Annotated in this window: 46 protein-coding genes and 1 pseudogene (1 of these 47 only partly in view); 26 read left to right on the forward strand and 21 right to left on the reverse strand. The window is 68.2% G+C overall.

All coding sequences use genetic code 11. The annotated features are described in order from the left end of the window. The first annotated feature begins 31 nt into the window (after window positions 1-31). Window positions 32-313, forward strand: a complete 282-nt coding sequence (locus AC3ENO_RS07640; RefSeq protein ID WP_434970041.1) for a helix-turn-helix domain-containing protein — start codon at window positions 32-34, stop codon at window positions 311-313. Between the two features lie 16 nt (window positions 314-329). On the opposite strand, the gene AC3ENO_RS07645 is transcribed toward AC3ENO_RS07640, so the two are convergent. Then, entirely contained in the window at window positions 330-917 is a 588-nt protein-coding gene (locus AC3ENO_RS07645; RefSeq protein ID WP_434970042.1) for a hypothetical protein, read from the reverse strand. A gap of 128 nt (window positions 918-1045) precedes the next feature. Here AC3ENO_RS07645 and AC3ENO_RS07650 point away from each other — a divergent pair, with 128 nt between their 5' ends. Continuing rightward, a complete protein-coding gene (locus AC3ENO_RS07650; RefSeq protein WP_434970043.1) occupies window positions 1046-1486 on the forward strand; it encodes an Rv3235 family protein in 441 nt (146 codons plus the stop codon). Window positions 1487-1519: 33 nt separating this feature from the next. Here AC3ENO_RS07650 and AC3ENO_RS07655 read toward each other — a convergent pair whose 3' ends face one another. Together AC3ENO_RS07655 and secA are read right to left on the reverse strand one after the other, a co-directional pair. Beyond that, window positions 1520-2746, reverse strand: coding sequence for a pyridoxal phosphate-dependent aminotransferase (locus tag AC3ENO_RS07655; protein WP_434970044.1), 1227 nt, complete (start codon window positions 2744-2746; stop codon window positions 1520-1522). Between the two features lie 58 nt (window positions 2747-2804). Beyond that, window positions 2805-5627 (reverse strand): preprotein translocase subunit SecA, encoded by a 2823-nt coding sequence (gene secA / locus AC3ENO_RS07660; protein ID WP_434970045.1) that lies wholly within the window; start codon window positions 5625-5627, stop codon window positions 2805-2807. 172 nt (window positions 5628-5799) lie between these two features. Between secA and AC3ENO_RS07665 the strand changes: the two genes are divergently transcribed. Then, a complete protein-coding gene (locus AC3ENO_RS07665; protein WP_434970046.1) occupies window positions 5800-7155 on the forward strand; it encodes a hypothetical protein in 1356 nt (451 codons plus the stop codon). Between the two features lie 65 nt (window positions 7156-7220). On the opposite strand, the gene hpf is transcribed toward AC3ENO_RS07665, so the two are convergent. The 5 genes from hpf to mtrA form a co-directional block, all read right to left on the reverse strand. After that, window positions 7221-7877 (reverse strand): ribosome hibernation-promoting factor, HPF/YfiA family, encoded by a 657-nt coding sequence (hpf, locus tag AC3ENO_RS07670; protein WP_434970098.1) that lies wholly within the window; start codon window positions 7875-7877, stop codon window positions 7221-7223. Window positions 7878-8026: 149 nt separating this feature from the next. Beyond that, window positions 8027-8800, reverse strand: a complete 774-nt coding sequence (locus AC3ENO_RS07675) for a ComF family protein (protein ID WP_488185770.1) — start codon at window positions 8798-8800, stop codon at window positions 8027-8029. An 85-nt stretch (window positions 8801-8885) separates the two neighbouring features. After that, a complete protein-coding gene (locus tag AC3ENO_RS07680) occupies window positions 8886-10562 on the reverse strand; it encodes an LpqB family beta-propeller domain-containing protein (RefSeq protein WP_434970048.1) in 1677 nt (558 codons plus the stop codon). Continuing rightward, entirely contained in the window at window positions 10559-12250 is a 1692-nt protein-coding gene (gene mtrB, locus AC3ENO_RS07685) for an MtrAB system histidine kinase MtrB (protein WP_434970049.1), read from the reverse strand. The genes AC3ENO_RS07680 and mtrB overlap by 4 nt, the downstream gene beginning before the upstream one ends. Window positions 12251-12298: 48 nt before the next feature. Next, complete coding sequence (gene mtrA, locus AC3ENO_RS07690; protein WP_434970050.1) at window positions 12299-12979, reverse strand: MtrAB system response regulator MtrA; 681 nt, start codon at window positions 12977-12979, stop codon at window positions 12299-12301. A gap of 210 nt (window positions 12980-13189) precedes the next feature. Here mtrA and AC3ENO_RS07695 point away from each other — a divergent pair, with 210 nt between their 5' ends. The 6 genes from AC3ENO_RS07695 to aqpZ all read left to right on the forward strand — a co-directional run bounded on the left by AC3ENO_RS07695 (window position 13190) and on the right by aqpZ (window position 19569). Then, window positions 13190-14452, forward strand: coding sequence for a DUF7847 domain-containing protein (locus tag AC3ENO_RS07695; protein WP_434970051.1), 1263 nt, complete (start codon window positions 13190-13192; stop codon window positions 14450-14452). Then, complete coding sequence (locus AC3ENO_RS07700; protein ID WP_434970052.1) at window positions 14434-15105, forward strand: DUF4129 domain-containing protein; 672 nt, start codon at window positions 14434-14436, stop codon at window positions 15103-15105. Before AC3ENO_RS07695 ends, AC3ENO_RS07700 begins: the two co-directional genes overlap by 19 nt. Next, window positions 15102-16322, forward strand: a complete 1221-nt coding sequence (locus tag AC3ENO_RS07705; RefSeq protein ID WP_434970053.1) for a DUF4350 domain-containing protein — start codon at window positions 15102-15104, stop codon at window positions 16320-16322. Before AC3ENO_RS07700 ends, AC3ENO_RS07705 begins: the two co-directional genes overlap by 4 nt. Then, entirely contained in the window at window positions 16319-17320 is a 1002-nt protein-coding gene (locus AC3ENO_RS07710) for an AAA family ATPase (RefSeq protein ID WP_434970054.1), read from the forward strand. The genes AC3ENO_RS07705 and AC3ENO_RS07710 overlap by 4 nt, the downstream gene beginning before the upstream one ends. A gap of 41 nt (window positions 17321-17361) precedes the next feature. Continuing rightward, window positions 17362-18651: a DUF58 domain-containing protein gene (locus AC3ENO_RS07715; protein WP_434970055.1), complete on the forward strand. Its 1290-nt coding sequence runs from the start codon at window positions 17362-17364 to the stop codon at window positions 18649-18651. Window positions 18652-18783: 132 nt separating this feature from the next. Beyond that, window positions 18784-19569, forward strand: a complete 786-nt coding sequence (gene aqpZ / locus AC3ENO_RS07720; protein ID WP_434970056.1) for an aquaporin Z — start codon at window positions 18784-18786, stop codon at window positions 19567-19569. Between the two features lie 108 nt (window positions 19570-19677). Here the strand turns inward: aqpZ and katG are convergent, their stop codons facing one another. Genes katG through AC3ENO_RS07735 form a run of 3 tightly spaced genes read right to left on the reverse strand, consistent with a single transcriptional unit; the run spans window position 19678 to window position 23511 of the window. After that, window positions 19678-21978 carry a catalase/peroxidase HPI gene (gene katG, locus AC3ENO_RS07725; RefSeq protein ID WP_434970057.1) on the reverse strand — a complete coding sequence of 767 codons (2301 nt, stop codon included), beginning with the start codon at window positions 21976-21978 and terminating at the stop codon, window positions 19678-19680. Beyond that, window positions 21975-22466, reverse strand: coding sequence for a Fur family transcriptional regulator (locus AC3ENO_RS07730; protein WP_434970099.1), 492 nt, complete (start codon window positions 22464-22466; stop codon window positions 21975-21977). The genes katG and AC3ENO_RS07730 overlap by 4 nt, the downstream gene beginning before the upstream one ends. A gap of 46 nt (window positions 22467-22512) precedes the next feature. Continuing rightward, on the reverse strand, window positions 22513-23511 hold the full coding sequence (locus AC3ENO_RS07735) for a stage II sporulation protein M (protein ID WP_434970058.1): 999 nt from the start codon (window positions 23509-23511) through the stop codon (window positions 22513-22515). A 16-nt stretch (window positions 23512-23527) separates the two neighbouring features. Between AC3ENO_RS07735 and AC3ENO_RS07740 the strand changes: the two genes are divergently transcribed. Then, entirely contained in the window at window positions 23528-24376 is an 849-nt protein-coding gene (locus AC3ENO_RS07740) for an RDD family protein (RefSeq protein ID WP_434970059.1), read from the forward strand. Here the strand turns inward: AC3ENO_RS07740 and ahcY are convergent. Together ahcY and AC3ENO_RS07750 are read right to left on the reverse strand one after the other, a co-directional pair. Further along, window positions 24370-25830: an adenosylhomocysteinase gene (gene ahcY, locus AC3ENO_RS07745; protein ID WP_434970060.1), complete on the reverse strand. Its 1461-nt coding sequence runs from the start codon at window positions 25828-25830 to the stop codon at window positions 24370-24372. The two genes, AC3ENO_RS07740 and ahcY, sit on opposite strands and share 7 nt — an antisense overlap. Window positions 25831-25890: 60 nt before the next feature. After that, a complete protein-coding gene (locus tag AC3ENO_RS07750) occupies window positions 25891-26097 on the reverse strand; it encodes a DUF3499 family protein (protein ID WP_434970061.1) in 207 nt (68 codons plus the stop codon). Between the two features lie 211 nt (window positions 26098-26308). Between AC3ENO_RS07750 and AC3ENO_RS07755 the strand changes: the two genes are divergently transcribed. Further along, the gene (locus AC3ENO_RS07755) at window positions 26309-26749 is read left to right on the forward strand and encodes a metallopeptidase family protein (protein ID WP_434970062.1); all 441 of its coding nucleotides are present in this window, start codon (window positions 26309-26311) and stop codon (window positions 26747-26749) included. 6 nt (window positions 26750-26755) lie between these two features. On the opposite strand, the gene AC3ENO_RS07760 is transcribed toward AC3ENO_RS07755, so the two are convergent. The 4 genes from AC3ENO_RS07760 to manA all read right to left on the reverse strand — a co-directional run bounded on the left by AC3ENO_RS07760 (window position 26756) and on the right by manA (window position 32885). Beyond that, window positions 26756-28132 carry a DUF5719 family protein gene (locus AC3ENO_RS07760; protein ID WP_434970063.1) on the reverse strand — a complete coding sequence of 459 codons (1377 nt, stop codon included), beginning with the start codon at window positions 28130-28132 and terminating at the stop codon, window positions 26756-26758. Then, the gene (locus AC3ENO_RS07765) at window positions 28129-31128 is read right to left on the reverse strand and encodes a glycosyltransferase (protein WP_434970064.1); all 3000 of its coding nucleotides are present in this window, start codon (window positions 31126-31128) and stop codon (window positions 28129-28131) included. The genes AC3ENO_RS07760 and AC3ENO_RS07765 overlap by 4 nt, the downstream gene beginning before the upstream one ends. Before the next feature lie 125 nt (window positions 31129-31253). Next, entirely contained in the window at window positions 31254-31577 is a 324-nt protein-coding gene (locus tag AC3ENO_RS07770; RefSeq protein ID WP_195693231.1) for a WhiB family transcriptional regulator, read from the reverse strand. Between the two features lie 150 nt (window positions 31578-31727). Continuing rightward, on the reverse strand, window positions 31728-32885 hold the full coding sequence (gene manA, locus AC3ENO_RS07775; protein WP_434970065.1) for a mannose-6-phosphate isomerase, class I: 1158 nt from the start codon (window positions 32883-32885) through the stop codon (window positions 31728-31730). Window positions 32886-32970: 85 nt separating this feature from the next. On the opposite strand from manA, the gene AC3ENO_RS07780 reads away from it, so the two are divergent. From AC3ENO_RS07780 to AC3ENO_RS07795, 4 genes are all read left to right on the forward strand, one after another. Then, a complete protein-coding gene (locus AC3ENO_RS07780; RefSeq protein ID WP_434970066.1) occupies window positions 32971-34362 on the forward strand; it encodes an O-antigen ligase family protein in 1392 nt (463 codons plus the stop codon). A 95-nt stretch (window positions 34363-34457) separates the two neighbouring features. Further along, a complete protein-coding gene (locus AC3ENO_RS07785) occupies window positions 34458-35867 on the forward strand; it encodes an O-antigen ligase family protein (RefSeq protein WP_434970067.1) in 1410 nt (469 codons plus the stop codon). Between the two features lie 15 nt (window positions 35868-35882). Continuing rightward, the gene (locus tag AC3ENO_RS07790; protein ID WP_434970068.1) at window positions 35883-37793 is read left to right on the forward strand and encodes a glycosyltransferase; all 1911 of its coding nucleotides are present in this window, start codon (window positions 35883-35885) and stop codon (window positions 37791-37793) included. Next, window positions 37790-38767 (forward strand): glycosyltransferase, encoded by a 978-nt coding sequence (locus tag AC3ENO_RS07795; RefSeq protein ID WP_434970069.1) that lies wholly within the window; start codon window positions 37790-37792, stop codon window positions 38765-38767. Before AC3ENO_RS07790 ends, AC3ENO_RS07795 begins: the two co-directional genes overlap by 4 nt. Window positions 38768-38777: 10 nt before the next feature. On the opposite strand, the gene glf is transcribed toward AC3ENO_RS07795, so the two are convergent. Continuing rightward, the gene (glf, locus tag AC3ENO_RS07800) at window positions 38778-39914 is read right to left on the reverse strand and encodes a UDP-galactopyranose mutase (protein ID WP_434970070.1); all 1137 of its coding nucleotides are present in this window, start codon (window positions 39912-39914) and stop codon (window positions 38778-38780) included. A gap of 162 nt (window positions 39915-40076) precedes the next feature. On the opposite strand from glf, the gene AC3ENO_RS07805 reads away from it, so the two are divergent. From AC3ENO_RS07805 to AC3ENO_RS07850, 10 genes and pseudogenes are all read left to right on the forward strand, one after another. Then, a complete protein-coding gene (locus AC3ENO_RS07805; RefSeq protein ID WP_434970071.1) occupies window positions 40077-41990 on the forward strand; it encodes a DUF6541 family protein in 1914 nt (637 codons plus the stop codon). A 2-nt stretch (window positions 41991-41992) separates the two neighbouring features. Then, complete coding sequence (locus tag AC3ENO_RS07810) at window positions 41993-43183, forward strand: glycosyltransferase family 4 protein (protein ID WP_434970072.1); 1191 nt, start codon at window positions 41993-41995, stop codon at window positions 43181-43183. After that, complete coding sequence (locus AC3ENO_RS07815; protein ID WP_434970073.1) at window positions 43180-44385, forward strand: glycosyltransferase family 2 protein; 1206 nt, start codon at window positions 43180-43182, stop codon at window positions 44383-44385. The genes AC3ENO_RS07810 and AC3ENO_RS07815 overlap by 4 nt, the downstream gene beginning before the upstream one ends. Before the next feature lie 5 nt (window positions 44386-44390). After that, on the forward strand, window positions 44391-45518 hold the full coding sequence (locus tag AC3ENO_RS07820) for a glycosyltransferase family 4 protein (RefSeq protein ID WP_434970074.1): 1128 nt from the start codon (window positions 44391-44393) through the stop codon (window positions 45516-45518). Further along, the gene (locus tag AC3ENO_RS07825) at window positions 45515-46741 is read left to right on the forward strand and encodes a lipopolysaccharide biosynthesis protein (protein ID WP_434970075.1); all 1227 of its coding nucleotides are present in this window, start codon (window positions 45515-45517) and stop codon (window positions 46739-46741) included. The genes AC3ENO_RS07820 and AC3ENO_RS07825 overlap by 4 nt, the downstream gene beginning before the upstream one ends. Window positions 46742-46778: 37 nt before the next feature. After that, on the forward strand, window positions 46779-47864 hold the full coding sequence (locus tag AC3ENO_RS07830) for a glycosyltransferase family 4 protein (protein ID WP_434970076.1): 1086 nt from the start codon (window positions 46779-46781) through the stop codon (window positions 47862-47864). Beyond that, complete coding sequence (locus tag AC3ENO_RS07835) at window positions 47861-48748, forward strand: glycosyltransferase family 2 protein (RefSeq protein WP_434970077.1); 888 nt, start codon at window positions 47861-47863, stop codon at window positions 48746-48748. The genes AC3ENO_RS07830 and AC3ENO_RS07835 overlap by 4 nt, the downstream gene beginning before the upstream one ends. A 25-nt stretch (window positions 48749-48773) precedes the next feature. Further along, on the forward strand, window positions 48774-49718 hold the full coding sequence (locus tag AC3ENO_RS07840) for a UDP-glucuronic acid decarboxylase family protein (protein ID WP_434970078.1): 945 nt from the start codon (window positions 48774-48776) through the stop codon (window positions 49716-49718). A 149-nt stretch (window positions 49719-49867) separates the two neighbouring features. Continuing rightward, a pseudogene (locus AC3ENO_RS07845) lies at window positions 49868-50488 on the forward strand (DDE-type integrase/transposase/recombinase); the annotation flags it as partial. Window positions 50489-50589: 101 nt separating this feature from the next. Beyond that, window positions 50590-51042 carry an integrase core domain-containing protein gene (locus AC3ENO_RS07850; protein WP_434970079.1) on the forward strand — a complete coding sequence of 151 codons (453 nt, stop codon included), beginning with the start codon at window positions 50590-50592 and terminating at the stop codon, window positions 51040-51042. A gap of 15 nt (window positions 51043-51057) precedes the next feature. On the opposite strand, the gene AC3ENO_RS07855 is transcribed toward AC3ENO_RS07850, so the two are convergent. Both AC3ENO_RS07855 and AC3ENO_RS07860 read right to left on the reverse strand, forming a co-directional pair. After that, window positions 51058-51900 carry an NAD-dependent epimerase/dehydratase family protein gene (locus AC3ENO_RS07855; RefSeq protein WP_434970080.1) on the reverse strand — a complete coding sequence of 281 codons (843 nt, stop codon included), beginning with the start codon at window positions 51898-51900 and terminating at the stop codon, window positions 51058-51060. Further along, window positions 51897-53273 carry a polysaccharide biosynthesis protein gene (locus AC3ENO_RS07860; RefSeq protein WP_434970081.1) on the reverse strand — a complete coding sequence of 459 codons (1377 nt, stop codon included), beginning with the start codon at window positions 53271-53273 and terminating at the stop codon, window positions 51897-51899. Before AC3ENO_RS07860 ends, AC3ENO_RS07855 begins: the two co-directional genes overlap by 4 nt. Before the next feature lie 93 nt (window positions 53274-53366). Between AC3ENO_RS07860 and AC3ENO_RS07865 the strand changes: the two genes are divergently transcribed. Next, complete coding sequence (locus AC3ENO_RS07865) at window positions 53367-55721, forward strand: glycosyltransferase (RefSeq protein ID WP_488185771.1); 2355 nt, start codon at window positions 53367-53369, stop codon at window positions 55719-55721. Here the strand turns inward: AC3ENO_RS07865 and AC3ENO_RS07870 are convergent. Further along, a protein-coding gene (locus AC3ENO_RS07870; protein WP_434970083.1) for a glycosyltransferase crosses the window boundary here: on the reverse strand, window positions 55718-57671 show its 3' portion. Its footprint extends 197 nt past the window's final position; the window shows 1954 of its 2151 coding nt (coding positions 198-2151); its start codon lies off the right edge, out of view — the gene reads right to left on this strand; the stop codon is at window positions 55718-55720. The genes AC3ENO_RS07865 and AC3ENO_RS07870 overlap by 4 nt on opposite strands.

Genomic DNA, 57671 nt, shown 5'->3' on the forward strand with positions numbered 1-57671 from the left:
CCGTGTCCGAGCCCGGGGTCATAATGGGGACATGCCCCATCCCCCCGCTGCCGACGCGCGCCTGCTGACGCCCTCTCAGGTTGCCGAGGTGCTCGCTATCGACGTCGACGACGTGCTCGCTCTCGTGCTGGCCGGGCAGCTTCGCGGAATGCGCGTGGGTCAGAGTGGGCAGTGGCGGATCGACGAGAGCAGCGTCGATGCCTACCTCGACGATCAGGTTGAGCAGACGCGACGGATGGCGTTGTGGCACCAGTCACAGACCGCGAGTTTCCCGGAGCTGTGGGGAACCGGAGCGATCCGCAATCCCGACTGAGATCCGCTGCAGCGAATCAGAGCCCCGCGTCGTCCGCGGCCACGACCAGCTGGGTCACCGCCGCGAACGGGATCATCCGATAGCCGCTGACCGCCGACGGATGCCGCGCCGTGTCGAGATCGTGCACCGCCAGATCGAAGTGATCGGCACCGGCCCGATCCACGGTTCCGGTGACGACGGTGCCGGGGATGAGCTCCGCGAGCACCGGGACACGGCGCCGGGCGAGGTCGCGAACCACGAAGCCGAGATCGAGTCTGTCCCGCAGGGCTCCTCCGGCGCGACCGGCCGCGCTGCGCAGCAGGTCGGCGTGCGGCATCCGGAGGCTCACCACGGCGGAGAACGGAACGATGCTCACCGACGACGGGACGCGCTCCACCGCGAGCCAATCAGCGCCGACGGCGATCACCGGCCCCTCGATCCCGCTCCCGGCCGTGAGATCGGCACGCACGTGCGCGGTGACCTCCCGCAGGAGGAGGAGCCGGTCCCGCAGCGTCACGCGCGAGAGGCGCACCCGTTCTGACTCCGACGCGAGGGCGGCGCGTTCGGCCTCCCACTCCGCGGATGCCTGAGCTTCGAGGTCGTCGAACAGTCGGTCCCAACGCACTCGGCGAGCGTACGTCCTAGATGAGGAGTCGATGAGAAACTGTCCACAGCGACCCCCTCGCCCTCTTCTGGGAGTTCGCTGTGTGCTCTACTTCTCGACATCCTGTTTCCGGTCGAGAGTGAGATCTCATGGCGACGACGCAATCGAGCTTCGCACGCGCCTACCGCGCGGCAGACGAAGCGGCCGAGCTGACCCAGTACTTCGCGCCTCAGCGCACGAGCACCGCGGACCTCCCCGATCCCGACACGTTTCTGCGCAACATCTCCCGCGGCGTCCTGGAGATCTTCGCCGGTGTCCGCGAAGTGGACCAGCTCGCCAGGTGGCTGACCGAGGATGCCTATCGAAAGCTCGTCACGCGGGCGAACCTCGCCGCGCGTGCGCGAAGCGCCCGCGGTGTGCCGGCCAAACGCCCGGTCCACCAGATCGTGTCCGTTCGCCATTCTTCGCCGGCAGACGGCGTCGTGGAGGGCGTGGTCATCGTCCGCGGCCCGGCGCGGACCCGTGCGGTTGCTCTACGGCTCGAGGGCATGGACGGCCGGTGGCGGACGACGTCCCTCGCGCTGCTGTGAGGCCGTCGCAGATCCCGCCGTTCACCGCGGCGGTCACTGCCGATACGTCGACAGGAAGTTGCCGAGGCGCTCGATGGCTTCGGTGAGCACCCGCGACTCGGGGAGCGTCACGATTCGAACGTGATCCGGCGTGGGCCAGTTGAACCCGGTTCCCTGCACCAGCAGCACCTTCTCGGCCACGAGGAAGTCGTAGACCAGACGAGCATCATCGCGGATCTCGTACACGTTGGGGTCGAATCGCGGGAAGGCATACAGCGCGCCGTCCGGCTTGACGCAGCTGACGCCCGGGATCGACTCCAACGCCTCCCACGCGGCTTCGCGCTGCTCATGGAGCCGCCCGGTCGGAGCGATCAGCGCATCGATCGACTGCACGCCGGAGAGGGCCGCCTGTACCGCGTACTGGGCTGGCACATTGGGGCACAGCCTCGTCGATGCAAGCAGGGTGATTCCCTCCAGGAACCCGGCGGCGTGGTCTTTCGGCCCGGTGATCGCGAGCCATCCGGACCGATAGCCGGCCACCCGATAGGTCTTCGACAGGCCATTGAAGGTCAACACGAGCAGGTCGGGCGCGACCGCGGCCATCGGGATGTGGACCGCGTCGTCGAACAGGATGCGATCGTAGATCTCGTCGGCGAGCACGAGCAACGAGTGCTCCCGAGCGATGTCTGCGATCTGGTCGAGCACCTCGCGGGTATACACGGCGCCGGTGGGGTTGTTGGGGTTGATCACGACGATCGCTTTCGTCCGCTCCGTGACCTTGGAGCGGATGTCCTCGATGTCGGGCTGCCAGCCGTTCTGCTCGTCGCACAGATAGTGCACCGGCGTGCCGCCACCGAGACTTGTCATCGCGGTCCACAGCGGGTAGTCCGGAGCGGGGATCAAGACCTCGTCGCCCTCGTCCAGGAGCGCCTGCATCGTCATCGTGATGAGTTCGGAAACGCCGTTGCCGAGGTACACGTCATCCGGATCGAGTGTCGGGAAGCCGGGAACCTGCTCGTACCTGTACACCACGGCGAGCCGGGCGGACTTGATCCCGCGGCTATCGCTGTATCCGTGCGCTTCGGGAACAGCCTCGATCATGTCGCGCACGATCTGAAAAGGCGCCTCGAATCCGAATGCCGCGGGGTTTCCCGTATTCAGCTTGAGGATCCTGTGCCCCTCCGCCTCCAGACGGTCGGCTTCGACCAGAGCCTGCCCTCGGATCTCGTAGAGGACGTGCTTCAGCTTGCTCGACTGGTCCAGGGGCCGGGGGTGGGTCATCCGTTCAGAATAGTGCCGCACCTTCCCTGCCACCTGACCGGTCGTGGCCCGCCCGAACCTACTTCTTCTTGTCGGCCGCACGCCGCTGAGCGCGGTTCATCGGCTGGGGACGCGCGGGCTGCGCCGACGACTCGCCATCGGTCCGCTGCCCGAACGCGCCGCGCGCGGCCGGCGGGGCAGGGGCGACAGGTGCGGCGGGCACGGATGCGGCAGTCTGCCGCGCGCGGCTGGTCGCCGCCTGCTGCACCTGGCCGCGCTCATTGCGCACCTCGACCTCGCCGGCGTCGTTGGCCGCGGAGTACTGCAGTCGCTGCCCATCGACCGTGGGAGCGATCGACAGTCCCTTCGCCTCGACCTCCGCGGCGTGCTCGCCGTCGGCGCGACGCACCTCGACATCGAGGTTGTACAGGTACCCGACCGACTCCTCCTTGATCTGCCCCATCATCTGCTGGAACATCTGGTACCCCTCACGCTGATACTCGATCAGCGGATCCCGCTGCGCCATGGCGCGCAGGCCGATACCGTCCTTGAGGTAGTCCATTTCGTACAGGTGGTCACGCCAGCGGCGGTCGACGACCTGGAGCACGACGCGACGCTCGAGTTCGCGCATCGCGGCTTCCCCGAGGCTCTCCTCGCGCTTCTGGTAGGCGATCCGTGCATCCGAGATGAGCTCCCGCTTGAGAACCTCAGGCGTGACCTTGCCCTTGCTCCCGGACTCGGCGACCACCTCATCGATCGTGAGCGACACCGGGTAGAGGGTCTTCAGCTCGGTCCAGAGGGCATCGAAGTCCCAACTCTCCGTGTGCCCCGAACCGGTGTGGTCGTCGATCAGCGCGCTGATCGCATCCTCGATGAAGTGCTGGACCCGGTCGGCGATGTCATCACCCTCGAGGATATGGCGGCGGTCCGAGTAGATCGCCTCACGCTGACGGTTCAGCACGTCGTCGTACTTCAGCACGTTCTTGCGCAGCTCCGCGTTGCGAGCCTCGACCTGCGACTGGGCGCTCTTGATCGCGCGCGAGACCATTCCTGACTCAATCGCGACATCGTCGGGGAAGTTCGTGCGAGACAGGATCGCCTCGGCGGCTCCCGACTGGAACAGGCGCATGAGGTCGTCTGTGAGCGACAGGTAGAACCGGCTCTCGCCGGGGTCACCCTGGCGACCGGACCGACCGCGCAGCTGATTGTCGATGCGCCGAGACTCGTGCCGCTCGGTGCCCAGAACATACAGTCCGCCCGCCGCGACGACCTTCTCGGCCTCGGCCGAGACGCGCTCCCGCATGTCGTTGTAGACGGCGTCCCACTCGGCCTCGTACGCCTCGGGCGTCTCGACCGGGTCGAGTCCCTTCGCCTTCATCTCCTGAACGGCGAGGAACTCTGCGTTGCCGCCGAGCATGATGTCGGTACCGCGACCGGCCATGTTGGTCGCCACCGTCACCGCACCCAACCGGCCGGCGCGCGCGACGATCTCCGCCTCGCGCGCGTGGTTCTTCGCGTTCAGGACCTCGTGCTTGATCCCCTTCTTCGCGAGCAAGCGCGAGAGGTACTCGCTCTTTTCGACCGAGACCGTCCCGACCAGCACGGGCTGGCCGGCTTCGTGACGCTTGGCGATGTCCTCCACGACCTGCGCGAACTTGGCGGGCTCGTTCTTGTAGACAAGGTCCGCCTGATCCTTACGGATCATCGGCTTGTTGGTCGGGATCGAGACCACACCGAGCTGGTACGTCGACATGAACTCGGCCGCTTCGGTCTCGGCGGTACCGGTCATTCCCGAGAGCTTGTCGTACAGGCGGAAGTAGTTCTGCAGCGTCACGGTCGCAAGAGTCTGGTTCTCGGCCTTGACCGGGACCCCTTCCTTCGCCTCGATCGCCTGGTGGATGCCCTCGTTGTAGCGCCGGCCGACGAGGATTCGCCCCGTGTGCTCATCCACGATCATGACCTCGTCGTTCATCACGACGTAGTCGGTGTCGCGCTTGAACAGCGCAAGCGCCTTGATGGAATTGTTCAGGAACGAGATCAGCGGAGTGTTGACCGACTCGTACAGGTTGTCGATGCCGAGGTAGTCCTCGACCTTCTCGATCCCCGGCTCGAGGACGCCGATCGTGCGCTTCTTCTCGTCGACCTCGTAGTCGACACCCGGCTCAAGCGTGCGAGCGATCTTGGCGAACTCGGTGAACCAGCGGTTGGCCTCTCCCGCGGAAGGTCCGGAAATGATCAGCGGCGTGCGAGCCTCGTCGATGAGGATCGAGTCGACCTCGTCGACGATCGCGAAGAAGTGGCCGCGCTGAACGAGGTCTTCCTTGCGCCAGGCCATGTTGTCGCGCAGATAGTCGAAGCCGAACTCGTTGTTCGTGCCGTACGTGATGTCGGCGAGGTACTGCTCACGCCGGACCTCGGGCGTCTGCCCCGACACGATCGTGCCGGTGGTCATCCCGAGAGCGCGATAGACACGGCCCATCAGTTCGGCCTGATAGCCCGCGAGGAAGTCGTTGACGGTCACGACGTGCACGCCCTTGCCCGCAATCGCGTTCAGGTACGCGGGAAGGGTCGCCACCAGCGTCTTGCCTTCACCGGTCTTCATCTCGGCGATATTCCCGAGGTGGAGCGCCGCACCGCCCATGAGCTGCACGTCGTAGTGGCGCTGACCGATCGTGCGCTTGGCGGCCTCACGCACGGCAGCGAAAGCCTCGGGCATGAGCTTGTCGAGCGTCTCACCGGCTTCGTAGCGGGCACGGAACTCGACCGTTTCGTCTCGCAGTTCTTCGTCGGTCAGCTGCGAGTACTCGTCCTCGAGGGCGTTGACCGCCTTCGCGACCTGCTGCAGCCGTCGCAGCAACCGGCCTTCACCGGCGCGAAGGAGTTTCTCGAGAGGATTGGCCACGGAAAGCTCTCCATCTGTCAACGGCGGCACCCAGGGTGCCGACCCGGCGCGAACCGCGCTCGGACATACCGACTCATGTTACCGGGCCGTGACCTTGGCGTGGGCTGAGACCGTTCGCGAGCGGTGATATGCACTCAGCCCGAACTCGGCCGCGCGCTCCTAGGATCAAGACATGGCCGGATTCTGGGGACGACGCAAGCGCGAACAGGCGGAGACGGCTGAGCGGGATGCCGATCTCGCTCGGCGCGCGCAGAGCGCTCTGGTCGCGGCCGACGAGCACATCCGTCTCGCCGTCGACGAAGTGTCGTTCGCGGAGGCCGAACTCGGACCGAACGCCGTGAGCGATCTGCGCACCGCACTCGAGTCGGTACGCACCCACATGCAGGAGGCGTTCCACCTCCAGCAGCTCAATCACGACGAAATCCCGGATACGCCCGAGGAGCTCCGCACCCGCAACACGCGCATCATCCAGCTCTGCGAGTGGGCCGAGGACCTGCTCGAAGACCGGATGGCGGCCCTGGCCGAACCTATCGAACGCGCTCGCCGCGCCCCGGAGATCATCGCGCGCGTGCGTGCTGACGCGACCCGCATCCGTGCCCGGCTGCCCCACGCCCGCGAAACCGTCGAGCGGCTGGGTGCGAGGTATGCGCCGAGCGCTCTGGAGGGTGTCGCGGCCAACCCCGCCGAGGCTGAGCAGCTCCTGGGGTTTGCCGAGCACAGCGCCGCCGTCGCAGAGCGTCGCCGTGAAGCCGGTCAGCGAGAGCAGGCCAACCTGGCCTTGGAGGCGGCCACCGAAGCCGCCCGACGCGCGGAGACCCTCGTGGACGCCGTGGAGACCTTCGAGGTCGAGGCGCTGCGCGCGGAGTCGACCCTCGCGGCAATCATCGAGGACTCCCGAGCGGACCTAATCGCCGCTCGGAGTGCTCCCCAGGTGCCCGCCGTGGTCGACGCGATGTCAGCACTGCAGTCGGCCCTCGCCTCCCTCCCTGCAGCCGGTGTGAACACGGATCCGTTCGCGCACTTGACTCGGATGCGCGAGGCCAACGCGGCACTGGACGCCGCGGTCGCCGCCGCCCGCGAGCGGGCCGCCCGGCCGATCCCGGAGCTCGGCCACGTGCGCCACGCGATTGATGACGCCGACCGCCAGCTCGCGGTCGCGCGAGACGTGATCGCCGGTCACCGCGGGTGGATCGGCGCTGACGCGCGCACCCGCCTCGCGGAGGCCGAGCGAGTCAGAGCGGATCTCGACCGGGTGGTCGGAGGCGCGGCGGCCACCGTGTCGACGATCGCCGAGGATGATCGGGAACAGGCGATGGAGGTCGCTCGACGCGCCGCCCATCTGGCGAGCGAGGCACTTCGCTATGCGCAGCGGGACATCGATGCCTCCCGGCCCGCCGCCGGTCCCCCGCCCCAGTGGGGAGGCCCCATGGAGGGGTTCGGTCGCCGAGCCGGCGGGGGGTCGGACCTCGTGGGCGGCATCCTCGGAGGTCTCGTGATCGGCAGCATCCTGGACGGAATCTTCGACTGACACGCCGGATGCCGCGGGCGCCTGAGCCCGCGGCATCCGTTCAGCGAACCGTGCGATCCCGTGGGTCAGACCGCGACGGCTGCGGGGCTCGCCTCGGTCGTCAGCGAGATGACGCCGTAGTCCCATCCCTTGCGCCGGTACACGACGCTCGGGTGATCGGTTGCCGCGTTGATGAACAAGAAGAAGTCGTGTCCGACCAGTTCCATCCTGTCGACGGCCTCCTCGACGGTCATCCACTCCGCCTCGAACTCCTTCGTGCGAATGACGACCGGAGTGTATGCCTCCTCTTCCTCCCCGTCGACGATCGGCACCTCACCCGTTGCGACGCGGCGAAGCACATCGGCGGACGCGGGTTGAATGTCGATGCCGTCGAGTTCGCCGCGACCCTTGTCGAAGCTGGCCTTGCGCGGGTGGTTGCGCGCGTCCACCCTCTTGTCCTTCGCCCGGCGCAACTGCTCGCAGAGCTTGTCGACGGCCAGGTCGAGCGCCGTGAACTTGTCGGCGTCCGTGGCCTCGGCCCGCACCAGCGGACCCTTGCCGGTCAGCGTGAGTTCGACGGTGTGGTCCTCGACGCGCCCGGTGCGGTACGTGCGGTGCGTCACCTTGACATCCACGCGTTGCGCGCGGGGCGCGAGGTGTTCGATGCGAACCACTTTCTCCTCGACGACCGAGCGGAAGCGGTCTGTGATACCTACCCCCACGCCGACGATGTTCGTGTCCATCATGACCTCCTTGTTTCCGGTCCGCCCGGTTCCAAGGGCGGACCATCAGTCGCCTTGTCACCCCCACGTTAGACCCTGGCCACCGGACTGTCACGCATGATGTGCATCGTGTCGATAGAGTTCGCCCCCCTCGGGCAGACCGAGGTTTTTCACGGCCTCCGGGCGCGCGCCGGTGGCGGTGATCCACTCCCGTCATCGCGCGGTGCGCCAGTGTCCGGGGGCACCCACCGCAACGGGGTCGACGCGACAGTGACGGCGCCGACGACCGTTCCCCCGGCAGCGCGTATTGCGTGAGCGGCGGCCCGAAGAGTGGCTCCTGTCGTGACGACATCGTCGACGAGGATGAGGGGAGCCCGCGGGAGGGACCGGACCGTGAACATCCCCTCCGCGTTCTGGTGTCGCTCTGCTCGACCGAGCGCGCGCTGGTCGGCGGCCGCTGTGGCCACTCGAAGGACCGGAACGCACCGCAGGCCCGCGTGGCGAGCGATGAGGTCGACGACACGGTATCCCCGGCGACGGAACGCCGCGGCAGACGAGGGAATCCCGACGGGGACCCACGCGGCCCCGGCGGCACCGGGGATCAGCTCGGGGGTCCCGGGGCTGATCTGCTCGAGCGCGGTGCGCAGCGCCATCCCCAGAGGGCGTGCGAGACCTGTTCTCCCCTCCGACTTGAGTGAGCGCAGCACCCCCACCACCGGTCCGGTGTACTCCATCGCGCTGACGACGTCGACTCCAGGCAGCGCGCGATGCCGCGGGCGGGAACGTCGGAGGGTGTCATCGCACGCCGGGCACAGTGCGCGGTCCGGCTCGCCGCATCCCGCGCACTCCACGGGGATGAGCCACGACAGCGCCCCGGCTGCGGCGTCACGTATTCGCTCGGCGGCGGTCGACAGGCTCGGAGAGATCACAATGAGAGCATCCATCGCCGCGCAAGGCGCTCCGTGCGCGCACCGAAATCGGCGGCATCACCACCCGCTCCCGCGGCCTGGGGAGGAACGCCGGAGGGGACTACTGCGGCGTGCCCTGCTGCACCGCCAGCAGGGTGATGCCCTCCGCGGTCTGCAGCCAGTTCGCACCGCGGCGGACGTACAGTCCCCCGGCGTCCGAGCGAAGACGGATGCTCGAGGTCGCCGTGGCGACTGTGGTGATCGACGCTCCGGCAGGACCGGCCACACCCGCGGGCGCTCCACCCACCACCTGCTCGACGATCTCCGTTGCCGAACCGTCACGCACGACGACCGAGACGGTGACGTCGTCTGTCCACGCCATCGAGACTGCCTCGCCGTCGATGAGCCCGGCAACGATGGGCTCGCCGAGGCGCGCAGGAACGCCGTCGCCGTTGCGGATGACCCCGGAGAGCCAGACCTCGGCACGATCCCCCACCCGCACGACTCCCGCCATCCGGGTGCCGTCTCGCGAGATCGAGATCGCCTGAACATCCGTCGCCCCCGCGGCCGCCCACGGCTGCGAGAGCAGCGGGGACTCGACGTCGGGGGCGAACGCGGTCAGCGCTGCCGGCGAGCCCGCGGGGATGCTCCACACAAACCCGCCCGGATCGATGACGGGGTCACGGAGCCCGCTTCGGGTGTCGAAGACGACAACACCACCGGTCGCCTCGGCGCGCGAGACCGACCCGTCCACCGAACGCACGGCAGCGACGTCCCGGTCCGGGCCCACCTGGACGGCGACAGGGTCACTGCGTACGACGGCATCCGACAGTCCCGGAATCGGCGTGAGCTCGTTCCCGGTGAGAAAGCCGAACCCCGCGTCCGTCATCACGAGCGGTCCGCCGGTGACGGTGGTCGACCGGGTCTCCACGGGCGTCGCGGCAACGGGAGCGCCATCGACGGTGAGCTGGACCTCGGTGATGCCCGCTGTTGCGAGGCTCGCCTCCAACTGGGTGGCCATCCGGTCGATCGTGAGCTGCTGGAGGGCAAGCACCTCGGGAGACAGCTCCACCTGTGCGGTGCCCGCACTCTGCGGGACCGACGACCACGCGAACGTCACGTCGTCCGGGAACGCGGTGGACACCGCACCTCGGAGCCAGTCGCTCGGCTGCTCGTCGACCAGCGCTCCGGTGATCCGGACGGCGGCGGAGGTCGTCGGGAACCATCTCTCGTCGGGGACGAGGTAGGTCCAGGACGGGTCGAAGTACATGACGGAATAGCGGTGGAAGACCGTGCCGAACACGCTCTCGTCGAGCACGATCCCATCGGGAGCCTTCGAGATCCGCCACTCGCCCGATATCTCGACGAGCTCGTACGCGAGGGTCACCATCCCGCCCGCCGCCGGCTCGTAGTGGCCGGTGGCATCGACGCTCGCGAGGGGATTGAGCACCACTTTGACGGTGTCCTCAACCGCCGGCTGCGCAGCGATCTCTCCGGTCGGCACGACGGCGACACCCGCGAGCGGATCCCACGTCGTTCGGATGGAGGGGGCCAGGAAGAGACGAGCCGTCTCCCAGTCCCCGCTGGATCCCGACCCGGCACGAAGGAAACCGTCGACGATCTCCTCACGTGATGCACCTGGCTGGGGCCCGTCCGGGAAAAAGCGCACTTCCGGACCGGTCCGCGTCTCGTCGACCGGTCGACCGGCGGTCACCGGCCCGCTCACCGGGAGGCCCGCACACGCGGCCAGAGCCAGGACACCGACCATCGCGAGGACTGCACCGATGATCCTTCTCATGTCCCCTCCCCCCCATGACGGTCGGTGTCGGACACCGTCGAGATCGGTTGGGTGTGCTCGAACGCCTCGATTGTGTTCTCATCGCCGGGATCGAGCGGTATCGGCGAGTCCAAGGGAACGGGCGGCGAACCGACTCCGCGACGGGCGCCGCGTGGAAGCGTGAGCACGAAGTGTGCGCCGCGTCCGGGCTCTGACCACACCGCGAGATCGCCACCGTGCAGTCGCGCGTCTCCAAGCGATATCGCAAGGCCCAGGCCCGTACCCCCGAGGGTTCGCTTGCGGGACGGGTCCGCGCGCCAGAAGCGGTCGAAAACGCGCGCGGCATCCTCCGCGGCGATACCCATGCCGAAGTCGCGAACTCCCACGGCCACCGCCTGCTGATTGCTGTCGACGGTGATCACCACCGGCTTGCCCTCGCCATGCTCGATGGCGTTTCCGATCAGGTTCCGCAGCACCCGGCGCACGCGCCGGGGGTCCATGTCGACGGGTGAGTACCCGCCGGGCGCGACCAGGCGCAGGTCGGTGCCGTGCTGTTGCGCGACCTGCTCCATCGAGCCGATCACATCCTCCGCCACAGCCACGAGGCTCGTCGGCTCGAGCTCGAGTTGCACGGAGCCCGCGTCGTACCGGCTGATCTCCAGGAGATCACCCAGGAGAACCTCGAACCGCTCCACCTGCGCGTTGAGCAGTTCGGCGGCGCGCGCCGTCGTCGGGTCGAACTCATCCCGGCGGTTGTTGAGCATGTCCGCGGCAAGTCGGATCGTGGTCAGCGGCGTGCGCAGCTCGTGGGAGACATCGGAGACGAAGCGCTGCTGCACCAGCGACAGGTCGGCCAGCTCCTTGATCTGCGTCTCGATGCTGTCCGCCATCGCGTTGAACGACTCGCCCAGCGTGGCGAGCTCATCCTCACCGCGCACCGGCAGCCGGACGCCCAGCTCGCCCGCCGCGAGCTTGGCACTTGTCTGCGCGGCCTCCCCTATGGGCGTCGTGACAGAGCGGAGCACGAACCACGCGATGCCACCGATCAGCAGCACGAGCGCGACACCCACGACCCACAGCGTCGCCTGGACGAAACGCAGGGTCTGCTCGGCCCCGTCGAGTCCGTAGGCGTAGTACACCTCGAAGCTTCCGACCTGCGGAAAGATGAGCTGCTGGCCGACGACGATCCCTGGAGTACCCGATCCGTCCAAGGCCACGGACTGCCACCACTGCTGGTTCGGGTCGGCGCGGACTTTCTCGCGCAGGCCGTCGGAGATGATGGCGGTGTCGAATTCGCCCACCCGGTAGCCCTGTGCCGCCGACGGAGTGCCGATGCGGAACGTCGCGATCATGTCGGTGGAGGACTGCTGCTGCAGCACGGGCCGCAGCCCCAGCCAGACGCGCTGGATCTGCGCGCTGTCTCCCTGCGTGTCAGCGCCGTCGAGCACTGTCTGGGCGGACGCGGTCGCGCGCAGGGCCTGCTCGGTCACCTCGTCCCGACGGGAGGCGAACAGGTCATCCTGGATCGCGAGCGCGGTCCACGTGACAGCGATGAGGATCGAGAAGGCCGTGAGCACGATCGTGACGCTGAGCGTACGGAAGCGAAGAGATCGCCGCCACAGGTGCACCAGGTTGTCGGGCCACGCCCTCCAATCGCGCCGCCAGATCAGCGGGCGGTAGGCCCGCTCCGCAGCCCCCGGGGAGCCCACGCTCTCACCTCGCGCAACCGCGGCGCGCGGCTCGGGTAACGGCCGGTGTCACTCGACAGCACCGGCCCGGTATCCCACGCCGCGCACCGTGGTCACGATGCGGGGGTTGTCGGGGTCGAGTTCGACCTTGGCGCGCAGCCGCTGTACGTGGACATTCACCAAGCGCGTGTCGGCCTTGTAGTGGTATCCCCAGACCTGTTCCAGGAGCATTTCGCGCGAGAACACCTGCTGGGGCTTCGAGGCGAGGGCGACCAGCAGCTCGAACTCGAGGGGAGTGAGAGAGATCACATCGTCGCCGCGCCGAACTTCGTGTGCGGCCACATCGATCGTGAGATTCCCGATCCGCAGCGTCTCCTGCGAGACCTGTCCGCCGGGCCGAAGCCGGGTACGGATGCGGGCGACAAGCTCTTTCGGATTGAACGGTTTGACGATGTAGTCGTCTGCGCCCGACTCGAGTCCACGCACGACATCCGCCGTGTCGGTGCGCGCGGTCAGCATGATGATCGGCACGCCCGACTCCGATCGGATCGATGTGCAGATCTCGATTCCGTCGCGCCCCGGGAGCATCAGGTCGAGCAGAATGAGGTCCGGACGCTCCGACCGCCAGGTGTCGACCGCGGCGTCGCCGTCGGCGCAGAAGACCGTGTCGAACCCCTCGGTGCGCAGCACGATCCCGATCATCTCCGCCAGGGCGGTGTCATCGTCGACCACCAGGATGCGTGAGCTCATCGCGCCTTCGTTCCTTGCGTCCAGCCTGCGCGCTGACGGCGGGTGACCGCCTGCGCTTCTCCCCGAGAGTAGTCGACTCCGCCTGTGCGCACGCCGATGATTCGTACGCGCGTCGGCGCGCCGTTCCCGTGGCGGGCAGGCACGAGCGCTCCGCCACCCCGTATGACACGATGGAGGTCGCGCCGATTCCAGCCCCACGAGGAGGATTCCGTGACCGCGTATCCGTCTTGGACGCCCGCGCCGCGGCCGGGGATCATCCCGCTGCAGCCCCTGACCTTCGGCACGATCCTGGGCCGCTCGTTCTCGGCGCTCCGCCACAACCCGAAGGTGCTCCTGGGGTTCGCCATGGTCGTGCAGACCATTGCCTACCTCGTGGTCACGGTCGCCATCTCCGGCATCGCGTTCGCGAGCTTCTCGCGATTGGACACCGTGCCGACCGGGACGGACGAGTGGGACGCCGTGCTCACCGGGTCGATCACGCTCACAGCACTGGCCGGACTCGTTCTCGGCTTGCTCGCCGGCGCTGTCGGCGTGCTCGTGCAGGCGGTGGTCATCTCGGACGTGCTGCACGCGGCAGTGGCCGAGAAGATGACGCTGCGCATGCTCTGGAAGCGCGTGCGACCCGTGGCGTGGCGTCTGATCGGGTACACCATCCTGCTGTCGCTCGCGATCGGCGTTCTCGTGGTCGTCGTCGGCGGGCTCATCGTCGTGCTGGCGGCCGCCGTCCCCGCCGCCGCCGTCGTGCTGGGTATTCTCGTCGTTCTCGCGGCGATTCCGATCAGTCTGTGGCTCGCGGTCAAGCTGCTGCTGGTCCCCGCCGTCCTCATCGTCGAGCACACCTCGCTGGGCACCGCCCTGGCCCGCTCGTGGCGGCTCACGCGGGGACGATTCTGGGTGATCCTCGGAATTCTGGTGCTGGTGTCGCTCGTCTTCGGCGCCGTCGCGCAGATCGTGAGTATCCCGTTCTCGTTCCTCGCCTCCGCGCTGTCAGCTGTCATCGCGCCCACCGGCGACCCGAATGCCACTGCGATCATCGGCATCGTCGCCACACTCGGTCTCACCCAGATCGTGACGCTGCTCATCCAGTCCGTCGCCGTCATCGTCCAGTCCACGGCGGCCGGACTCGTGTACATCGACTGCCGGATGCGGCACGAAGGCCTCGACCTCGACCTGCTGGAGTATGTCGACCGACGAGACGCCGGCGCGTCCGACCTCCCCGATCCGTACGTGGTGCACATCGGCCGTGCAGTCCCCCCGCGGTGGCCCGCTGCCCCCGCCCCGCCGCCGTCGCCTGCGCCGCCTCCCGGGTATCCCGTGCCGCCCCCGGGATACACGGTCCCACCGCCCGCGCCAGCGGCCCCGACCGCAGCATCCGCCGACCCGGCACCTGACCGCGCCGCCGGCTCCGACCCAGCACCAGACCCGGACTCCGGCCCGGACGACGACCACACGACATGGGCGACACCTCGGTGATCTTCGAGATCCCCCTCGTTCCGGATGGCGAGCAGGCTCGCGAGTGGGCGAGGCAAGAGCTCGCGGACCCGGTGTATCAGGCTGCCCAGCCGACCTGGTTCGACCGCGCCGCGCAGGCCGGCCGGGATCTGCTGGCATCGCTCTTCTCCGCCGACGTCGCGCCGGAGTGGGCGGCCGTGCTCGCCCTCGTTGCGGCGGTTCTGGTGATCGCGGTCATCATCGTCGCGCTCGTGGTGTGGGGCATCCCCCGCCGAGCATCATCCCGCACCCACCGAAGCGGGGAACTCTTCGGCGACGTCGACTACCGCAGCGCCGACGGGCTGCGGGCGGCAGCCGCCGCCGCGCAGAGCCGCGCGGACTGGGACGCCGCGATCGTCCTCCGGTTCCGCGCCGCCGCACGCGGCCTCGACGAGCGGGGGATGCTGGAGCTTGCGCCGGGCACGACGGCGCGCCAGTTCGCCCACCGCGCCGAGGCGCTGCTCTCCCCCGGTAGCGCCGACCTCCGGGGGGCCGCCCGAGTGTTCGAGGACGTGCGTTACCTCCAGCGGCCGGGAACAGCGGCTGGCTACGATCTCGTGGCTGCCGCTGACACGGCACTGGCCCGTTCGCACCCCGCTCCCGCCCCGGCGACGGTCCCGGCGGGCATGACATGAGCGTCGACACGCGACAGGCCCGGCCGCTCCCCGCCGCGGGTGAGGGGACCACGCTCGCCCCGCGGCGCACCCCGGTGCTCGGCTGGATCGCCATCATCGTCGGCCTGATCGCCGTGGGAACGATCGGCGCAACGCTGGTCGGCGGGAGCGAGTGGTCGCAGCGCGATGCGCTGGATCCGGAGTCGGCCGCACCCGACGGCACGCGGGCGCTCGTGAGCATCCTGGCCGATCAGGGTGTGGACGTTCGCGTCATCCGATCGCACGAGCGCGCAGCCGCCGAACTGCGCGAGGGGCATGCGACCCTTGTGCTCCCGGATGCGCCGGCCCTGTCGGACGACGCGATCACGGAACTGACCGCTGCCGCCGCCGACGTCGTCCTGATCGATCCGCGCTCGCGGACGCTGCGTCTGGTCGCCGACGGTGCGAACGCGGTCGGTGTTGCCGACGACGCGCTCGTCGATCCGCAGTGCTCGGTCGCCGACGCGCAGCGGGCCGGGGCGATCCGGCCCCGGACGGTGTTCGCCGGCGGCGAGGCCGCCCAGTGCTATCCCGCAGCGGGAGGCTACGCGCTCCTGGTGAGGGAGGCAGTCCGCAGCGGGATGCCCGGGACGCAGCGGGTGTCAGCGGTCGACGGCGTGGCCCTGTTCACGAACGAGCACCTGGCGGAGGGGGGCAACGCTTCCCTCGCGCTCGGGCTCATGGGTAGACACGCGACGCTCGTCTGGTACGTACCCTCGATCGCCGACACCGATCTGGAGCCGCTCAGCCCGTCCCTGGGCGAGCTCACCCCGCCGTGGGTCAGCCCTGTCATCGTCATCCTCCTTGCCGCGGCGGTCGCGGCGGCGCTGTGGCGCGGCATCCGTTTCGGGCCACTCGTGGGCGAGCGCCTTCCGGTGACGGTGCGCGGGGACGAGACGACGCGTGGCCGCGCGCACCTTTACGCCCACTCCGGCGATCTCGCTCATGCCGCAGCCCTGCTGCGCCACGGTGCGCGGGTGCGGATCGCGCGGGTGCTGGGACTGTCGGGCGCGTCCTCGGCCGAGGAGGTCGCGGACGCTCTCGCCGCAGCATCCGTCATCTCCCGGGAACAGGCGCGTGCGGACCTCGCCGGTGGCTCGCCGACGGCGCGACGCGAACTCGACGACCTCCATGACCGGCTGCGGCGGCTCGAGGCTGCCGCGCGCGCCTCGCTACACCCCGAAAGGACCGAGCAATGACGACCCCCGATCCCTTGTCGACACCCGCCGAGGAGTCCGTTCCGGGCGAGAGGGACGCCCGAGCCGCCGTCGGCCGCGTCCGGGACGAGATCGGCAAGGCGGTGGTCGGTCAGGATGCTGCCGTCACGGGCCTGCTGATCGCCCTGCTCGCGCGCGGCCATGTCCTGGTCGAAGGCGTCCCCGGCGTGGCCAAGACGCTGCTGGTGCGGGCGTTCAGTCGCGCCCTCGGACTCGAAACCAAGCGCGTGCAGTTCACCCCGGATCTCATGCCCGGCGACGTGTCGGGATCGCTCATCTACGACGCACGCTCTGGCGAGTTCGAATTCCGGGAAGGCCCCGTCTTCACCCACATCCTGCTCGCCGACGAGATCAACCGCACGCCACCGAAGACGCAGGCTGCGCTCCTGGAAGCGATGGAGGAGCGCCAGGTCTCCACCGACGGCGTCACCAGGCGCCTGCCCGACCCGTTCCTGGTCGCCGCGACCCAGAATCCGATCGAGCACGAGGGCACATACACGCTTCCCGAGGCGCAGCTGGACCGGTTCTTGTTGAAACTGATCGTGGACATGCCCGCACGCGACGCGGAAGTGACGGTGCTCCGACGACACGCCGACGGCTTCTCACCCCGGAACCTCGATGAGGCCGGCGTCGCCACCGTCGTCACACCGGCCGACCTCCACGCTGCCCAAGCCGCGGTACAGGCCGTCACCGCCACCGATGACGTCCTGGCCTACATCGTGGATCTCGCCCAGGCCACCCGCCAGAGCCCATCCGTGCAGCTCGGCGCGAGCCCGCGCGCCGCGACGGCGTTGCTGGCGACCGCAAAAGCGTGGGCGTGGCTCGGTGGGTCGCCGGCCATCACTCCGGACCACGTTCAGACGATGCTGCTGCCCACGTGGCGGCACCGACTGCGCCTTCGCCCGGATGCCGAACTCGAGGGCGTGTCGGTCGAGGCCCTGCTCCAGAGCATCCTGCAGCAGACCCGCGTTCCCCTGTGAGCGCGACATGGGTGTGAGCGCGACATGGCTGTGAGCACGACGTGTACGTGACAGGACGGTACCCGCTCCTGGTCGGCGCCGGAGCGGTGCCGGTGGTCCTCGCCTCCGTCGGCGCAGTCCCGGCTTGGGCCGGCGCCGCTGCATGGCTCGGACTGTGTCTGCTGCTGCTCGCCATCGATGTGCTGGTCGCTCCCGACCCGCGCCGGGTGAGCGTCACCCGGTCGGGCCCGGCAAAGGTCTTGCGCGATCAGCCCACGCAGGTGACGGCTGCCGTGCGCAACACCGGTCACCGCACCCTGCGCATCCGTGTGCGAGACGCCTGGCAGCCGACGGCAGGCGCGACCACCGGAAACGCGGTCATCCGTATCGACCCCGGGGGCTCCGGTCGTGTCGTGACCTCGCTCCTTCCCCGGCGGCGCGGAGAACTGCGCAGTCTGGGGCTCGCGGTGCGCTCCGCCGGGCCGCTGGGGATCGGGGGCCGCAGCGCGCTCGTCCCGGCTGCGGGAAGCATCCGTGTCCTGCCTCCGTTCACCTCGCGGCGCCACCTTCCGTCTCGCCTTGCCCGGCTTCGCGAACTCGACGGGAACACGAGCGTGCAGGTGCGTGGACAGGGCACCGAGTTCGATTCCCTCCGCGAGTACGTGCGAGGCGACGACGTACGTTCGATCGACTGGCGCGCGACGGCGCGGGCGAGCGCCACGATGCTGCGCACGTGGCGCCCGGAGCGAGACCGGCACGTCGTGATCATCATCGACACCGGCCGCACCGCCGCGACTCGCGTGGGCGACGGCGTGCGGCTGGACGCCGCCATGGAGGCGGCGCTTCTGCTGTCGGCGCTCGCCGCGCAGGCGGGAGATCACGTCCACCTGCTGATGTTCGACAGAGCCGTCAGGGCGCGCGTGACGGGACGGGACGGCGCGGCACTGCTCCCGGCGCTCGTGGACGCGATGGTCGCGGTGGATGCGAGCCTCATCGACACCGACTGGGATGCGGCATTCGCCCAGGCGCGACTGATGACCACGCGCCCATCGCTGGTGGTGGTGCTCACGGCGCAGGACGATCCCGAGGCATCGCGCGGATTCCTCGGGGCCCTTCCGCTGCTTCCCGCGCACTCGCACGTCCTCGTCGCCGCAGCACAGCCCGAGCACACCGCGGGACCGAAGGAGGATGCGTTCAGCGCAGCGGCACGTGAACGCGCGCGGTGGGACGCCGACCGGATGGTCATGGCGCTCTCGCGCGCGGGGGTCGACGCCCTGTCGGCATCCGCAGAGGACCTGCCGCCGCGCGTCGCGGATCGCTACCTGGCGCTGAAGGCCCTCGGTCGGCTCTGATGCGCAGCGGCCAGACCCTGCCCCGCGGCTGGCACAGGTGAAAGTCAGGGTGATTTCCCGGGCCGGACGCATGTCGTTTGCTCGTGCGCCGTCTGAGAGCGCTAGGTTTCGGCCGACGGAAAGGAGCCAGAGATGGCTGACACCACATCTGCCCCCGCAACAGCGACGAAGCTGATCGCGGAGGCGCTCGGCACATTCCTCCTCGTATTCGGATCGATCGGCACCGCCCTGTTCGCCGCGAACTTCGGCGCAAGCGAGAACGGCACCTCGCTCGGCGTCGGGTTTCTCGGCGTGTCGCTCGCGTTCGGCCTGACCCTCATGGCGGGCATCTACACGTGGGGGCCCATCTCGGGGGGCCACTTCAACCCCGCCGTGACGTTCGGGCTTGCCGCTGCCGGAAGGTTCGCGTGGAAGGACGTTCCCGGCTATCTCATCGCCCAGATCGTCGGCGGTGCCGTCGGGACGACTCTGATCGTCCTGATCGGCCTGTTCGGCCCGGACGGATGGCTCAGCGCCGCCCAGGACGGCGGATTCGCGAGCAATGGCTATGGCACGGCGTCGCCCGGAGGGTTCGGAATCGGCGCGGCGATCATCGCCGAGATCTTGCTGACCGGAGTCTTCCTTCTCGTGATCCTCGGGGTCACCCACCCGCAGCGAAACGCCGAGCGGTTCGCCGGCCTTGTCATCGGGTTCGCCCTCACAATGATCCATCTCGTATCGATCCCGATCGACAACACCTCGGTCAACCCCGCCCGTTCGATCGCCACCGCGATCTACGGCGGAGGTGAAGCGCTCGCGCAGCTCTGGGTCTTCATCGTGTTCCCGCTCATCGGCGGCCTCCTGGCCGGCTTCGCGCATCGCGCGCTGTTCGAGCGGAAGCCGCTGCCCCCGGTCCAGGCCGAAGCGCGCGTCAACTGACATCCGTCGCGCGCCGCCGAACGCGGAGCGCGACGGCGATCAGACGCACAAGCGGCCCGTCCCCTTCGGGACGGGCCGCTTGTTCACGGATGCCGAGAGCTATGCGCGTCAGACCAGATCGAAGCGGTCGAGCTCGGTCACCTTGCCCCAGGCCGCAACGAAGTCGCGCACGAACTTCTCGTTCGCGTCATCGCTCGCGTACACCTCGGCGATCGCGCGCAGCTCCGAGTTCGAGCCGAACAGCAGGTCGACGCGCGTTCCGCGGCCGACAAGCTCGCCCGACCCGTCCTTCGTGCCCTCGAAGGCGTGCTTGCCCGGGTCCAGCGGTCGCCACGTCGTGCCGAGGTCGAGCAGGTTCACGAAGAAGTCGTTCGTGAGAACTCCCGGTCGGTCAGTCCACACGCCGTAGGCGGATCCGTCGTAGTTGCCTGCGACGACCCGCAGACCGCCGACGAGCACTGTCATCTCGGGGGCGGTGAGGGTCAGCAGGTTTGCCTTGTCGATGAGCAGGTGCTCCTCGGGAAGCCCGGATGCCGCAGCGACCGGCCCGACGTAGTTGCGGAATCCGTCGGCGGCCGGCTCCAGGTACTGCATGGACTCGACATCCGTCTGCTCCTGCGTCGCGTCGGTGCGCCCCGGGTGGAACGGGACGACAGCGTCGACACCGGCATCCTTCGCCGCCTTCTCGACGCCCGCGTTGCCGGCCAGCACGATGAGGTCGGCCAGCGACACCTTCTTGCCGCCTTCCGCGGTCGCGTCGAACTCGGCCTTGATGCCCTCGAGGATGGCGATCACCTTCGCGACCTGCGCGGGGTTGTTCACCTCGAAGTCCTTCTGCGGCGCCAGACGCAGGCGGGCGCCGTTGACGCCACCGCGCTTGTCGCTGCCACGGAAGGTGGATGCCGCAGCCCACGTCGTCTGGACGAGCTCGGCAACGGTCAGGCCAGAGTCCAGGATGCGCTGCTTGAGAGCTGCCGCGTCGGCGTCGTCGATGAGCGGGTGGTCCACCGGCGGCACCGGGTCCTGCCAGACGAGATCCTCGGCCGGTACTTCGGGGCCGAGGTAGCGGGACTTCGGACCCATGTCGCGGTGGGTCAGCTTGAACCAGGCACGCGCGAAGGCGTCGGCGAAGGCGTCCGGGTCCTCGAGGAACCGGCGCGAGATCTTCTCGTACTCGGGGTCGAACCGCAGTGCCAGGTCGCTGGTGAGCATCCGCGGTTCACGACGCTTCGAGGGGTCGTGGGCCAGCGGCACCATGTCGGCGCCGCCGCCGTTGACCGGACGCCACTGGTTCGCCCCGGCCGGGCTCTTCATCAGTTCCCACTCGTAACCGAACAGGATGTGGAAGAACTCGTTGTCCCAGCGCGTGGGGTGGTAGGTCCAGGTCACCTCGAGGCCACTCGTGATCTGGTCGTCGCCCTTGCCCGAGCCGAAGTTGTTCTTCCAGCCCAGTCCCTGCATCTCGGGACCGGCCGCCTCGGGGTTTTCCTCGAGGTAGGAATCGGGAGCGGCGCCGTGCGTCTTGCCGAAGGTGTGTCCACCGGCGATGAGGGCGACCGTCTCCTCGTCGTTCATCGCCATGCGCTTGAAGGTCTCACGGATGTCGCGCGCCGACGCGAGCGGGTCGGGATTGCCGTTCGGGCCCTCGGGGTTGACGTAGATGAGACCCATCTGCACCGCCGCGAGCGGACGTTCGAGGTCGCGCTCACCGGTGTAGCGCTCGTCGCCGAGCCAGGTGGTCTCGGGTCCCCAGTAGACGTCATCGTCGGGTTCCCAGGCGTCCACGCGTCCGCCTGCGAAGCCGAAGGTCGTGAACCCCATGTTCTCGAGTGCGACGTTCCCGGCGAGGATCATCAGGTCGCCCCACGAGAGGGAGCGGCCGTACTTCTTCTTGACGGGCCAGAGGATGCGGCGCGCCTTGTCGAGACCGACGTTGTCGGGCCAGCTGTTCAGCGGCGCGAAGCGCTGCTGTCCGGTTCCGCCACCGCCTCGGCCGTCCATCACGCGGTACGTGCCGGCGCTGTGCCAGGCCATGCGGATCATGAGCGGACCGTAGTTGCCGAAGTCGGCCGGCCACCACTCCTGGGAGACCGTGATGGTCTCCTCGATGTCCTTCTTCACCTGGGCAAGGTCGAGCGCCTCGAAGGCGGCCTTGTAGTCGAAGTCTGCGCCGTACGGGTTCGCCTCGACGGGATTCTTCGCGAGGATCTTGAGGTTCAGCTTGTTCGGCCACCACACCTGGTTGGCCGACCCGTTGGTCGGGTGGGGCTGGGCGTGGATGACGGGGCAGGCGCCTTCGCCGGTCGCCTCCGCGAGCTGGGCTTCGTCGGTGTCGGTGACGGTGACCGACTGATCGATGTCGTTCGCCTGCTCCCCGAGAGGGGTGACAGCCGGGTCGTTCTGGCTCATGATCGTCCTTCCGTGACGGTCGGGTTTTGGGTGGGTGATGGGGGGTCGATCGCTGCGGCGGCGCAGGAGGGGCACCGGCCCCAGAAAGTGACTTCGGCGTGCGTGAGCGCGAAGCCGTGGTCCTGCGACGGATGCAGGCACGGGGCCTCTCCGACGACGCAGTCCACGTCCTCGACTCGCCCGCAGGACGTGCAGACGAGGTGGTGGTGGTTGTCGTCGATGCGGACCTCGAAGCGCATCGGCTGCCCTGCGGGCTGGATGCGACGTACCAGCCCCGCGGCCGCGAAGTCGTTCAACGCGTTGTAGACCGACTGCAAAGCCGTGCCCGGCGCGCGGCGGTCGACATCCGCGAAGATCGCGTCAGCACTGGCGTGCGGCTGGTCACGGAGCGCATCGAGCACGGCGACACGGGCGCTCGTGACACGCAATCCGGCAGAACGGATGGCGGATTCGGCGGATTCCCCCCCATCGAACCGCCGTGCATCCATCACGCGTCAACGTTACCGCACTTTTGATCTGTTCAAAAGGAGCGGTTCATCCCCCCGCCCATAGCCGCGCCGTGCCGGCGTGGAACTCGGTGAGGTCCCCCGTCTCTCCCGCTCGCGCCGCCCGGCGTCCGACAACGAGCATGTAGACCAGGAACGCGCCGAGGGCCGCGGTTCCTATGCCGATCTTGATCACCCAAGGCCATGCCTGCGCGGTCACGAACCCCTCGATCAGCCCCGCGACGGCGAGCGCGAACACGAGTCCGATCGCGACCGTCGCCAGAGCGCGTCCCTGCGACGCGAGAGCCTCTCCCCGCGTCCGCGATCCCGGGGCAACCCACGACCAGAACAGGTGGAGCCCGGCGGCCACAGCGACGAACACGCACGTCAGTTCGAGTTGACCGTGGGGAAGGATGAACAGGACGAAGGTGTCGATGCGGTCGAACGCGGCGAGCACGGCTGCGGCGGTGCCCACGGCTACCGCGTTCTGGACGAGCACCATGACCGGCCAGATCCCGGTGATCCCGAACAGGACGCTCTGCGCCGCAATCCACGCGTTGTTGGTCCACACCGTCCCGGCGAAGACCGCGGCCGGGTTCTCGCTGTAGTAGCCCTCGAACTCGACCTCGGCGTAGTACTCCAACTGCGCCTGGGAACCCAGCGAGGCGACCAGCGCGGGATCCCTCGAGATCCACGCAGCAACGATCGCGGCAACGGTGATGAAGAACACCGCGACCGCGAGTGTCGTCCACCGCAGCCGATACAGCGCCGCCGGCAGCTGCCAGAGGAAAAACCGCGGAATCTGCCGGAGCGGGTTCTCGCCGCGGCCCGTGAGGCGCCGTCTCGCGCGGGCGAGCAGCATCGAGACGTAGTCGCTCTCGCGCGTACGTCCCGCGGTCGTCTTGATGTCGGCAAGATCCGCCGACGCCGCCCGGTATCGGGTGACCAGCTCGTCGATGTCGGCGCCCGAGAGCCTGCGCGCACGGCCGAGTTCGTCCAGCCGCGCCCACTCCGCGCGCCGCGCATCTGCCAGGGCGTCGAGGTCCATTTGCTTTACTGTACCCATGGCCGCCGACCACCCGATGACGGTGCAGATCCGTCAGGACGAAGTGCTCACCGGCGAGGCCGTGGCGCTGGACATCCAGCCGCTGAGCTTTTTCCAGCGAGCTCTCGGATGCCTGATCGATGTGGTCGCGTCCGTCGTGCTGCTGCTCGTCCTGGTGGTCGTGTCGAGCTGGCTGCTCGGCGGCGCACTCCTGGATGCTGCGGCAGCACCGATCCTCGGGATCACCACGGCGGTGGTCGTGTTGGTCCTGCTCCCGGCGCTCGTCGAGACCCTCACCGGCGGTTCGAGCCTCGGCCGGTGGGCGGTGGGCGGACGCATCGTGCGGGTCGACGGCGGTGCGGCGGGCTTTCGCCACGCGTTCATCCGTGCCTTCATCGGAGTGCTCGAGATCTGGCTGACCTTCGGGGCCGTCGCCGCGATCGTGGGGGCGTTCACGCCGCGGACGCAACGCCTGGGCGATCTGGTCGCGGGGACCTACTGCGAACGTTCCCGCGCACCGACATTGCAGCCGCGCCCGGTCGAGCTGCCCGACGCGTTGAGCGGCTGGGCCACGGTCGCCGATGTCGGTCGGATGCCTGACCGGCTTGCCCGCCGCGTAACCCAGTTCGTGCACCAGGCGCCCTTCCTCGACCCCGGCGCCCGCGCGCGCGTCGCAGCCGCGCTCGCGGCGGACGTCACCCCGCACGTCTCGCCCATTCCCGCCGTGGACCCCGAGACGATGCTGCGCGCAGTAATGGCGCTCCGGCGCGCGCGGGAGAGTCGCGCCCTGGCGCTACAGAACGAGCGACTCGCGGCGCTCACCTCCGGCGACGCCGATACCGCAACGATCCGGACGGCGCGTCAGTAGCGATAGTGCTCGAGCTTGTACGGGCCCTCGACCGGGACGCCGATGTAGGCGGCTTGATCGGGTGAGAGCTCGGTGAGCTGCACGCCGAGGGCGGCCAGATGCAGCCGGGCGACCTTCTCGTCGAGCAGCTTCGGGAGCGTCGAGACGCCGAGCGGATAGCTCTCGCCGCGCGTCCACAGTTCGATCTGGGCGAGCACCTGATTCGTGAACGACGCACTCATGACGAACGACGGGTGCCCTGTCGCGTTGCCGAGGTTCATGAGCCGGCCTTCGCTGAGCACCAGCACGCTTCGGCCGGTCGGAAGGCGCCATTCGTGCACCTGCGGCTTGATCTCGATCCGTTCCGCGCCGGCGAGACTCTCCAGCCCCGCCATGTCGATCTCGTTGTCGAAGTGTCCGACGTTCGCGACGATCGCGAGGTGCTTCATCGCGAGCAGGTGGTCCACGGTCACGACATTGCGGTTGCCGGTCCCGGTGATGAGGATGTCGACCTGGCCGATCACGTCCTCGAGCCGGGCGACCTGGTAGCCGTCCATCGCTGCCTGCAGCGCGCAGATCGGGTCGATCTCGCTGACGATGACGCGGGCGCCCTGGCCCCGCAGTGCTTCGGCCGCACCCTTGCCGACATCCCCGTATCCGGCGACGAACGCGACCTTGCCGCCGATCAGAACGTCGGTGGCGCGGTCGAGTCCATCCGGGAGGGAATGGCGGATGCCGTACTTGTTGTCGAACTTGGACTTCGTGACGGAGTCGTTCACGTTGATCGCCGGGAACAGCAGCTCACCGTCGCGGGCGAGCTCGTAGAGTCGGTGCACCCCCGTCGTCGTCTCCTCCGTCACCCCGACAAGCCCGCGGCTCATTCGCGTGAAGCGCTCGGGGTCGCGAGCGAGGGATCGCCGGAGCACGTCGAGCACGACGCGGTACTCCGCTGAGTCGCCGGGGTCAGCATCCGGCACTACCCCGGTCTTCTCGAAGGCGACACCCTTGTGCACCAGGAGGGTGGCGTCACCACCGTCGTCGAGGATGAGGTTCGGACCGTCGAATCCCTCGGCGGACCAGTCGAAGATCCGGTCTGTGCAGTCCCAGTACTCCGCGAGCGTCTCACCCTTCCAGGCGAAGACGGGCACGCCGTGGGGCTGGTCGACCGTTCCCCCCGGCCCCACCACGACCGCGGCGGCAGCTTCGTCCTGGGTCGAGAAGATGTTGCAGCTGGCCCAGCGCACCTGCGCCCCCAGCGCCACGAGCGTCTCAATGAGCACGGCGGTCTGCACCGTCATGTGCAGCGATCCGGCGATGCGCGCCCCACGGAGCGGCTGCTGTGCCGCGAACTCCTCCCGAAGCGCCATGAGTCCGGGCATCTCGTTCTCGGCGAGCCGGATCTGGTGGCGCCCGGCCTCGGCGAGGGAGAGGTCGGCGACGGCGTACTCGAGCGCGGCGATCGTGGGGGTCGACATGACCGCCATTCTCCCACGCCGGGGCGGGCCGGGCCCGCCGCGCGTCAGCTCACCGCTCCGTCAGGCCCGAAGCGTCTCGTGACGCACGATGACCCACCCGCGCGGCATCGCCACACGCTCGGTGTGGATACTGCAGAGGTCATGGGCGTGGGCTGCCGCCTCGGGACCGAGGGGCCCGAGAACCGCCATCTGATCCCCGTAATCGTAGGTGAGCGTGGCGACGGCCTCCCGCGCGCACGCGATCTTGGAGCACAACCGTTCACGCATCACCGCCACGGTACCCGCAGTGCTTCTCTCGTCCGTCCCGCCACGCGGGCGATCGCCGCACCGCCGTCGCCTCCGCCTCCCCGCGTGTCTCGCCCCCGGTCCCACCCCGGCGCGCTCGCGCTCTGCTGTCACGGATCCTGGAAGGGACCACCCCAGAGCGTGGGCGTGTGACCGTGGGACCGGCACGAGTCGGCGGAACTAGGATGGGCGCATGGCCTGGCGACGCTCCCGCACCGCGTCGGTGAGTCCGCGCAGACCGGCCCGTCACGGTCGTCACGGGCGCGTCGGTCGCAGTCCCGTTGTGCGACCGCCGCTTCCGCCGCTGGACACCCGGATCGACCGGTTCGATCTGACGGTGGGCACTGCGGCGGAGTTCCTGCGTTCGGCCTGGGAGGAACTGCGGGAGGTCAGTTTCGAGATCGGGGACATGCCCCCCGCCGCGGATGCCGACGGTATTCCCCGGTGGGCGGTCCTGGCCGACCAGAAACGCATCATCCTCTACCGCGTGCCGCTCGAGCGGCTCTCTCACCTGCACCGCAACGACGACCTGCACCGCCGGATGATGATCGAGGGCGCGGTCTTCCGCGCCGCCGCGCAGTACCTCGGAAAGGACCCGTGGGACCTGGGGCCGGACCGGTTCCGCTACTTCTGATCGCTCTCAGGGGTGGACGATGATCGGTTCCTGACCGGCACTGGTCGGTGATACCGGGAAGGCGGCAAGCGCCCCCGCGCCGGCGTAGCCGACCGAGGCCAGCACCGGCCCACCCGTCAGCTCATACGTCGTTGCCGCGCGCAGCGGCACCTGCGTGCTCGATCCGGCCGCGATGGCGATCGTCACCGGCTCCGTCCCGGGTTCGCGGAGGTCGACGGCGATATCGTCCGTGCCGGGGTTGGCGATCGTGAGGACCGGCGCCGGGCCGGTCGGCACGGCGATCACGGCGTCGGTGTCGATGACGGGTGACGGTTGATACCAGGCGAAATCGGATGCCGCGCCGAAGCCGGTCGTCTGCCACACTGCCGCCGCGACGGGCTCGCCGGCGTCGACATCCACGATGTAGGAGCCCACCGGCACGCTGGGCATCTCGATCGCGGCCGGGATCCCCGCCGCCAGCTGCACCGTCACGGGGTCGATCACCGGCGTTGCGCCGCCGACGGCACGCACCGAGATGGTCGCCTCTGTCGCCGACTGCGGCGAGAGCACCCGCACGATGGTGCCCGACAGTCCCGAACCCGTGCTCAGCGCCCCCTCCGTGACGGTGACCCCCGGGATCGTCTGACGTCCCGCCAGCTCACCGAGTGCGCCGGCCTGGTCCACCCCGCCCGGCTCGAGGACGCGGGTGATGCTCGACTGCAGCGACGCGGCGACCGGGGCTCCCGCGGCCTGGACATGGATGACCGGGCTCTGCTCTCCCAGAGCGATCCCGGCCACCGGGACGATGCGCTGCGCTCCGGGTCGCACGACGATGTCTGCGCCACCGGGAGGCACATCGGCCCCGGAAGCCCCGTAGACGGTGAGCGTGACGGTCGCCGCGACCTCCCCGGGGTTCGAGAGCACGACGAGGTCGGCAGCGCCCGTCGTGCCCGCGCCGGCGACGAGCCAGGAGTCGAGGAGCGGGACGCGGCACGCCGACGCGCTGAACCCCGAGAGGTCGGGATCGCCGACGGTCGCGGAACCGGCTGCGGCGAACGGCGCGGACCCCGCCGAGGATCGCAAGACCAGGGGCGCCGCCCCCGCGGCATCCGACTCCAGCTCGGTCCGCCCGAGCGCACCCTCCCCCGCGGTCACGACGGCTTGGGAGGCCGCGACCGTGATCGCGTCGACCGCGGTGGAGTCTCGCGCCGTCGCGAGGATCTCACCGGTACACACGAGCGTCTGGCCCGCCGACGGGGGCGCGATGGCAACGGATGCCGGTTCCGGCGCGACAGCCGGCAGATCCAGCACCGGCAGCGCCACCACCGCGACGATCGCACCGGCCCCCGCAAGCGCGCCGAAGAGGGGCCGAGCCCAGTCCGAGAGCGATGGCGTGCGGGTCATGCCGCTCCCTCCCCGCTCGGCTCAGTGGGCAAGGCCTGCGCGTCCTGGGTGCCGTCGTCGAACCGCCGGCGTGCGCGCCCGGCATCCGACTCGCGTTCGGCGCGCGTCAGGCCCACGATGCGCGGATGCTGTCGCGCGCGTACGCGGCTGCGCCCGGTCGGGGCCGCAAGCAGCAGGGCGATGAGGATCACGCCCAGTTGCACCGCCTCGACGGCGATTCCCGCAAGCGGCGTCGACCCGCCGGGCCGCGCGGCGATCTCGGATGAGACGCGCCACAGGTCACCGCGGTCGGTCGCGCCGACCGGGTCGAGCTCGTCCCGCTGATCGAGCGCCGTCGAAGACTCGAGACGGAGCAGTGTGGCCGGCGGCGCGTCGGCGCCCGGGGCCAGGAGAACGAACGCGATCCCCTGTTCACCCAGCGCGGCGACCGCATCCGGAGAGGTCGAGCTCACCAGGGCCGCTGCGGTCGCCGCGAGCTGCGACGAGGCGTCGTCCACACTCGTTCGGGTTTCGAGCACGGTGCTGTGGGAGCCGAGGGTCTCACTGCCTCCCCACACGACCCGCGCCGCCAGGGTTCCGTCAGGCTCCGGGGTGAGCACGATCGTGCCGGTCGCGGTTCCGCCGCCGCTGTCGGCTTCGACGTAGGCCGGGAGGGTGCTGGTCGGACCGTTGGTCAGCGCGGATGCACCGCGGGCCTGCGCGCTGAGCGCCGGAACAGCCAACACGACGAGGGCCGCCATGCACACGACGGCGGCGGATGCCGACACCGCGCCCGCCCGGCGTCGATAGCGCGCCATTTCTCCGCGGCCGACCTGATCGAGCGTCAGAACTGCCGCGCCCACGAGGCCCCACCAGGCCAGGCTGAGCCCCGCGCCAGACCACAGGGGGAGCGCGTCAGCTCCGTCGAAGCGCACCGCCACGTGGGTTGCGGCGACCGCGGTCGCGCTCCCGAGCACGACCAGGCCGAGGTGCGCCAAGCCCACCGGCCACCGCGGGGTCGCCGCTGCCGCTGCCGCCAGGAGGGCGAGAGGCAGGAGCAGGAGCGCCACGGCCCAGAGCGGAAGCGGAGGCAGGAACTCCGCCCAGCCCGCAGCCCCGGGGGCGGGGAAGCCGAGAGCGATCCACCATCGTGCACTCGCGTCTGTGGCGGGCACGAGGCCGCTGATCGGTGCACCGGGATCGGCGAGGAGCCCCCACGCATTGCCGACGTGAAGCTGAGCCCACGCCACGGGCGCGAAGACGGCGATGGTGGGAACGGGAATCCACAGCATCCGGGCAACCGCCGCCCCCGACCGGCGCGCGACAGCGACGACGATCGCGACGAGCAGGACGACCGCGAGGGCGGGCGCGAGGGACGGAGCGGCGGCGATGACCGCGGCCGCCAGCAGCGATGTGGCGGCAGCGGGAACCCACGAACGGTGGGCGACCGCGCCCGCGAACACGAGCCACGGCAGCAGAAGGTGGGCGATCACGCCGGTCGGGACGCCCTCGGTCAGGGCGACCAGGAAGGTGGGCGCCAGCGCCCACGACAGACCCGACAGGATCCGCAGCACGGGCCGATCTGTGATCCGAGTCGCCGCGAACCACCCGCCGAGGGCGGCCAACGGCAACGCCGCGAGCCAGAGCACCACGAGCGCCCGGCTCGGCGCGAACGGCCAGAGCGATCCGATCACGGCGACGACTGCCGAGAACGGATCGGCGGGGCCGGTCACGTTCCATCCCATCGGCCGCAGTCCGTACGCGGCGTCGGCCCAGAGCCCGGCCACGGTGTCGCGTAGCGGCTGGAGCGCACCTCCGCCGAGCGCCGGCCAGGCCAGCAGCGCAGGGAAGGCAGCGATCGAGACAGCGGCCATCGCGAGAACGAGCCACGCCCCGCCGCCACCGAAGAAGTGAAGCTCTCCCCGGGGAAGGGAGTCGGGTGACGGCTCTTCCGGCTCCGCAGCGCGCTCACGCGCCAGAGCGGTGGACACGCGAAGCGGCGCGATCCTCGACCACGGCACGGTCCGGTGGCGCCGCAGGCGGCGTCGCCCTCGCGCAATCGCGCCCAGGCGCACCATGGCCAGGATCGTCGCGCCCCACTCCCCCGCGATCCTGCCCGGGTCCTTCATGACCAGCTGCGCGACGGTGCGCCCTAATGCCAGGAACGGCAGCGAGAGCCAGACCGGAAGGACCAGCAGGGGATGCGCGGTGGTCAGGCGCCGATGCAACTGCGCCGCTCGGCGGCGGGCGATGATCATGCGGCGCCGGCGGGGACTGTCGGCGAACGGCAACCCTGCGACCCCATCACCCGAGACGGCGACCCGCGTCGCGGGCACGAGCGCGACGCGCCCTCCCATCAGACGCGCCGCCACCGCGAGATCGAGGCCCTCGTCGGCGTCCCGGAGCGCTGGGTCGATGCCGCGCAGCGCGCGGAACACGGGGCCGCGCACCAGCACGGCACGGATGTCGGAACCGAGGACGTCCGTGATGCCATCGCGCTGCCCCTGGTCGAGGTCTCCGGCCGCGAGTTCGACCGATGCGCCGGTGCGGGTCATGCTGACCCCGAGCGACACGATGCGGTCCGGCCGGTCATCGCGCACGAGCTTGGGTGCGACGACTGCGAGCGTGGGCGAGAGCTCCAACTGACCCGCCAGGCGCTCGAGCGCCTCCGGGTCGGGGGCGGTGTCCTGGGCGAGCAGCCACAGCAGGTCGGCATCCGTTGCCGCACCGCCGTGTCCGTCCGGCGCGAGCGCGGCACGCGCGACGGCTGCTGCGAACCGCACGCGTCGTCCCAGCCGGATGACCCGGATGCCGCGTCCGTCGGCCGTGGGGTCGGGCAGGCTTCCGGGTTCGAGCGCGTCCTCGACCGCGGGGTCGGTGCCGCAGACGACGAGGGTCACAGCATCCGGTCGACGCGAACCTCCCGCCAGGGAGGCCATGGTGCGGCGCAGGTGGTACGCCGCAGAGGTGCGACCGTCGGGACGCACGACGACGATCGCGTGAACTGTGCCGGGCATGACGCCGTCAGCCTATGGTCGTGTCCGCCGACGAAACCGGCTTGGCTGCGGCGTTTCCGGCTCGGGCGTTTCGGGCGGCGACTCCGCCCCAGACACCGTGTCGGCCGAGGCGCGTGGTGAGGCGATCAGCTGGCCCGGCGCTTCAGCTTGCGGCGCTCACGTTCGCTGAGGCCGCCCCAGATGCCGAACCGCTCGTCGTTCTGGAGCGCGTACTCGAGGCACTCGCCGCGCACGTCGCATGAGCCGCAGATCCGCTTCGCGTCCCGCGTGGAGCCGCCCTTCTCAGGGAAGAACGCCTCGGGGTCGGTTTGCGCGCACAGCGCGTCGGTCTGCCAGGCGAGCGCGTTCTCGTCTTCGGGATCGATGCGACGCACGCCAGGCACACCGAGGTGCACCGGGTCGACGAACCAGTTGTCCGGAACACCCGAGCGGTACTGCGAGGCGGTCATGTCGTTCTCCCCACCTAAAGAACTCCCCCACGCGGTCAGCGTGTTGCAGTAATTACACCGGTGTAGTTCGCCGCGGTCAAGTCGCAGATCGTAAACCCTCAATCGCCGCCTTAACCTTCTTGGCGGATTTCCCGGCGTGTCGCGAGCGCCCTAGCGGCCAGGTTCGGCGAGGAACACCTCTCCGGTTCCCGAAAGGGACACCGATCCCTCATCCGGGGTGATGAGCACGGCCGACCCCGGACGCAGGGTGCACGTGCTTCCCGTGCCGGCGGCGGTGAGCTCGACAGTCCCGGATGTGGCGAGCGCGATCGCCACCCCGCTCACGGCGCTGCGCGGGGTCGACTCCGGGCCGGCCGTCAGCTGCGTCAAGACGAAGTCGGGCACCTGACCCGAGAAGACCCGCACCGCACCGGGCGCCGGGTCGAGCACCGGCGCGGGACCCGGCCTCGGGTCGAGGATCGCGGCCAATTCCGTGACGTCGATGTGCTTGGGCGTCAGTCCGCCCCGCAGCACGTTGTCGCTGGCGGCCATGATCTCCACGCCGAGCCCTTCGATGTACGCGTGCAGGACGCCCGCCGGCACGAACACACCCTGTCCGCGGCGCAGGGTCACGAGGTTCAGGAGCATCGCGACGACGATCCCGGGGTCGCCCGGGTAGTGCCCCTCGAGGTGACGCACGAGCGCGAGTTCGTCCGCGAACTCGGCGGATGCCGCATCCGTCGCCGCCGCGATGATCGCGCCCACCGCCGGCTCGGCGACCGGGGACAGGATCCAGGCGATCGCCGCCGCGAGCGCCTGCGCGTCGTCGGCGTGCGCGTCGAGGATCTCGCGCAGGGGCAGAGTCGCCGGGCCGACGATATCGAGGAGTCGCCGTGTCTCCTCGAGCCGGCGCAGGCCCGCGAGGGCGAGGAACCTCTCGCTCAGCGCGACGATGATCTCGGGCTTGTGGTTGTCATCACGGTACGTGCGCGTCGCGCCATGGCGCGGGATCCCCGCGGCCTCCTCACGGGCGAAGCCCTCCTCGGCCTGAGACTTGGACGGGTGCGCCTGGATCGACAGCGGCGAACCGGCCGCGAGGATTTTCAGCAGGTAGGGAAGCTGAGCGGGCGTGCCCTCGGGAGCCTCGCCGGAGGCGAGCCACTCGCCGAGCGTCCGCCCATCAGGCACGCGCGCGGGATGCCCCGCGTGATCTCCGAACCAGACCTCCGCTTCGGGGGCGCCGCTCGGGGCGCGCCCCTCGAGCTCGGCGATCAGCGTCATGGACCCCCACGCGTAGTCGCGGGGCGTGTTCGTGAGCGGCACCAGCACACGCCCAGCGTACCGACGCGAGAGCGCTCGTCCGCACCGCGGGAAGCCGCGCGGGCGGTGCGCCGAGCGCTACCCTGAGAGCACCATGGCCCGATTCAGCCGCCACCCCGCCTCGGCGCCGCCGGTCGCCCCAGAGCGGGAGCGCACCGGACACCTGCTCCTGCGCGGATGGATGGTGTTCAGCCTGTTCTTCGCGTTCACGGCGCCGGGCTGGGTGCTGGGCTTCGGCATCCCGATAACCGCGATCGTCGGCGCCGTCATCGTCACGACATCCGCCGTCGTCGTGGGGATCATCCGTCCACCGTTCCAGTGGCGGAGACTGCCGTGGATCGCGGGCGCGTTCATCCTGTGGGCGGGGCTGTCGATCGCGTGGTCGCAGTGGGCGCAGACGTCCGCGCTGACCTGGCTCCTGCTGCTTGCGACGACGTTCCAGGGCATCGCCATCGCGAGCGTGCTCACGTGGCGCGAAATCGTCCGGGCGATCGGGAGCGCGCTGGGGTGGGTCATCGGGCTGTCACTGGTCGCCGAGATCCTCGTCGCCTGGATCGTCGGCGGACCCCTGTATGCCGGATTCCAGACGGATGCCGACGCCGGCGCACCCGAGTGGATCAGCGGCGGGATCTTCGCCGGCGCCCGGATCGACGGTGTGATCGGCAACCCGAACCTCCTCGGCATGATCGCCCTCCTGGCCGTGGTGGTCTTCGCGATCGAGTTCGCCGCGCGCGAGTCTCGCCGCAGCATGCTCGGGGTCTGGATCGGCCTGTCGGTTCTCACGCTCGTGCTCGCGGCATCCGTCACCGCCTGGATCGCCGCAGCGGGTGTGGCGCTGGTCCTCGCCACCGTGCTGCTGATGCGCACCGCCCGCCGGCCCGGCGAGCGGACGCGCTATTACGTCGGGTACGCCGTCATCGGAGCGGCCGGCGCGCTCGCGATCTGGATCTGGCGGGTACCGCTGTTCACCGCGGTGGACCGGACCGCAGACCTCCTCGACCGTGAGGCGATCTGGAGCGCCGTGCTCGACCGGGCGGGCGACCATCTCGGCGTCGGCGGCGGCTTCGCGACCCCGTGGCTGCCGTGGGATCCGGCGTTCCGGGACTGGATCGTGCTCGGCGGCAGGCAGATCACGCAGGCGCACAGCGTGTGGGTGGACGTGCTGTTCCAACTCGGGATCGTCGGCGTCATCCTGCTCGCGTTCACCTACCTTGCCTTCGTCTGGCGGTCGTGGTTCTTCGCCGTCGACCGGCCCCGCTGGGATCTGCGGGCCGATCGTCCGTACTCGGCGCTCACGCTCCTGCCGACGCTCACCGGGGCCATCCTGCTGGTCCAGGGCCTTGCCGAGACGGCGCCGCTCATGGGCTGGGGATGGATGCTGCTCATCCTGCTCGGGTCGAAGATCAAGCAGTCCCCGCACATCGGTGAGGGGCCCGCCGAGCAGCGCCTCGCGATCGAACGCGGCGAACTCCTGCGCGCCGGCTGAGAGCGAAACCCGGCCTGCGCGTGGGCGCGGATTCGGTGCGGAGGCTCGGGAGTCTGTGACCGATCTGTGATCTCGGGCGGCTAGCGTGGCCAGCGATGACGACCTTCGGCGCCTCCACGGCCACGCTCCCCGTCGTCGCCCCCTCGACCACGATTCCCCTCCGCTGGATCACGCAGACCTGGGCCGGCGTGGTGTTCTTCATCGCCTTCACGGCGCCCGGGTGGGCGGCGGCATTCGGGGCGCCCGCGGCTGCAGGCACGGGCGTCGTCGCGGCCCTGGGAACTGCCGCGCTCGCCCTCCGCACGATCCGCTCCCCCCAGTGGCGGTCGCTGCCCTGGAGCGCACTCGCGTTCGCGGGGTGGGCCGGCGCAAGTCTCGCCTGGTCTCGATGGCCCGAGACGACAGTGCTCACCTGGACCCTGCTCGCGGCGACGGCGCTGGTCGCGATCGGCATGGCCGCGATGCTCAGCTGGCGCCAGCTCGTGTCCGCACTCGCGTGGGCGCTGGCGGCGGTCATGGCCCTCTCGCTCGCCTTCGAGGCGTGGGCGGCCGCGATCGTCGGCGGCCCCGTGGGGATCGAGTTCGCGCCGGTGGATGCCGGCACCGATCGCAGCGACATCTGGACGAGCGCGCAACTGTTCAGCGGCGGGCGTCTGGACGGAATCGTCGGCAATGCCAACCTGCTCGCGATGCTCGCTCTCTTGGCCGTCGTGGTCCTCAGCATCCGGCTGGCCATCGAGCCCCGGCGGCGGGCGCTCGCCGCGGCAGCACTCGCCCTGTCGGCCTACCTGCTGGTGCGCACCGAGTCGGCGACGGCCTTCGTCGCCACGGTCGCCCTCGCCGTGGCCCTCGTCATCCTGCTGGCCGCTCGCCTGGCGCGCACGACGCGGGGCCGGGTCCGCGTGTATCTCGCAGCGGCCGTCGTCGGCGCCGTCGCAGCGGGCGTCGCATGGCGGATGCGGCACACCCTCCTCGGCTTCCTGGGACGAGACGGCGATCTCACCGATCGCACCGAGATCTGGGATCTCGTGGTCTCGCGCGGTGCCGCGCAGCCGGTCGTCGGCAACGGGTTCGCGACCCCCTGGATCCCGTGGGACCCCGCGTTCTCGGACTGGATCGTCATGCCCCGCGGCCTGCACATCATCCAGGCGCACAGCGTCTGGGTCGACGTCTGGTTCCAGCTCGGCGCCGTGGGGGTCGTGCTCCTTGCCGGCATGTACGCGCTGTTCGTCTGGCGCACCTGGGTCTTCGCGGTACGCCAGCACCGGTGGGAGCGGCGCGACGACCGAGTCACCGCGACGGTGTCACTCCTTCCTGTCGCGGTCGGCGTGATCGTGGTCATCCAGGGACTCACCGAGTCCAGCCCGCTTCTGCTGTGGGGCTGGATGCTGACCGTGCTGTTCCTGGCCAAGCTGCAGCCTCGCTACGCAGCGCGCCACTCGGATACTGCGAAGGGAGGGAAGGTAGGCTACGGTCTCGGCCTCGATCAGCCACCTCTCGTCTGACCGGAGACTTCCTTCGTGATCCACGTCCTCCAGAACGCCGTGTTCCCCCTCGAGCGCGACCCCGACCTGCTTCCGCTGTACGCCGACCCCGAGATCTGGTCGGTCATCGACGAGCAGCCCGTGCGCGTGTCAAGCCGAGCCCACCTCGGCAACATCCTCGACCGCCGGCGAGCGCGCATCGTCGCCGGACGACGCGTGTCACTCGGCACCTACTTCAACGCGTTCCCCGCGTCCTACTGGCAACACTGGACGGTCGTGCGACAGATCCGGCTGACGGTGCGCACGAGCGGCCCTGCGACGGTCCTGGTCTACCGTTCCAACGGCAACGGCGTGCGTCAGCGACTGGACACCCGCGAGGTCTCGGGCAATGCCGAGACCCATTTCGATTTCGCGCTTGATCGCTACAGCGACGGCGGCTGGATCTGGTTCGACATCGTGGCCGACGAGAGCACCGCGGTGTTCGAGGGTGCCGAGTGGACCACCGAAGAAGAACCCGTCCGAAACGGCAAGGCAAGCCTCGGCATCACGACTTTCAACAAGCCTGACTACTGCGTGCAGACGCTCGCGAGCCTCGCTGACAGCCCCGACGTTCTCGAACTCGTCGACCGGATCTTCGTCATCGACCAGGGCACCGAGCTCGTCGCCGACCGCCCCGAGTATCCTGAGCTGAGCGAACGCCTCGGCGAGACGCTGCAGATCATCCGGCAGCCGAATCTGGGTGGTTCGGGGGGTTTCTCCCGCGCCATGCTCGAAACCCTCGACCGCCCCGACAGCGACTTCGTGCAGTTGCTGGATGACGACGTCCTGATCGAGCCGGAATCCCTACGTCGCTCCATCGTCTTCGGGCAGTACGCGGCCCGGCCCACAATCGTCGGCGCGCACATGTTCGATCTGCTCGATCGCCCCAAACTGCACGCCTGGGCCGAGGTCGTGGATGAGGTGCCGTTCATGTGGCGCACGCTCTACCAGGAGGAGTTTCCGCACGACTTCAGCGCGAGCAACCTGCGGCAGACGAAGATTCTGCACCAGCGGCTGGATTCAGATTACAACGGCTGGTGGATGTGCCTCATCCCGATGGAAACGGTCCGCGAGGTCGGCCTCGCTGTGCCTGCCTTCATCAAGTGGGACGACGCCGAGTACTGCCTCCGGGCGGGCGAAGCGGGGTTCCCGACCGTTTCCGTACCGGGCATCGCCCTGTGGCACGTCTCGTGGGTCGGCAAGGACGACTCCCTCGACTGGCAGGCCTATTTCCATGCCCGCAACCGGATTGTGGCTGCGCTGATTCACTCGGAGGTGCCGGAGGGCGGAACGCTGCTACGGCACAGCCGGCGGATGGACCTTAAGCATCTGATGATGATGCAGTACTACCCGACCGCTCTGCGGCACCGCGCGCTGCGCGACATTCTCAGCGGCCCTGAGCATATGTGGCACACCCTCGCGACGGCGATGCCCGAGGCTCGGGCGCTGGCCTCGAAGTTCCCCGAAACAGTCGTACACACAGCCGACAGCACTCGTCTGCGTGCGCGCAGAGGTCGGGTTGTCTTCAAGCAGACTAAGCGGCACGAGTTCGACAGCCCGACGGGTCTTGCGCTGCGCTGGTTCACCCTTCGGACCCTCATGTCCCACTGGCTGCGCCAGCCGAATCCGGCGAACGTTGTGCAGCCGGAAGTGGAGTTCGGCAAGCTTGACGCCCACTGGTGGCGGGTCCCGGCGTACGACAGCGCGCTCGTAAGCTCCGCGGATGGGCGCGGGAAAGCGATCTATACCCGCGACCGCTCACAATTCCGCCGGATGTTGCGCGATTCGGTCGCCCTGCACCGGCAGCTCCGTAGACGCTGGCCAAAGCTGGCCGAGCAGTATCGTCGCGCCCTTCCCCAGCTCACGTCGCCCGACGCGTGGCGGGCGGTCTTCGAGGCGGAGCGATGACCGCGACAGCTGAAGGGTTCGATCCCGCGACGGCAACCATCGTCGCGGTCACGTTCAATCGCTCCGGGTTGCTGACGCGCCTCCTGACCAGCATCAGCGAGATGGAACCGAAGCCGGGGCACGTCGTCGTCATCGACAATGCCTCCTCGGATGACACCACCGAGGTCGTGGAGTCCTTCCGCGACCTCCTCGGTACGGAACTGGTCTACCGCCGCCTCGAGACCAACACGGGCGGCTCCGGAGGATTCAGCGCCGGAATGCAGACGGCGTATGAGCTCGGATCCGAGTGGATCTGGCTCATGGACGACGACGTCGAGGTGATTCCCGACGGGCTCGCGAAGATGGGCCGCTGGTCGGGGCGCTTCCGCTCCATCCAGGGTCGCCGCTACGACTTCGACGGCAGCGAGTTCTACTGGCAGTACCGCATCGCGGCCCGGATGGGCATCCCGATCCCCTTCGCCCCGGCGGAGTTCGACGACTCGGGCTTCAAGGAGATGAACTCCGGGTGCTTCGAGGGGATGTTCATCCATCGCGACATCGTCGCCCGCATCGGCCTGCCCGATCCGCGGTTCTTCATCTACTGGGACGACCAGGTCTACGGATGGCTGGCATCTCGAATCACGACATCCGTCATCGTGAACGAATTCGTGCTGCGGCGCAGCCGCGAGATCAAGCAGTGGGATATGGGTGTGCGCCACATGAACGCCTCGAGCGACGCCTACCGGTACTACATCATGCGCAACCGCGCGCTGATCAAGCAGTACTACCGGTCGGTGGGCTTCTACCGCCCCCTTCCGTTCGCCGTCGGCACGGCGCTCACCTTCGCCAAGGAGATCATCCGGCTGGTCGTCGTCGAGCGCACCATGCGTGGCACCAGCCATCTCTTCCGCGGACTGCGGGACGGCCGTGCCATCGCCCGGGACCGAGAGTGGATGCCGATGCCCGCGCTGGTGGAGGAACCGACGCCGCGCTGACCCCTGCCGCTCAGGCGAGGGTGTTGTTCCACATCGTCAGGGCGGAGCCGATGGCCATGTGCATGTCCAGGTACTGGTACGTGCCCAGTCGCCCGCCGAAGTGGACGTCTTTCTCCCCCTTCTGCAGGTCGCGGTAGGCCAGCAGACCCGCGCGGTCCTCGGAGGTGTTGACGGGGTAGTAGGGCTCGTCGTCGCGAGCCGCGAAGCGGGAGAACTCCCGCATGATGACCGTTCGATCGGTCGGGTAACGGTCAGCCCGCTCGGGGTGGAAGTGCTTGAACTCATGGATGCGGGTGTACGGGACGTCCGCGTCGGCATAGTTCATGACCGGCGTGCCCTGGAAATCCTGGACGTCGAGGACCTCTTCCTCGAAGTCCAGCGTGCGCCACGACAGCTGCCCCGCGGCATAGTCGAAGTACCGGTCGATCGGGCCGGTATAGACGACCGGGACCTGCCCGACAGTGGCAGCCTTGTGTAACGGCTGCGACGCGTCGAAGAAGTCGGTGTCGAGCTTCACGGTGATGTTCGGGTGATCGGCCATCCGCTCCAGCCATGCGGTGTACCCGTCGACGGGCAGACCCTCCCAGGTGTCGTTGAAGTACCGGTTGTCGTAGGTGTACCTCACCGGCAGACGACTGATGACCTCGGCAGGCAGTTCAGTCGGATCGGTCTGCCACTGCTTGGCCGTGTAGTCCCGGATGAACGCCTCGTACAGCGGGCGGCCGATGAGACCGATCGCACGCTCCTCGAGATTCCGAGCGGTCCTGGGATCGAACTCCCCCGCCTGTTCAGTGATCAGGGCCCGCGCCTGCGCTGGGGAGTAGGCAGCGTGGAAGAACTGGTTGATCGTGCCGAGGTTGATCGGCAGCGGGTACACGACACCGCCGTGGTTCGTGTAGACCCGGTGCACATAGGGCGTGAAGGCCGTGAATCGGTTGACGTACTCCCAGACGGTCGCGTTCGAGGTGTGGAACAGGTGCGCCCCGTACCGGTGCACCTCGATACCTGTCGAAGACTCCGCCTCACTGAACGCGTTCCCGCCAATGTGGGAACGGCGATCGATGACAGTCACCTTGCGGCCGGCGGCTGCCGCCCGCTCCGCGATGGTGAGCCCGAAGAACCCCGAGCCGACGACGAGAAGGTCCATAGTGGATCAGGCTTTCGATCTGGGAGCCACCCGACAGCGGCTCGGCGCGAAGTCAACCACGGCAGTTTACCCGCGCCCCGGCGCCGCCAGCGCACTCGCAGGGTTCAAACGGACGCATCGACTACCATGATGCGTTGACCGAGTGAAGGGGCGATCACGCACATGATCGAGAGCTGGTCGGCTGCGATCGCGCCGTTCACGGTGGCGGCCCTCGCCCTGGTCCTTCCCGGCGCCGTGATCGTCGTTGCGGGCTGGGGTGTTCGCCGACTCTCTCTCTGGTTCTTCGCCCCGGCCCTGTCGCTTGCCGTCCTGGCGGTGGCTGCCGTCCTCGCCGGAGCCGTCGGGCTGCGCTGGGGTCCGCTCCCCATCGTGATCGTCACGGTTCTCATCGCTGCCATCGCCGCATCGATCCGGCTGCTCTGGGTGAGAGATGCACCGACCGCCCCGCCCTTGCGAGTGACGCTGACCACGGCTGCCGCGTTCATCGCGGCGATCGCGGCCATCAGCATCCAGCTCATGACCGTCTTCGGCCGCCCCGAGAACATCTCACAGACCTTCGACGCGATCGTGCACCTGAATACCATCCGCTACGCGATGGACAGTGCGAATGCATCGGCCTTCCACATCGGTGCTACCAGCGACATCGCCTTCTACCCCAATGCGTGGCACGCACTGGTCTCGCTGTCGGGCCTCATGTCAGGCTCCAGCGTGCCGGTCGCGGTGAACGCGGCGAACATCGCGATCGGCGCCGTGGCCTGGCCCGCCTCCGTGATCGCGCTCTCGCTCACGACCCTCGGTAACCGGATGGCCGTCGGTATCGCTGCTGCGGCCCTGTCGACCGGGTTTGGCGCATTCCCGATCCTGCTCTTCGACTTCGGCGTGCTCTATCCCAATGCGACAGCGTATGCCGTGCTTCCCGCAGGGCTGGCTGCCGTGTGGATGTTGCTGCGAGCCGCCGACTGGGGCGATGCCATCCGGACCACGGCTCTTCTCCTGCTGCTGATCGTCGGGATCGGACTGGCCCACCCCAACGCGTTTCTCGCGCTGTATGCGATGGGCGCGGCGGTCGTGCTCATGTTCCTGCTCATACGGGCAATCGAGGGCGCATCACGCCGCGTGTGGCTCACGAACTCCGCGATCGCCCTACTCATTCTGCTCGTGGGCGCGGGCCTGTGGCGCTTCTCTCGCACCGGTTGGGACATGTCCCGCTGGGGACCGTGGCAGTCGACGGCGCAAGCCTTCGGCGAGGCAATACTCATCAGCCCTCGCTCCTACCCCGTAACGCTCCTGACGGCCGCCCTGCTGATCGCCGGTCTCATCGCGATCGCCCGACGTCCGCGACAGGGGCTTTTCGCACTGCCGTTCGCGGTCGCCTCGTTCATGTTCATCCTCGTCTCTGGCACGCCGGTGGAGTTCCTGATGCGCGAGATGGTGACCAACCCCTGGTACAACGACTCCTTCCGACTGGCAGCGTTGCTTCCGGTCGCGGGGATCCCCGTCGCCGTGTTCGGCGTTGTCTTCGTCGCCGACGAGTCTGCGCGGAAGCTCCGGGCCGGCACCCCGCTGCGGGCGGGGGCAACCGCCGCGGCGGCCGTGGTGCTGTTCAGCGTCGCTGTAGGTCCGAACGTGTCGGGTGCCATCGCGCAGGCTCAGGTCGCCTACCGTCTCGATCCGTCGGCCGCCCTGCTCACCTCGGACGAAGCGGCGTTGCTGGAGCGCCTCGACGAAGAGACGCCCGCCGACGCCCTCATCGCCGGGAGCCCGTGGACGGGAACTTCCCTGGCTTACGCGCTGGCAGGGCGAGATGTCGTCGAGCTTCACGTATTCGGATCCCGCAACGCCGACGAGATCTACCTCGACGAACACCTGCGAGACATCGACCAGGATCCACGAGTGTGCAATGCGGTGCGAGCGCTCGGGGTATCCCATGTGCTGGACTTCGGTACACAGGACGTCTTCAACCGGGACGACGCAGCCGCCGACCGTGCAGGGATCCAGAACCTGGCCCCGGGCGAGCACCTCGAACTGGTCGACTCGCAGGGTGACGCGCGGCTGTTCCGGGTCGTGGGCTGTTGAGAATGCCCCGTCGCGACATCGCAATCGTCTTCGACTGCCTGTACCCGCTCACCAAGGGCGGCGGCGAGCGCCAGTACGACGCCTTCGCCCGGGACCTCGTCGCGCGCGGCGAGAACGTCGAGTACCTCACGGCGCGGCAGTGGGACGGAGCGGCGCCGGAGGTCCCGTACCGCGTCGAGGCGATCACCGACCGCCTGCGTCTGTACGACGACGCGGGTGTGCGCCGCAGCGCCGCTGCGCTGCGATTCGCTGTGGGCGTGTTCGGGGCACTCCGGCGTCGACGGCACAGCGCCCGGGCAGTCATCGTCAGCGGCCTGCCCGTGCTCAACGTCTTCGCGGCGCGCCTGGCCCTCCTGGGCTCGCGGACCCCCCTGATTGTGGACTACCTCGAGGTCTGGGGGCGGTCGCAGTGGACCGAGTACACGGGTCGGGTGATGGGCACCGTCGCGTGGCTGCTGCAACGGCTCGCGATCGCGGCGACCCCGATCGCGACGTGCCACTCTCGGCTGAGTGCCGAGCGCCTCCGTGGCGAGGGATTCCGCGGCACCCTGCTCGTGAGCCCCGGACTCATCGACGGCGCCGCAGCCACCACGCCGCCGAGGCCGGCAGCAGAGCCCCCGTTCGTGCTGTACGCGGGACGCCATATCGCCGACAAGCGCGTCGAGTCCCTCCCCGCGGCTGTCGCGGCCGCACGGACGGACGTCCCCGGCCTCGAACTCGTGATGCTCGGCCAGGGTGCGACGACCGAGCAGATCCGGTCAGAGGTCGCCCGTGTCGACGGCGGCGCGTGGACACGGATGCCCGGCTTCGTCGCCCAGGAGGAACTGGACGAGCTCATGTCCGGTGCCACATGTCTGGCGAACCCTTCCCGACGCGAGGGCTACGGCCTGGTCGTCGTCGAGGCGGCCGCCCACGGCACGCCCGTGGTGCTCGTCACGGGCGAAGGCAACGCGGCGACCGAGCTGGTGGATGAGGGCGTGAACGGCTTCGTGGCCGCATCCGTCGCTGCCGAAGATCTGGCCGCGGCGATCGTGGCGTGCGTGCGCGCCGGCGATCGGCTGCGAGACTCGACCTATCAGTGGTACCAGGACGCGGTGCAGACCCGCACGATCGCTCGGACGATGGATGCCATCGTCCGAGCGATCGACGGTCTCGCCGACCCGGTCCCCCCGAACGAAGGACACCGATCGTGACCGCGACGAACGACGCAGCCGAGCTCGAGCTGACGATCCTCATGCCGTGCCTCAACGAGGCCGAGACGCTCGAGGTCTGCATCCGCAAGGCACAGGGATTCCTGGAGCGCTCCGGCATCGCCGGCGAGGTACTCATCTCTGACAACGGCAGCACCGACGGTTCTCAACAGATCGCGCAGCGCCTCGGTGCGCGCGTCTCCCACGCCCCGCGGCGCGGTTACGGTGCTGCCCTGATCAACGGCATCGAAAACGCACACGGCCGCTACATCATCATGGGGGACGCCGACGACAGCTACGACTTCGAGAACCTGCAGCCGTTCGTCGACCGGCTCCGCGACGGCGCCGACCTCGTGATGGGCAACCGGTTCAGAGGCGGTATCGCCCCCGGAGCCATGCCGCCGCTGCACAAGTACCTGGGCAACCCCGTGCTCTCGGGGATCGGGCAGCTGTTCTTCCGCCCGAACATCGGGGACTTCCACTGCGGGCTGCGCGGGTTCAACCGCGACCGCATCCGTGACCTCGACCTGCAGACGACCGGCATGGAGTTCGCCTCGGAGATGGTGGTCAAATCGACCCTCGCCCGCCCCAAGTACCGCATCGAGGAGGTGCCGACGACCCTCAAGAAAGACGGCCGGTCCCGCCCGCCGCATCTGCGGAGCTGGCACGACGGATGGCGGCACCTACGGTTCCTGCTGATCTTCGCCCCCCGCTGGCTGTTCGTCTATCCGGGGCTGGTGGCGTTTTTCCTCGGCGCGATCGCCGTCGGCATCCTATCGTTCGGGGGTGTGCAGATCGGCGGCATCGGCTTCGACGTCACCACGATGGTCTACGCCAGCGCGCTGTGCGTCATCGGATACCAGTCCCTACTGTTCTTCTGGCTCACGAAGCTGTACGCGACACAAGAGGCCTTCCTGCCGACAAGCCCGCAATACCGCAGCATCGTGTCCAGTTGGACCGCAGAGCGGGGTCTCTTGATCGGGCTCGCGCTGTTCGTCGTAGGGGTCGGGATCGGAGTGGCCCAGGTGATCCGATGGGGCAGTCTTGACTTCGGCCCCCAAGACGCCGCCGAGGTCGTACGCATCGCGATTCCGAGCGCGCTGGGAATGATGTTGGGCTTCCAGACGATCATGATGAGCTTCTTCTCGGGCGTACTGACGACTCCGCGACGCGAGCAACGTCCGGACGCCGTGATCGAGAGCTGAGCGGCGTGCGAATCGTCGTCGATCTACTCGGCTTCACCGGTTCACGAGGCGGCACCGAGACATACGTGCGAGAACTCGTCCCCCGCCTGGCAGCCGCGCTTCCCGACATCGAGTTCATCGCCCTGACGGGCCGAGCGGGCCGGGGCGGCGTCTCGAGCTTCTTTCCGGGCCCGGTGAACACAGTCGAGCATGTCGGCCCAAGCCCTCGTAGTTGGGCACTCGGAGCCATGACCGTCACGGACCGCATGGCCAGGAGGCTCGGCGCAGATCTCGTTTGGGCTCCCGCGAACTTCGGACCGATCGTGCGCGGCGTCCCGCGCGTGGTCACAGTGCATGATGCGATCTACGACGACGTCCCCGGCGGCGGCATTGTCGAACGGGCGCAGCGAACAGTCACATCCTGGCTGATGAGAAGGTCCGCCCGAACGGCGGACCTCGTGGTCACCGTCTCGCAGGCGGCAGGTTCCAGCATCGCGGCGCAGCTGGGCGTGCCCGCGGAACGCATCCGTGTCGTCCACAATGGCAGCGCACCTCCACACCCGGTCAGCGACCCCTGGCCGCATCTCCGCCCACTCGGGATTGAGCCTGGCCGGCGCGTCCTGCTCAGCGCCGGCAACCGGCTCCCTCACAAGAACTTTGACGGCCTGCTCGCGGCTCTGACGTCCCTGCCCGCTCGCGAGAGGCCTCTGACTGTGATTCCGGGCGGAGGGGAAGAGGATCCTCTCGCTTCCCTCGTGGCCCGATGTGAGCTTGGAGAGGATGTCGTCCTTCCCGGCTGGGTGAGTGCAGAGCAACTAGAGGCGCTCTACTCCGTCGCCACCCTCTATGTCTGCCCATCCCTGGCTGAAGGGTTCGGCCTGCCCGTGCTCGACGCTCTGCGCCGGGGGGTGCGTGTGGTCGCCAACGACATCCCCGTACTGCGAGAGGTCGGCGCGGAGTGCGTAACCTACGCCGACGCGAGCAACCCCACGGCCTTCGCCGCGGCGATCGCGGATTCTCTGCGCTCCCCCATCGATCCGGGCGAGCTTGAAGCAGCGACGTCCTGGGCCGAGACGTTCACGTGGGAGCGCAGCGCCGAACGCACCGCCGAAGTCCTCCGTGAGGCGCTCGGGATCGCGAGCGGTCGCTCATGACACCCCCGCCACTCAGCAGGCGCCTGGTCGGCTTCCTCCTCATACCGGCGTTTGCCGCCGCCTCTCCGCTGATCGTCCTACCTTTCGTCTCTCGCAACGCCGGCCCCGCTGGCTGGGCCAGCGCGATCGCGGGTGAGTCGGTGGGAACTCTTGCCGCGATCGCGATCGGCTACGGGTGGGCATCCATTGGGCCTGCCATAGTCTCGGTCGCAGGCGAGGACATGCGACGGGCGCGGATCTACCGCGACTCGATCGTGATCCGCGTCCTCTTGGCCGTTGTCGTGCTGCCATTGCTCGCCATCGTGTGCTGGTTCGTCGCCTCACCCGGCTTCGAGTGGCTGAGCGTGCTCATGGGCACGCAAGGAGCTCTCATCGCCCTGTCGTTCACGTGGTATTGCGCAGGCGTCGGAGACCCACGCACGATCATCGTCTTCGACGCGGCACCGCGCCTGATCGCGACCGTCGCTGCCGCGGGAGCGATCGCTGCTACCGGTATCGTCGAGCTCTACCCCATGGCGGGCATCCTGGTGACCCTCGGTGGCACGGCCGTGTTCACGTGGCGTCTGCTCCGGCGCAATCCCGGGCCGTGGCCGACGGCGCGCGAGATCCCGGGGCTGATGCGCAAGGGCGCACCGGTCGCACTCAACGACGCCGCGCTCAGCGGGTATTCGAGCCTGCCTGCTCCTCTCGTGAACGTGACTTCCCCGCCGATCGCTGCCGCCGGCTTCGCGTCGGCGGAGAAGATGCTCAAGCTCGGACAGTTCCTCCCGATGACGCTCGCGAACGCTTTCCAGAGCTGGGTTGCCGAGACCGACGGCGCTGGCCGCCGGAGACGGATTCTGCTGGCCCTGGCGGTCCTCATCGCGGGCGGGCTGGCCGGGTGGGGGGGCCTGGCGGTTCTCGGGCCCTGGGCCAGCACGGTGCTCTTCGGCGAGGAGGTCTCGTCGAGCATCGGGATCCTGTTCACGATGGGTCTGGTGTTCGCCTTCTTCTCGTTCCGAACCGGGCTGACGCGTCTCGTCCTCTTCCCCGCGGGGCTGGCGACGCCAGTCATGCGCGCGACCCTCATCGCCACCGCGCTCGGCGCTCCGCTGATGATCGGGCTGGGACTCGCATGGGGGCCGATCGGCGCTGCAATCGGCTACGCCGCGACGGAGGGCGCGGCCGCCGCCCTCCTGGTCCCTCGCAGTCTGCACGTCCTACGCGCGCTCGCGAACGCATGAACCACGGAGCGCGATGGCTCGAAGCTAGGCTAATGCGGTGACCATCGCGATCAACGGGCGCTTTCTGCTGAACTCCTTCGGAGGCGTCCGGCGCTTTGCCACCGAGCTGACTGTGCGGCTCGCACGAGAACGGGACGACGTCGTGCTGCTGCTGCCCGCCGGCGGCGCCGACCTCAAGATCCCCGGTCTGCCGTACGAGGTCGTGGGGCGATTCGGGGGTCCGGTCTGGGAGCAGTTCGAACTCCCCTCCTGGCTGCGCAGACATGGGCGCCCCGTGCTGTTGAACTTCGCGAACATTGCACCCGTCTTCTACCGCAAGCAGATCACCGTCCTGCACGACATCGCTCCCGCCCTCCGCCCGGGGGACTTCTCTTTGCTCTTTCGCATCCAGTGGCAGCTGTCGACCCGTCTCGGAGCGATCCGCCCAGGCCGCGGCGTCGTCACGGTGAGCGAACAATCTCGGGACGAGATCTGCACCTACTTCCGGCTCCCTCAAGACCGTGTCGACGTCATCTACAATGGCGCCGACAGCTTCGCGGTCCCCGAAGGCGCTGACGTCGCGGACGAGACACCCGTCGCACTTGTGTTCGGCCGGCACGGCGCAGCCAAGAACGTCCGACGTGTCATGGATGCCGCAGCCGCTCTGCCCCACGGATCTCCGCTGCGCGTCCGTGTGGTCGGACAACTCGATCCGGCCCTCGAACCGTACGCGCGCGACGTCGGTGTGCCCGCGAAACGCCTAGCCTGGGTCGGCCCCGTCAGCGACGAGGAGCTGGCGAGGGAGTACCTTCGGGCACGCGTGTTCATCTGGCCCTCTCTGCACGAGGGGTTCGGCATCCCGCCATTGGAAGCCCAGGCTCTGGGAACACCTGTGATCGCATCCGACATTCCCATCAACAGGGAGATTCTCGGCGACTCCGCCCGCTACTTCGCGCCACACGATGCCGGAGCCCTCGCAGATCTGCTCCGCGCCGTCACCGACGACGACACGCTGCACACCGAGTTGGTCGCGGCGGGGCGAAGCAATGCCGCTCGGTTCACGTGGGCAGAGACCACGCGCCAGTGGAACACGATGCTCTCGCGCTGCGGCGCGGGATGCCGCGGAGGAGAGAAGCACAGATGAAGCCATCGTTCGGCCTGGTGGTGACGACCCTCGGACGTCTGGACGCGCTGCGGGCTCTGCTCGCCTCGCTCGACGGCCAGCTGGCGCCCGACGATCACATCGTCCTCGTCGCTCAGGGCAACCAGGACGCCGTCGCCGCGCTCGCCGCCGAGTTCGCCGCCGCCGGGCTGCCGGTGACGGCAACTACCTCGGGTCGCGGCGCGTCTCGAGGTCGCAACACGGGGGTCGCTGCCCTTCCGCCAGGTGAACGCATCCTGACCTTCCCGAACGACAACACGCTCTACCCCGAGGGAACGCTCGCCCGCCTGCGGGAGGCGGTCGCGGATGAGAGCTTCGTGGTGGGCGGATTCACGTCGTGGGATGAGCGCGGGCCCAAGACCACCCTGCCCGCACCGGGCACCCGGCTCGACATCTTCAACCTGTGGAGCGTCATCGAGATGGGCATCCTCATGAAGAGGTCGCTCTTCGATGACGTCGGCGGCTTCGACGAGAGCATCGGTCCGGGTGCCGATACGCCGTGGCAGGTCGCCGAGGGAACAGACCTGCTGCTGCGGGTCATGCAGACCCACCCTGCCGTCGTCGACTCCTTCGTGTGGGTCGATCGCGCTGTCCACGTGGACGGTATCTCGACAGCGTTCGGCCTTACGGACACCGAACGCCGCCGCAAGCTGCGCGCATACGGCCGCGGAACAGGCCGGGCAATGAGCGTCCACCGCTACCCGCTGTGGTGGCGCGCCGCATTCGTCGGAGCCGGGCTGCTCTACGGCATCCGCAATCCGAAGCCGGTGCGGGTCAGCGACGGCTGGCCGATGTTCGTCGGCCGACTCGAAGGCGTGCTCGGTCACACCTTCGGGCAGCGGACCATGGTCTCGACTACCCGCTGAGCGCCTGATCCCCCGGTGCTAGGCTATGGCGGTGTCATCGAGAGTTCTGATCACCGGTGGCGCAGGCTTCATCGGATCCCATCTCAGCGAGCGTCTGCTCGACGAGGGACACGAGGTCATCTGCGTCGACAACTTCTTCACGGGCAGTCGCCGCAACGTCGAACACCTCTTCCCCAATCCTCGGTTCGAGGTCATTCGTCATGACGTGACGTTCCCCCTCTACCTCGAAGTCGACCAGATCTACAACCTGGCTTGCCCCGCCTCGCCCGTGCACTATCAGCACGATCCCGTGCAGACGACCAAGACAAGCGTGATGGGCGCCATCAACATGCTGGGGCTGGCCAAGCGGCTACGCGTACCGATCCTCCAGGCCTCGACCTCGGAGGTCTACGGGGATCCGGCCGTGCATCCCCAGGTGGAGGAGTATTGGGGCAACGTCAATCCCATTGGCCCGCGTTCCTGCTACGACGAGGGCAAGCGAGCGGCCGAGACGCTGTTCTTCGACTACCGCCGTCAGCACGACCTCGACATCAAGGTCATTCGCATCTTCAACACCTACGGGCCTCGCATGCACCCCAACGACGGCCGTGTGGTCTCGAACTTCATCGTGCAGGCGTTGCGTGGCGAGCCCATCACGATTTACGGCGACGGCTCGCAGACGCGGTCGTTCTGCTTCGTGGACGACCTCGTCGACGGCATGGTGCGCCTCATGAACACGGGACACGACGTGACGGGCCCGATCAACGTCGGCAACCCGGGCGAGTTCACCATGCTCGAGCTCGCGCAGACCGTACTCGAGATCACCGGCAGTTCTTCCGGCATCGAACACCGCCCGCTCCCCCAGGACGACCCGAAGCAGCGGCAGCCCGACATCACCCTTGCTCGCCGCGAGCTCGGCTGGGAACCCACCGTGGAATTGCGTCGCGGCCTCACCCAGACAGTCGACTACTTTCGCGGTGTCGTCGCCTGACGCTGATCGACCATCATTGCCACGTAGCGACGCCGTCGACCACGCTCACGCGTCCCCGCTCAAACCTCTGCTCATAAGTGTTGGGAGCCTGACCCGCTTTTCCGGTCACCTGAGTTGAGGCGATGATCGTCTCGGAAGGAGTCCGTGAGATGCCTGCTGCCCACCCGCCGGAGTTCCGGCGTCGAGCCCTCGATCTGGTCGCCCAAGGCAACCCGGTCGGTCAGACCGCCCGGGACCTCGGGATCAGTGAGTCCTACCTGCGGAACTGGATGTCCAGAGATGCGGTCGACAGCGGCCGCAAGCCCGGGCTGACTACCGAGGAGCACAAGGAACTCGTCGAGCTGCGGCGCCGGTTGCGGGTGTTGGAGATGGAGAACGAGATCCTCAAGCGCGCCAGCGCCTACTTCGCCAGGGAGAACGTGCTCCCAAATAGGGTTCCGGCTGGTCCAGGAGTTCGCCGCGGACGGTGTCCCTGTCGCGGTGGCCTGCCGGTTCCTGAAGGTCTCGATCTCGGGGTCTCGCATCGCCGCAAGCGGCGCAGCTGGAAGCCGGACACCGCGACGCACGAGGACCTCGTGAAGCGGCAGTTCCGCGCGGAAGCGCCGAACCGGCTCTGGTTCTGCGATATCACGCAGCACCGCGCGAGAGACGGGTGGGTCCACTGCCCCGCCGTGATCGACGCATACTCGCGCCGGATCGTGGGCTGGTCGATCTCTGACCGGATCACCGCAGAGATCGTCGTCGATGCCCTCGAGATGGCCCGCTGGCGACGCCGACCCAACCCGGGACCGTGGTTCATGCGGACCGCGGAGCGCAATACACCAGCTGGCTCTTCGGGCACCGGCTGCGCCAAGCCGGGCTGCTCGGATCGATGGGCAGAGTCGCCTCCAGCGTCGACAACGCCCTCATCGAGAGCTTCTGGTCCACGATGCAACGCGAGCTCCTCGACCGCACCGTCTGGGACTCGCGGGCACAGCTCGCGTCGGCGATGTTCGAGTGGATCGAGGGCTTCTACAACCCCCGCCGCCGGCACACCAGCCTCGGCAACATCAGTCCCGCCGACTACGAAGCCACTTCACACCGCCGCAGAAATCGCGGCATGATCAACACACAAGAACCGTCCGGGAAACCGGGTCCGGCTCCCGTCCCTCGTGGACTATTCCGCATCGTTGCACGCCCTCGAATCTCATCGTTACTCGGGTGCGGTGTCCGTCGAGATGCGATCCGCGGCGCGCGGCACGAACCTCCGTCGAGTGTCGGCAGCAATTCTCACGACTCGTCGCGCAGCGAACGCAGCGGGAGTCCACCTCTGAACCCGTGCTAGCCCGGGGGGACAAGCTCAAACGCGGGGGCGGCGCAACGAGACGTACTCGAATGGATCCTCCCGGGGCTGCCAGGCAAGCGAAGCCTTCGCGTACGCCGGGTCGGCGACGCTGAACGACCGGATCGAGGCGTCGCCGTCCACGTAGCGATCCGGACACGCCGCAGCCAACTGGGAGTTGTCCACTCCCCTGCCGCTGCCAATGTTCACCGCACCGATGACGTCATCCCGCTGGGCGGCGAGGAGCAGCGCGCTCGCGACGTCGTCGACATGCACATAATCACGAACGAAGTGCGGCGTCACGGCCAGAACAGGGGGCGGCCCTTCGACCAGCGCGTTGAGGAGGGAATCCCGACAGCCAGGCCCGAAAACGTTGAAGATGCGAGCGCTAGCGGCAGATAGGCCGCGATCGAGCGCGAACTTCTCGAGTTGACGCTCCGCCGTGATCTTCTCCGCTGCGTAAGCCGACACGCCTTCGGTGGGATCCGATTCTCTCCTGGGCGCTCGATGACGATCACCGTAGACAGCAGCAGAGGATGCCAGAACGAAGCGGCTCACACCTGCCTGGACTGCAAGTGAGGCAACCCGAAGCATCTGCTCCACGGCGGTGTCGATCTGCCGGTCACTTGCCCCTCTCGGTGCCCGCACAAGATAGACGAGCGCCTCGGGACGCACACTCCGAAGGATCGCCTCCACCTGAGCGGGAATCGACACGTCAACGGTCAATGATCCGCTTCTGCTTGTCGCCACAACGGGGAGATCGTGAACCCCGGAAAGGCGTGACACGGCTCGTCCAATCGGGCCGCTAGCACCGACGAGAAGCGTGTGCGGAAATACGGAGGCCCTCAATAGATCGCTCATTGGAGAGCTGAGAACCCGAAGGCTCGCAATCGAGCCCTGAGCTCCTCGTCCGTGATCTTGTGCTGGAGCGTCTCAGCGAGGGTCTCCTCGACCCAGGCGAGTGTTTCCCCCCGACCGTGATCGTCGTGCTCCGTCAAGACAAAGATCTTGGGATGAGTTGTCGCATCCACGGAGCTTGCCTGATACGAGAGCTCCTCGAACATCTTCTCGCCGGGGCGCAAACCGACGATGTCGATTGAAAGTTGCGGATTGACGGCGTTGATCAAGCTCTGCGCGAGGTCGAAGACCCGGATTGGGTCCCCCATATCGAGGACGAAAAGCTCGCCGTTCTGCCCGGTCGTAGCTGTCTGGATGACGAGTTGCGCGGCTTCGTCGATTGTCATGAAGTAGCGAGTGATATCTGGATGAGTGACCGTCAGGTTTCTTCCAGACTGGAGTTGCTGCCGGAAAGTCTGCATAACACTTCCCTCGCTCTCGAGGACGTTCCCGAATCGAACGCCGGAGAATCGCGTGGATGTGCTCTGGCGACCGAGATCAGCGACGATGAGTTCTCCGATACGCTTCGTTGCGCCCATGACGTTCGTCGGGTGCACCGCCTTGTCGGTCGAGACATAGACAACCCGTTTCGCGCCGTGCGCCTCGGCTTGCCGCATGACGTTGAGAGTGCCCCAGACATTGTTGTTGAAAGCCTCGACCGCGTTGGCCTGCATGAGCGGAACGTGCTTGTAGGCAGCAACGTGGAACACAAAATCTGGAGCGTGCGCGGCCATGAGCTGAGCGACTCGCGACTCGGACTGCACGTCCGCGATCTCGACGCGGACCCGGGGGTCGCTGCCCAGCTGCTGGCCGAGCCGGAAGATGGCCGGCTCCGACCTGTCCACACACACCACGAGGGCGGGATCGAGGGCAACCAGTTGCGAGACAATCCGCGACCCGATAGACCCGCCTGCGCCGGTGACCAAGACGCGCTGCCCCTCAATGAGCGCGCGAGCATGCACCATGTCGTGCTTCACCGGCGCGCGACCAACGAGATCCAGCACATCAACGTCGGTGAGATCCGATACCGAGACCCGCTCACGCGACATGATCCGATAGGTGCGGGGGATGATGGCGAGCTCGACGCCCGCTCGCGTGACACGTGACGTGAAATCGCGCACCACGTCCCCGGAGGCCGAGGGGATAGCGAAGTAGACAGCATCGACGTCGTAGTCGATCACGACTGCCTCGACATCAGAGAGCGTCCCGAGAATCTCGACTCCCTTGAGCCGGTCATCGAGGTATCCGACGACCGAATCGCCTGCGCTGGATACGTCCTCCGCGAGGCTTCTGCCCGCCGTTCCGTGTCCCGCGATCAGTATCCGTCGACCCGACATCCGGTCCCCTCAGCTCAGTGTATGAACTCGAGAATCCTATCGACCTCGTGCCCCTCGCCTGGGAGCCCGCTGGGGAGTCGCCGACGTTCCCTCATGCGGCGCTATGAGAGGATGATTCGGCCGGCCGGTACAGGGGGAAGCCGGGAGCGTATGCGCGGCTCTGCGCTGCGCGCGGGTGAAGAGGAAGGGTGTCGAGCAATGACCGTCACGCTGACGGCCATCGTGACTGCACACAGCGAAGGGCGACTACTCCGCCCAACGATTCGGTCAGTACGCGCGGGCTTGGAGAAGGTCGTATCCGACGGCTATTCGGCAGAGCTTCTCATCGTCGCGGACAACGCAAGCCCGCATACCCAGATGCAGATCGGTCGCGAGCTGAAGACGGGAAGCGCAACGGTTCCGAGCCGTGCGATTAACGTCGCCGTCGGCGACGCTGGCGCGGCGCGCAACACGGCGGCGCAGGCAGCTCAGGGCAAGTACGTGGCGCTGGTGGACGGCGACGACATCGTGTCCTCCGACTATCTCGTGAAGGCCCTTGAGCTACTGGAGGCGACCGATGAACGCATGATCGTTCATCCCGAGTACGTGATCAGCTTCGGCGCCCGCTCGCTCCTTTGGCACATTAGATCCGCCGTGACCGACGACGTCAGCTACCTCGATCTCATACGCCACAATCCCTGGCCCGCATGCAGCGTCCTGGAGCGGCAGGTGCTACTGGACACGCCATACCGACCCATGGTGGAAGGGACGGGCTACGGCCCCGAGGACTGGCTGTGGAACATCGAGACAACCGCGGCGGGCGTTCGGCATCATGTCGCAACCGATACCTACTTCTTCTATCGGGTACGAGAGTCCGGCGGTGTCAACAACCGGCATTCCGCGTCAGTCTTGCCGTCATTTTCGATGAGCGAGATCGAGGACGCACTGCCCAACGAGGACAACGAGGAGCAGGCGACGACAAACGTGCCACCCCTGTCGCATCGGATATACCGAACAGTGCTGCCGACGGCACGGTTCGCCACGAGCTGGCTGAGCTGGGAGGCCAAGCACGCCATCTACCGGTCGGCTAGATGGGCGCTGAGAGCCGCAACCCGCCGGGGGAAAGTATCGCGGACCGAGCTCCCTCTGCGTTCAGAGTATCCCCCGCTCGCCGCCGCGCTTCGAGAGGCGACGAGCTACGAGCCGGCTATTTCGTGGACCGCTTCGGCCATCGACGGGTTGGTTGCATGGGAAGCGTGCGATGACGGCTACGGACGAGTGCTCAAGAAGGCGCTCGACCAGATCGGTGAGCGTGGGGACGCCCTGGTGATGGTGCCTTGGCTTGGCGTCGGTGGCGCTGATCTCGTATCCCTGAACTACGCGCGAGCACTGAACGAGACCTCTGAGTTCAACGGACGTACAACGATTCTGGGAACCTTCGATGTGTCGCGCACTGATGATGACCTCATCCCTGACGAGCTCAATTACGTGCACCTGGACCCACTCTGGTTGGAACTCCCGCTACGGACTCGCCAGCGCCTGATCGCACAGCTTGTCGTGCTGTTGCGTCCCCGACTCATCGTCTCGGTCAACTGCTTTCATCTTCTCGAGGCACTGAGCGCATACGCCGCACCGATCACGGACGGGACCGACGTGCACACGACGCTGTTCTCTTTCGACAAGATCGGGGACGGTTACCCGACAAATCCGATAACCGATGACGCGCAGCGGGCCTTCCTCGACCACATCGCAGGCGTGCTTACTGACAACAGCAACAGTGCGGCACTCATTGACGATGTCCTTGCCCTGCCGACGCCGAACGTCGCCGTTCATGTGCACCGTCAACCCGCGGAAGTATCTCCTCAAGCGTCACTCATCTCTTACCCGGCGACCCCATCCGCGACGGTCCGGCTCCTCTGGCCTCACCGCCTCGATATCGAGAAGAGGCCCGACGTCCTTCCGGCGATCGCTCACGGGCTGGCCGAGGCAGGCGTAGACGCAGTCATCGACGTCTGGGGCAAGCGAGTGCTGTCCGAAAACAGCGACACATTGATGGCCGATCTTGCACGAGCCGGAGTACGTTACCGGGGACCGTACACGGGCGGTCTCTCCGCGATCAACCTGTCTGACTACGACGCACTGCTCCTGACGTCGGAAAACGAAGGCCTTCCTCTCGTGCTGGTCCAATCCATGCTCTTGGGGCTTCCCGTGATCGCGTCCGGGGTAGGGGGCGTGCCAGACATCGTGCATGACGGTGAGACGGGCCTGCTCACATCGGGTCCCGAGGACGTTGCGGGATACGTTCGGGCAGTGGCCCGGCTGGTCAGCGAGGAAGGACTTCGAGAAGGCCTGATCAGCCGAGGCCGGGCTTTTGCGGAACAACATCACTCCTGGGCCGCCTTCGTCTCGACCGTCGAGAGAGATCTCGTGCACCCAAGTGCGCGGCGGGAACGAGAACCCGTGGCCTAACTGAGGGACGAGGCTGCCGAAGCGTCAGCCTCGGAACCCTGGACCGCACGGAAGTACCCGACAAGCGTGGTCAGGCGAGCATCGAAGGCCCCGACGGAGAACTCTTCGGAGACTCGCGCCTTCGCGAACTCTGCACGCTCCCTCGCATCTCGGGGGTTGTTCCTGATAGCCAGGAGAGCATCGAGATACGCCTCGATGTCGTCGAACCTGGCGATCGGATAGCCGGTCAAGTCGCTCAGAACTTCTCCTACACCTCCGACAAGCGGCCCCACGACAGGGATACCTTCGCACATCGCTTCGAGAACGGTCAACGGAATCCCCTCCCACTCACTGGTCAGGACGTAGGCGCCGAAGACCTCGAGTGGCAGGTCAGCAAATGAGGCGTAGGGCGGGTGACGAACAGCGCCCGCAGCGTCGAGCACAGCCAGGGACTCGGAGAGGCCGCTGGAGCCCATGACCTCCTGTCCGTAGAAGTGGAACTCGATCGGCATATTCCGTTCCGCCGCCCGAGCGGCAAGCGCGGCGTAGATGTCGAGCCGCTTGGGCAAGTCGAATCGTCCAGCCCAGAACACCCTCAGGACATCGGCCGACTCGTCACGAGGAGCGGAGGCAGACCGTCGTGCCGACGAGACGACGCTGCGCTGGACCAGGAACTTTTCCGGCGCATAGCCGTGCTCGTGGACCAGACGAGTTGCATAACTCTGGCTGTCGACGAGCACCTTCGATACCGGATCCAAGAAGCCGGGTCTCCGGAGGAACATCACGGAGAGAGCCTCACCGTCTTCGCTGCGATCGATCGCAAAGCTCGTGAGGAAGAGGTTAGAGTGCTGACTCAGTCGGGGACCATGACGCTCGATGACGTCGAAGCCCACCGTGCTGTTGAATGCATGGACGGTATGCGGTTGGTACTGAGCGATGAGTTGAGGAACGATCCATTCCACGAATGCGTCGCGCGGCACCCCACGCGCGAGCAATGGCGCGAGTTCTACGGTGCTCACGCCAGCGGGCACTTGGTCAAGTCGCGTCGAGATGACCGGCTCAGTCGTCAACAGAACAACGCTCGCCTGCGGATCCTGGCGCTTCACCGAGGACAGGTATTCAATGAGCACGGAATCGCCGCCACCGGTCCGGAGCCACGGGGCGAAGTAGAGATAGTCGATCGACGACGGTAATGCATCGATGATTCGCAGGTAGGCGCTGGATTCGCGAACGATCTGGGGCGTGGGAGGACCCCATCGCTCGATCCATGCCCCGGTATCTCTGCGCGGGTAGGGAAGGAGCGGTTCAATGCTGTTCAGCATTGCCCATTCTGCGAGCACGCTCGTGGGCACAGGACGCGGGCGGCTGCGGCGCATGAAGGATGACAGTGCGTCACGCCAGGGTTTGACGAGGCGGCCGGCGACTCGGAGAATTCGCGCGGGACGTGGGGCACGCACGGGCAAGGGCGGCGGATCTGTCGCCAACCGTTTGTCGGTGAGGAGCGGTACTCTCTCGAGAACTGGCCCGGTTCGCCAAAATGGGTGCTCCGGGCCCCATCGACGGATGAATCCGACGCTACCGACCGGAGTGCGTACCGCTATCCCCTCCTCGGCGAAAGCAGCAGCAAGCGCGAGGGACCCTCCGCGCAGATCACCGGCGGCGACTGCTTGCCGAACGGTGTCGGCGCGTGCAGCGAAGATTGAGGCCCACACATCGACGTGCGCAAGCAGCCGCGAGATTTTGTCGATCCCTTGCGAGGTCGGCTGACGTCCGATTCCTGTCCGCTGACCGAACGTCACGATGAACTCAGGGCGGATGACCTCACCGCGTGCGACTCGCGCCGCAGCACTAAGCCAATCCACCCCGACCAGATCGCCCGCCTCCACGACCCCGACGACGTCAGCCGTGGACTGGCTGAGGCCCCGGCCAGCGAGAACCGCGGCGTCAGAATCGCCGATGAGAACAACACGA

The organism is Microbacterium sp. bgisy207, assembly GCF_057706855.1.

What these genes read in the sequence shown, in the direction of transcription:
- AC3ENO_RS07640 (WP_434970041.1), top strand. Translation starts at nt 32, where the DNA reads ATGCCCCATCCCCCCGCTGCCGACGCGCGCCTGCTGACGCCCTCTCAG.
- AC3ENO_RS07650 (WP_434970043.1), top strand. Translation starts at nt 1,046, where the DNA reads ATGGCGACGACGCAATCGAGCTTCGCACGCGCCTACCGCGCGGCAGAC.
- AC3ENO_RS07655 (WP_434970044.1), bottom strand. Translation starts at nt 2,746, where the DNA reads ATGACCCACCCCCGGCCCCTGGACCAGTCGAGCAAGCTGAAGCACGTC.
- AC3ENO_RS07665 (WP_434970046.1), top strand. Translation starts at nt 5,800, where the DNA reads ATGGCCGGATTCTGGGGACGACGCAAGCGCGAACAGGCGGAGACGGCT.
- hpf (WP_434970098.1), bottom strand. Translation starts at nt 7,877, where the DNA reads ATGGACACGAACATCGTCGGCGTGGGGGTAGGTATCACAGACCGCTTC.
- AC3ENO_RS07675 (WP_488185770.1), bottom strand. Translation starts at nt 8,800, where the DNA reads ATGGATGCTCTCATTGTGATCTCTCCGAGCCTGTCGACCGCCGCCGAG.
- AC3ENO_RS07680 (WP_434970048.1), bottom strand. Translation starts at nt 10,562, where the DNA reads ATGAGAAGGATCATCGGTGCAGTCCTCGCGATGGTCGGTGTCCTGGCT.
- mtrA (WP_434970050.1), bottom strand. Translation starts at nt 12,979, where the DNA reads ATGAGCTCACGCATCCTGGTGGTCGACGATGACACCGCCCTGGCGGAG.
- AC3ENO_RS07700 (WP_434970052.1), top strand. Translation starts at nt 14,434, where the DNA reads ATGGGCGACACCTCGGTGATCTTCGAGATCCCCCTCGTTCCGGATGGC.
- AC3ENO_RS07705 (WP_434970053.1), top strand. Translation starts at nt 15,102, where the DNA reads ATGAGCGTCGACACGCGACAGGCCCGGCCGCTCCCCGCCGCGGGTGAG.
- AC3ENO_RS07710 (WP_434970054.1), top strand. Translation starts at nt 16,319, where the DNA reads ATGACGACCCCCGATCCCTTGTCGACACCCGCCGAGGAGTCCGTTCCG.
- aqpZ (WP_434970056.1), top strand. Translation starts at nt 18,784, where the DNA reads ATGGCTGACACCACATCTGCCCCCGCAACAGCGACGAAGCTGATCGCG.
- katG (WP_434970057.1), bottom strand. Translation starts at nt 21,978, where the DNA reads ATGAGCCAGAACGACCCGGCTGTCACCCCTCTCGGGGAGCAGGCGAAC.
- AC3ENO_RS07730 (WP_434970099.1), bottom strand. Translation starts at nt 22,466, where the DNA reads ATGGATGCACGGCGGTTCGATGGGGGGGAATCCGCCGAATCCGCCATC.
- AC3ENO_RS07735 (WP_434970058.1), bottom strand. Translation starts at nt 23,511, where the DNA reads ATGGACCTCGACGCCCTGGCAGATGCGCGGCGCGCGGAGTGGGCGCGG.
- AC3ENO_RS07740 (WP_434970059.1), top strand. Translation starts at nt 23,528, where the DNA reads ATGGCCGCCGACCACCCGATGACGGTGCAGATCCGTCAGGACGAAGTG.
- ahcY (WP_434970060.1), bottom strand. Translation starts at nt 25,830, where the DNA reads ATGTCGACCCCCACGATCGCCGCGCTCGAGTACGCCGTCGCCGACCTC.
- AC3ENO_RS07750 (WP_434970061.1), bottom strand. Translation starts at nt 26,097, where the DNA reads ATGCGTGAACGGTTGTGCTCCAAGATCGCGTGCGCGCGGGAGGCCGTC.
- AC3ENO_RS07755 (WP_434970062.1), top strand. Translation starts at nt 26,309, where the DNA reads ATGGCCTGGCGACGCTCCCGCACCGCGTCGGTGAGTCCGCGCAGACCG.
- AC3ENO_RS07760 (WP_434970063.1), bottom strand. Translation starts at nt 28,132, where the DNA reads ATGACCCGCACGCCATCGCTCTCGGACTGGGCTCGGCCCCTCTTCGGC.
- AC3ENO_RS07765 (WP_434970064.1), bottom strand. Translation starts at nt 31,128, where the DNA reads ATGCCCGGCACAGTTCACGCGATCGTCGTCGTGCGTCCCGACGGTCGC.
- AC3ENO_RS07770 (WP_195693231.1), bottom strand. Translation starts at nt 31,577, where the DNA reads ATGACCGCCTCGCAGTACCGCTCGGGTGTTCCGGACAACTGGTTCGTC.
- AC3ENO_RS07780 (WP_434970066.1), top strand. Translation starts at nt 32,971, where the DNA reads ATGGCCCGATTCAGCCGCCACCCCGCCTCGGCGCCGCCGGTCGCCCCA.
- AC3ENO_RS07785 (WP_434970067.1), top strand. Translation starts at nt 34,458, where the DNA reads ATGACGACCTTCGGCGCCTCCACGGCCACGCTCCCCGTCGTCGCCCCC.
- AC3ENO_RS07795 (WP_434970069.1), top strand. Translation starts at nt 37,790, where the DNA reads ATGACCGCGACAGCTGAAGGGTTCGATCCCGCGACGGCAACCATCGTC.
- glf (WP_434970070.1), bottom strand. Translation starts at nt 39,914, where the DNA reads ATGGACCTTCTCGTCGTCGGCTCGGGGTTCTTCGGGCTCACCATCGCG.
- AC3ENO_RS07805 (WP_434970071.1), top strand. Translation starts at nt 40,077, where the DNA reads ATGATCGAGAGCTGGTCGGCTGCGATCGCGCCGTTCACGGTGGCGGCC.
- AC3ENO_RS07810 (WP_434970072.1), top strand. Translation starts at nt 41,993, where the DNA reads ATGCCCCGTCGCGACATCGCAATCGTCTTCGACTGCCTGTACCCGCTC.
- AC3ENO_RS07825 (WP_434970075.1), top strand. Translation starts at nt 45,515, where the DNA reads ATGACACCCCCGCCACTCAGCAGGCGCCTGGTCGGCTTCCTCCTCATA.
- AC3ENO_RS07835 (WP_434970077.1), top strand. Translation starts at nt 47,861, where the DNA reads ATGAAGCCATCGTTCGGCCTGGTGGTGACGACCCTCGGACGTCTGGAC.
- AC3ENO_RS07840 (WP_434970078.1), top strand. Translation starts at nt 48,774, where the DNA reads ATGGCGGTGTCATCGAGAGTTCTGATCACCGGTGGCGCAGGCTTCATC.
- AC3ENO_RS07850 (WP_434970079.1), top strand. Translation starts at nt 50,590, where the DNA reads ATGGGCAGAGTCGCCTCCAGCGTCGACAACGCCCTCATCGAGAGCTTC.
- AC3ENO_RS07855 (WP_434970080.1), bottom strand. Translation starts at nt 51,900, where the DNA reads ATGAGCGATCTATTGAGGGCCTCCGTATTTCCGCACACGCTTCTCGTC.
- AC3ENO_RS07860 (WP_434970081.1), bottom strand. Translation starts at nt 53,273, where the DNA reads ATGTCGGGTCGACGGATACTGATCGCGGGACACGGAACGGCGGGCAGA.
- AC3ENO_RS07865 (WP_488185771.1), top strand. Translation starts at nt 53,367, where the DNA reads ATGCGGCGCTATGAGAGGATGATTCGGCCGGCCGGTACAGGGGGAAGC.